The 55,933-nt window shown below is 57.2% G+C and carries 54 protein-coding genes, 1 tRNA gene and 1 pseudogene (2 of these 56 only partly in view); 23 read left to right on the top strand and 33 right to left on the bottom strand.

Translation table 11 applies throughout. The features are described from left to right. Window positions 1-297: the 3' portion of a shikimate dehydrogenase gene (locus IGS16_RS16505; protein ID WP_297087271.1), read on the top strand. 591 nt of this gene lie to the left of the window's left edge; 297 of the gene's 888 nt are visible here — the last part of the coding sequence; its start codon lies beyond the left edge, outside the window; the stop codon is at window positions 295-297. Window positions 298-346: 49 nt separating this feature from the next. On the opposite strand, the gene accC is transcribed toward IGS16_RS16505, so the two are convergent. The 7 genes from accC to IGS16_RS16540 form a co-directional block, all read right to left on the bottom strand. Continuing rightward, complete coding sequence (accC, locus tag IGS16_RS16510; RefSeq protein ID WP_205370882.1) at window positions 347-1,693, bottom strand: acetyl-CoA carboxylase biotin carboxylase subunit; 1,347 nt, start codon at window positions 1,691-1,693, stop codon at window positions 347-349. A 60-nt stretch (window positions 1,694-1,753) separates the two neighbouring features. After that, window positions 1,754-1,894, bottom strand: a complete 141-nt coding sequence (locus tag IGS16_RS16515) for a hypothetical protein (protein WP_297087274.1) — start codon at window positions 1,892-1,894, stop codon at window positions 1,754-1,756. A gap of 164 nt (window positions 1,895-2,058) precedes the next feature. Beyond that, complete coding sequence (locus tag IGS16_RS16520) at window positions 2,059-2,775, bottom strand: heme oxygenase (biliverdin-producing) (RefSeq protein ID WP_297087276.1); 717 nt, start codon at window positions 2,773-2,775, stop codon at window positions 2,059-2,061. Window positions 2,776-3,154: 379 nt separating this feature from the next. Then, window positions 3,155-3,589: a hypothetical protein gene (locus tag IGS16_RS16525; RefSeq protein ID WP_297087278.1), complete on the bottom strand. Its 435-nt coding sequence runs from the start codon at window positions 3,587-3,589 to the stop codon at window positions 3,155-3,157. Window positions 3,590-3,695: 106 nt separating this feature from the next. Next, window positions 3,696-4,379 (bottom strand): magnesium protoporphyrin IX methyltransferase, encoded by a 684-nt coding sequence (gene bchM, locus IGS16_RS16530; protein ID WP_297087280.1) that lies wholly within the window; start codon window positions 4,377-4,379, stop codon window positions 3,696-3,698. Window positions 4,380-4,421: 42 nt separating this feature from the next. Further along, window positions 4,422-4,946, bottom strand: coding sequence for a phycobiliprotein lyase (locus IGS16_RS16535; RefSeq protein ID WP_068508510.1), 525 nt, complete (start codon window positions 4,944-4,946; stop codon window positions 4,422-4,424). A gap of 180 nt (window positions 4,947-5,126) precedes the next feature. Beyond that, window positions 5,127-7,331, bottom strand: coding sequence for a S8 family serine peptidase (locus tag IGS16_RS16540; RefSeq protein ID WP_297087282.1), 2,205 nt, complete (start codon window positions 7,329-7,331; stop codon window positions 5,127-5,129). 203 nt (window positions 7,332-7,534) lie between these two features. Here IGS16_RS16540 and IGS16_RS16545 point away from each other — a divergent pair, with 203 nt between their 5' ends. The 7 genes and pseudogenes from IGS16_RS16545 (at window position 7,535) to IGS16_RS16580 (ending at window position 12,749) form a co-directional block, all read left to right on the top strand. Beyond that, window positions 7,535-8,203, top strand: a complete 669-nt coding sequence (locus IGS16_RS16545) for a hypothetical protein (protein ID WP_297087283.1) — start codon at window positions 7,535-7,537, stop codon at window positions 8,201-8,203. A gap of 118 nt (window positions 8,204-8,321) precedes the next feature. Continuing rightward, window positions 8,322-8,582, top strand: coding sequence for a BolA family protein (locus tag IGS16_RS16550; protein ID WP_297087285.1), 261 nt, complete (start codon window positions 8,322-8,324; stop codon window positions 8,580-8,582). A gap of 138 nt (window positions 8,583-8,720) precedes the next feature. Then, entirely contained in the window at window positions 8,721-9,044 is a 324-nt protein-coding gene (grxD, locus tag IGS16_RS16555) for a Grx4 family monothiol glutaredoxin (protein WP_068508515.1), read from the top strand. 75 nt (window positions 9,045-9,119) lie between these two features. Next, window positions 9,120-9,860, top strand: a complete 741-nt coding sequence (locus tag IGS16_RS16560) for a hypothetical protein (protein WP_297087287.1) — start codon at window positions 9,120-9,122, stop codon at window positions 9,858-9,860. Window positions 9,861-9,925: 65 nt separating this feature from the next. After that, window positions 9,926-10,797 (top strand): annotated as a pseudogene (locus IGS16_RS22390) (MBL fold metallo-hydrolase). A 31-nt stretch (window positions 10,798-10,828) separates the two neighbouring features. Further along, complete coding sequence (locus IGS16_RS16575; protein WP_297087293.1) at window positions 10,829-11,857, top strand: DUF5357 family protein; 1,029 nt, start codon at window positions 10,829-10,831, stop codon at window positions 11,855-11,857. Window positions 11,858-11,969: 112 nt separating this feature from the next. Next, window positions 11,970-12,749 carry an ABC transporter permease subunit gene (locus tag IGS16_RS16580; RefSeq protein ID WP_297087295.1) on the top strand — a complete coding sequence of 260 codons (780 nt, stop codon included), beginning with the start codon at window positions 11,970-11,972 and terminating at the stop codon, window positions 12,747-12,749. A gap of 19 nt (window positions 12,750-12,768) precedes the next feature. Here IGS16_RS16580 and purQ read toward each other — a convergent pair whose 3' ends face one another. Both purQ and purS read right to left on the bottom strand, forming a co-directional pair. Continuing rightward, window positions 12,769-13,467 (bottom strand): phosphoribosylformylglycinamidine synthase subunit PurQ, encoded by a 699-nt coding sequence (gene purQ / locus IGS16_RS16585; protein ID WP_297087296.1) that lies wholly within the window; start codon window positions 13,465-13,467, stop codon window positions 12,769-12,771. 7 nt (window positions 13,468-13,474) lie between these two features. Further along, window positions 13,475-13,735: a phosphoribosylformylglycinamidine synthase subunit PurS gene (gene purS / locus IGS16_RS16590; protein WP_297087298.1), complete on the bottom strand. Its 261-nt coding sequence runs from the start codon at window positions 13,733-13,735 to the stop codon at window positions 13,475-13,477. A 243-nt stretch (window positions 13,736-13,978) separates the two neighbouring features. Between purS and IGS16_RS16595 the strand changes: the two genes are divergently transcribed. Continuing rightward, window positions 13,979-14,401, top strand: a complete 423-nt coding sequence (locus IGS16_RS16595; protein ID WP_297087686.1) for a Fur family transcriptional regulator — start codon at window positions 13,979-13,981, stop codon at window positions 14,399-14,401. A gap of 21 nt (window positions 14,402-14,422) precedes the next feature. Here the strand turns inward: IGS16_RS16595 and IGS16_RS16600 are convergent, their stop codons facing one another. Both IGS16_RS16600 and IGS16_RS16605 read right to left on the bottom strand, forming a co-directional pair. Next, on the bottom strand, window positions 14,423-15,340 hold the full coding sequence (locus IGS16_RS16600; protein WP_297087300.1) for a branched-chain amino acid transaminase: 918 nt from the start codon (window positions 15,338-15,340) through the stop codon (window positions 14,423-14,425). Window positions 15,341-15,526: 186 nt separating this feature from the next. Further along, on the bottom strand, window positions 15,527-16,231 hold the full coding sequence (locus tag IGS16_RS16605) for a Crp/Fnr family transcriptional regulator (RefSeq protein ID WP_172358670.1): 705 nt from the start codon (window positions 16,229-16,231) through the stop codon (window positions 15,527-15,529). A 353-nt stretch (window positions 16,232-16,584) separates the two neighbouring features. On the opposite strand from IGS16_RS16605, the gene IGS16_RS16610 reads away from it, so the two are divergent. The 3 genes from IGS16_RS16610 to IGS16_RS16620 all read left to right on the top strand — a co-directional run bounded on the left by IGS16_RS16610 (window position 16,585) and on the right by IGS16_RS16620 (window position 20,199). After that, window positions 16,585-17,268, top strand: coding sequence for a hypothetical protein (locus IGS16_RS16610; protein WP_297087301.1), 684 nt, complete (start codon window positions 16,585-16,587; stop codon window positions 17,266-17,268). A gap of 138 nt (window positions 17,269-17,406) precedes the next feature. Beyond that, a complete protein-coding gene (locus IGS16_RS16615) occupies window positions 17,407-17,589 on the top strand; it encodes a hypothetical protein (RefSeq protein ID WP_297087303.1) in 183 nt (60 codons plus the stop codon). Window positions 17,590-17,781: 192 nt separating this feature from the next. After that, window positions 17,782-20,199 carry a cation-translocating P-type ATPase gene (locus tag IGS16_RS16620; RefSeq protein ID WP_297087305.1) on the top strand — a complete coding sequence of 806 codons (2,418 nt, stop codon included), beginning with the start codon at window positions 17,782-17,784 and terminating at the stop codon, window positions 20,197-20,199. Here the strand turns inward: IGS16_RS16620 and IGS16_RS16625 are convergent. From IGS16_RS16625 to IGS16_RS16650, 6 genes are all read right to left on the bottom strand, one after another. Next, complete coding sequence (locus IGS16_RS16625) at window positions 20,156-20,632, bottom strand: ribonuclease III domain-containing protein (RefSeq protein ID WP_297087306.1); 477 nt, start codon at window positions 20,630-20,632, stop codon at window positions 20,156-20,158. The two genes, IGS16_RS16620 and IGS16_RS16625, sit on opposite strands and share 44 nt — an antisense overlap. Window positions 20,633-20,758: 126 nt before the next feature. Further along, window positions 20,759-21,847 (bottom strand): L,D-transpeptidase family protein, encoded by a 1,089-nt coding sequence (locus IGS16_RS16630; protein WP_297087308.1) that lies wholly within the window; start codon window positions 21,845-21,847, stop codon window positions 20,759-20,761. A 140-nt stretch (window positions 21,848-21,987) separates the two neighbouring features. Continuing rightward, the gene (locus IGS16_RS16635; protein ID WP_297087310.1) at window positions 21,988-22,416 is read right to left on the bottom strand and encodes a hypothetical protein; all 429 of its coding nucleotides are present in this window, start codon (window positions 22,414-22,416) and stop codon (window positions 21,988-21,990) included. 23 nt (window positions 22,417-22,439) lie between these two features. Further along, entirely contained in the window at window positions 22,440-23,855 is a 1,416-nt protein-coding gene (locus IGS16_RS16640; RefSeq protein WP_297087312.1) for an ammonium transporter, read from the bottom strand. Window positions 23,856-24,126: 271 nt separating this feature from the next. After that, window positions 24,127-24,993, bottom strand: coding sequence for a CPBP family intramembrane glutamic endopeptidase (locus IGS16_RS16645; RefSeq protein ID WP_297087687.1), 867 nt, complete (start codon window positions 24,991-24,993; stop codon window positions 24,127-24,129). A gap of 8 nt (window positions 24,994-25,001) precedes the next feature. Next, the gene (locus tag IGS16_RS16650) at window positions 25,002-25,400 is read right to left on the bottom strand and encodes an AbrB family transcriptional regulator (protein ID WP_297087315.1); all 399 of its coding nucleotides are present in this window, start codon (window positions 25,398-25,400) and stop codon (window positions 25,002-25,004) included. Window positions 25,401-27,019: 1,619 nt separating this feature from the next. On the opposite strand from IGS16_RS16650, the gene IGS16_RS16655 reads away from it, so the two are divergent. Beyond that, complete coding sequence (locus IGS16_RS16655) at window positions 27,020-28,090, top strand: succinate dehydrogenase/fumarate reductase iron-sulfur subunit (RefSeq protein WP_297087317.1); 1,071 nt, start codon at window positions 27,020-27,022, stop codon at window positions 28,088-28,090. Window positions 28,091-28,140: 50 nt separating this feature from the next. Further along, window positions 28,141-28,329 carry a chlorophyll a/b-binding protein gene (locus IGS16_RS16660; RefSeq protein WP_068508548.1) on the top strand — a complete coding sequence of 63 codons (189 nt, stop codon included), beginning with the start codon at window positions 28,141-28,143 and terminating at the stop codon, window positions 28,327-28,329. A gap of 16 nt (window positions 28,330-28,345) precedes the next feature. Here IGS16_RS16660 and IGS16_RS16665 read toward each other — a convergent pair whose 3' ends face one another. The 5 genes from IGS16_RS16665 to psbX form a co-directional block, all read right to left on the bottom strand. Then, on the bottom strand, window positions 28,346-29,794 hold the full coding sequence (locus tag IGS16_RS16665; protein WP_297087319.1) for a trypsin-like peptidase domain-containing protein: 1,449 nt from the start codon (window positions 29,792-29,794) through the stop codon (window positions 28,346-28,348). A gap of 301 nt (window positions 29,795-30,095) precedes the next feature. Beyond that, window positions 30,096-31,049, bottom strand: a complete 954-nt coding sequence (locus IGS16_RS16670; protein ID WP_297087320.1) for a hypothetical protein — start codon at window positions 31,047-31,049, stop codon at window positions 30,096-30,098. A 130-nt stretch (window positions 31,050-31,179) separates the two neighbouring features. Then, on the bottom strand, window positions 31,180-31,755 hold the full coding sequence (locus IGS16_RS16675; RefSeq protein ID WP_297087322.1) for a biopolymer transporter Tol: 576 nt from the start codon (window positions 31,753-31,755) through the stop codon (window positions 31,180-31,182). Window positions 31,756-31,879: 124 nt separating this feature from the next. Continuing rightward, the gene (locus IGS16_RS16680; protein ID WP_297087324.1) at window positions 31,880-32,842 is read right to left on the bottom strand and encodes a Ycf66 family protein; all 963 of its coding nucleotides are present in this window, start codon (window positions 32,840-32,842) and stop codon (window positions 31,880-31,882) included. Between the two features lie 292 nt (window positions 32,843-33,134). Continuing rightward, window positions 33,135-33,254: a photosystem II reaction center X protein gene (gene psbX, locus IGS16_RS16685; protein WP_297087326.1), complete on the bottom strand. Its 120-nt coding sequence runs from the start codon at window positions 33,252-33,254 to the stop codon at window positions 33,135-33,137. 295 nt (window positions 33,255-33,549) lie between these two features. Between psbX and IGS16_RS16690 the strand changes: the two genes are divergently transcribed. Continuing rightward, window positions 33,550-33,837 carry a YggT family protein gene (locus tag IGS16_RS16690; protein WP_297087328.1) on the top strand — a complete coding sequence of 96 codons (288 nt, stop codon included), beginning with the start codon at window positions 33,550-33,552 and terminating at the stop codon, window positions 33,835-33,837. 209 nt (window positions 33,838-34,046) lie between these two features. Here the strand turns inward: IGS16_RS16690 and IGS16_RS16695 are convergent, their stop codons facing one another. The 4 genes from IGS16_RS16695 to IGS16_RS16710 all read right to left on the bottom strand — a co-directional run bounded on the left by IGS16_RS16695 (window position 34,047) and on the right by IGS16_RS16710 (window position 40,199). Continuing rightward, window positions 34,047-35,516: a DUF4335 domain-containing protein gene (locus IGS16_RS16695; RefSeq protein ID WP_297087329.1), complete on the bottom strand. Its 1,470-nt coding sequence runs from the start codon at window positions 35,514-35,516 to the stop codon at window positions 34,047-34,049. A gap of 60 nt (window positions 35,517-35,576) precedes the next feature. Beyond that, entirely contained in the window at window positions 35,577-36,152 is a 576-nt protein-coding gene (locus tag IGS16_RS16700; protein WP_297087331.1) for a DUF3038 domain-containing protein, read from the bottom strand. A gap of 124 nt (window positions 36,153-36,276) precedes the next feature. Beyond that, the gene (locus tag IGS16_RS16705; RefSeq protein WP_297087333.1) at window positions 36,277-37,719 is read right to left on the bottom strand and encodes a carotenoid oxygenase family protein; all 1,443 of its coding nucleotides are present in this window, start codon (window positions 37,717-37,719) and stop codon (window positions 36,277-36,279) included. A gap of 146 nt (window positions 37,720-37,865) precedes the next feature. Beyond that, window positions 37,866-40,199, bottom strand: a complete 2,334-nt coding sequence (locus tag IGS16_RS16710) for a CapA family protein (RefSeq protein WP_297087335.1) — start codon at window positions 40,197-40,199, stop codon at window positions 37,866-37,868. Between the two features lie 444 nt (window positions 40,200-40,643). On the opposite strand from IGS16_RS16710, the gene IGS16_RS16715 reads away from it, so the two are divergent. From IGS16_RS16715 to IGS16_RS16725, 3 genes are all read left to right on the top strand, one after another. Next, complete coding sequence (locus tag IGS16_RS16715; protein ID WP_297087336.1) at window positions 40,644-40,859, top strand: hypothetical protein; 216 nt, start codon at window positions 40,644-40,646, stop codon at window positions 40,857-40,859. A 125-nt stretch (window positions 40,860-40,984) separates the two neighbouring features. Further along, window positions 40,985-42,337, top strand: coding sequence for a pentapeptide repeat-containing protein (locus IGS16_RS16720; RefSeq protein ID WP_367185807.1), 1,353 nt, complete (start codon window positions 40,985-40,987; stop codon window positions 42,335-42,337). A gap of 140 nt (window positions 42,338-42,477) precedes the next feature. Next, window positions 42,478-42,550, top strand: a tRNA-Ala gene (locus IGS16_RS16725). 830 nt (window positions 42,551-43,380) lie between these two features. On the opposite strand, the gene IGS16_RS16730 is transcribed toward IGS16_RS16725, so the two are convergent. Further along, entirely contained in the window at window positions 43,381-44,895 is a 1,515-nt protein-coding gene (locus IGS16_RS16730) for an alpha-amylase (RefSeq protein WP_367185813.1), read from the bottom strand. A gap of 480 nt (window positions 44,896-45,375) precedes the next feature. On the opposite strand from IGS16_RS16730, the gene IGS16_RS16735 reads away from it, so the two are divergent. Beyond that, window positions 45,376-46,053: an ABC transporter permease gene (locus IGS16_RS16735; RefSeq protein WP_297087338.1), complete on the top strand. Its 678-nt coding sequence runs from the start codon at window positions 45,376-45,378 to the stop codon at window positions 46,051-46,053. On the opposite strand, the gene cax is transcribed toward IGS16_RS16735, so the two are convergent. Continuing rightward, window positions 46,050-47,165: a calcium/proton exchanger gene (gene cax, locus IGS16_RS16740; RefSeq protein ID WP_068508566.1), complete on the bottom strand. Its 1,116-nt coding sequence runs from the start codon at window positions 47,163-47,165 to the stop codon at window positions 46,050-46,052. The two genes, IGS16_RS16735 and cax, sit on opposite strands and share 4 nt — an antisense overlap. Before the next feature lie 340 nt (window positions 47,166-47,505). On the opposite strand from cax, the gene IGS16_RS16745 reads away from it, so the two are divergent. Continuing rightward, entirely contained in the window at window positions 47,506-48,441 is a 936-nt protein-coding gene (locus tag IGS16_RS16745; RefSeq protein WP_297087340.1) for a ferritin-like domain-containing protein, read from the top strand. Window positions 48,442-48,648: 207 nt separating this feature from the next. Here the strand turns inward: IGS16_RS16745 and IGS16_RS16750 are convergent, their stop codons facing one another. The 5 genes from IGS16_RS16750 to IGS16_RS16770 form a co-directional block, all read right to left on the bottom strand. After that, window positions 48,649-49,083, bottom strand: coding sequence for an anti-sigma regulatory factor (locus tag IGS16_RS16750; protein WP_297087342.1), 435 nt, complete (start codon window positions 49,081-49,083; stop codon window positions 48,649-48,651). Between the two features lie 3 nt (window positions 49,084-49,086). Further along, window positions 49,087-50,718, bottom strand: a complete 1,632-nt coding sequence (locus IGS16_RS16755) for a SpoIIE family protein phosphatase (RefSeq protein WP_297087691.1) — start codon at window positions 50,716-50,718, stop codon at window positions 49,087-49,089. 169 nt (window positions 50,719-50,887) lie between these two features. Further along, the gene (locus IGS16_RS16760) at window positions 50,888-51,928 is read right to left on the bottom strand and encodes an adenylate/guanylate cyclase domain-containing protein (protein ID WP_297087344.1); all 1,041 of its coding nucleotides are present in this window, start codon (window positions 51,926-51,928) and stop codon (window positions 50,888-50,890) included. Between the two features lie 292 nt (window positions 51,929-52,220). After that, a complete protein-coding gene (locus tag IGS16_RS16765; RefSeq protein WP_297087346.1) occupies window positions 52,221-52,784 on the bottom strand; it encodes a DUF1643 domain-containing protein in 564 nt (187 codons plus the stop codon). Next, window positions 52,757-52,987 carry a hypothetical protein gene (locus tag IGS16_RS16770; RefSeq protein ID WP_297087348.1) on the bottom strand — a complete coding sequence of 77 codons (231 nt, stop codon included), beginning with the start codon at window positions 52,985-52,987 and terminating at the stop codon, window positions 52,757-52,759. The genes IGS16_RS16765 and IGS16_RS16770 overlap by 28 nt, the downstream gene beginning before the upstream one ends. A 367-nt stretch (window positions 52,988-53,354) precedes the next feature. Between IGS16_RS16770 and IGS16_RS16775 the strand changes: the two genes are divergently transcribed. The 3 genes from IGS16_RS16775 to IGS16_RS16785 all read left to right on the top strand — a co-directional run. Beyond that, on the top strand, window positions 53,355-54,374 hold the full coding sequence (locus tag IGS16_RS16775; protein WP_297087350.1) for a glycosyltransferase family 10: 1,020 nt from the start codon (window positions 53,355-53,357) through the stop codon (window positions 54,372-54,374). Window positions 54,375-54,492: 118 nt separating this feature from the next. Further along, window positions 54,493-55,521, top strand: coding sequence for an Npun_R2821/Npun_R2822 family protein (locus IGS16_RS16780; RefSeq protein ID WP_297087351.1), 1,029 nt, complete (start codon window positions 54,493-54,495; stop codon window positions 55,519-55,521). A 49-nt stretch (window positions 55,522-55,570) separates the two neighbouring features. Further along, a protein-coding gene (locus tag IGS16_RS16785) for an Npun_R2821/Npun_R2822 family protein (protein WP_367185808.1) crosses the window boundary here: on the top strand, window positions 55,571-55,933 show its 5' end (the start). Its footprint extends 534 nt past the window's final position; 363 of the gene's 897 nt are visible here — the first part of the coding sequence; the start codon lies at window positions 55,571-55,573; its stop codon lies beyond the right edge, outside the window.

Genomic DNA, 55,933 nt, shown 5'->3' on the forward strand with positions numbered 1-55,933 from the left:
CTGCTGGTCAACACCACGCCCATTGGGATGCACCCCCATACTCAGGCTTCGCCGCTGGGTGCAGAGCCAGGGCTGACGATGAAATCGGGGATGAAATCGGGGGCGATCGCCTACGACCTGATCTATACCCCAAACCCCACCCGCTTTTTGCAGCAGGCCACTGCCCTTGGCGCAATGCCCATCAGCGGTCTGGAAATGCTGGTGCAGCAGGGAGCCGCCGCCCTGCGTCTGTGGCTGGGGCAGGAGGTTCCGGTCGAGGTCATGCGGCAGGCGTTGATTGAGCAGTTGAGGGGCTAAGGGAAAAGGTGACCGGGTTGGCAGGGTTCATGCTCAGGTCAGCCCGCGCCTACCGTTGCATGATCTGCTCCACAAAATTGGTGTAAACGCGCCCGTCTGCAAAATCCTGCGTTTCCAGAATCCGCTGGTGGAAGCCGATGGTGGTGGGCAGCCCGGTAATGGCAAATTCGCGCAGGGCACGCTTCATGCGGCGGATGGCGGTGGGGCGATCGCTCCCCCAGACGATCAGCTTGCCGATCAGCGAGTCGTAGTAGGGCGGAATTTCGTAGTCCGTGTAGACATGGGAATCAATGCGAACGCCGTTGCCACCGGGGGGCAGGTAGCCGCTGATGCGTCCGGGGGCAGGGCGAAAGTTTTGGTCTGGGTCTTCGGCGTTGATGCGGCACTCGATGGCGTGGCCGCGCAACTGCACCTGCTCTTGGGTGAGTCGGAGGCGATCGCCCTGGGCCACGCGAATCTGCTCAGCGATCAGGTCCATTCCAGTAATCATCTCCGTGACGGGATGCTCGACCTGGATGCGCGTATTCATTTCCATGAAATAGAACTGACCGGAGGCATCCAGCAGAAACTCGATCGTGCCCGCGCCGAGATAGTTGATCGCTTGGGCCACGCGCACCGCCGCTGACCCCATTTTTTCCCGCAGTTCCGGCGTGAGGGCGGGGCTGGGCGCTTCTTCGAGCAGCTTTTGGTGGCGGCGCTGAATTGAGCAGTCGCGTTCGCCCAGGTGAATCACGTTGCCATAGCCGTCGGCAAGAATCTGAAACTCGATGTGGCGGGGCCGCTCGATAAATTTCTCTAGATACACACCGGGATTGCCAAAGGCTGCTTCGGCCTCGCCCTGGGCAGCCAGAAAAGACTTGACCAGATCCGCCTCGCTGCGAACCAGCCGCATTCCCCGGCCGCCGCCGCCCGCCGTAGCTTTGATGATGACGGGATAGCCAATTTTGCGGGCGATCGCCAGTGCTTCTTTCTCGTCGGTCAACAGCCCATCGCTCCCCGGCACAGTGGGCACGCCGATCCGCTGCATCGTTTCCTTGGCCGTAGACTTGTCGCCCATCGCCCGCATTGCAGACGGAGAGGGACCGATGAAGGCGATCTGGTGATCGGCGCAAATCTCTGCAAAGCGAGCATTCTCCGCCAAAAAGCCATAGCCCGGATGAATCGCGCTGACGTTGCGGGTCAGCGCTGCCGCGATGATATTGGGAATGTTCAAATAGCTCTTGCTGCTGGGCGGCTCGCCAATACACACCGCCTCATCCGCAAGCTGCACATGCAGCGCATTGCGGTCAATGGTAGAATGCACTGCCACAGTGGCAATGCCCATCTCTTCGCAAGTCCGCAAAATGCGGAGGGCAATCTCACCACGGTTGGCAATCAGAATCTTTTCAAAACGCATCTCGTAAGGCCCGGCGCAAGGAATCAACGGCCAGGGATTGACTAGCCAGTGTTTTGAATTTTACGCCGAATCGGGGCCCAGGGTTGAGGGATGGGGTTCAGGGTCGGTTTCAGGAGTTAGAACAAGGTCGGGCGATCGCCCCACATCGGCAAAAAACAGCGTTACTTCTAGCTGTACAAGTCCTGGCTGTGCAAAAACCATGTTGTAAAAAACAATCGGGTCAATCCTTTTGGCCAGAACGCTCGGCTTCAGTGCGAACGCTCCAACCCAAAAGACTCACCCGATTTTTCGGGATGCCGCATGAGAACCCCAAATGAGTCCCCAAGTTGCAATCCCTAAATTTGAATCTCTGATCCTCTGAATCCCTACTCTGCCGTTGCCAGTTCGGTGCTGCCGCGACGGGTGCGGCGAGTGAGCAGGTTAAAGAGCTGAATGCCGATTGCCTTGATCAGGTTGCCTTCTAGCTCTTTGAACATGGACATATTCATGCCAAAGGCGGCGTTGGCTTCGTCCACGATGCGGTCGGCGGTGGCTTCGTCCACGGGGAGGCTGTCGAGGCGATCGCGGTACATCACCTTAAACGCCTTCTCATCGGGAATCTGCTCAAACTCATAGAAGCTGGTGCCCTGGCCCTCCGACAGATTCATCGCGTTCTGAGCAATTTTCTTGAGAATTTGCCCCCCAGAGAGGTCGCCCAGATAGCGGGTGTAGAGATGGGAGATCAGCAGTTCGGGAGCCTCGTTCGACACCTCCCGAATGCGAGCCACATAGTCTTGCGCGGCGGTCGAGGGCGCAACCTGATCTCTCCAATTGGAACCGAAGTAATAGGTCAGGTCTTTTTCTAGGCTGGCTTTGCGGTTTAGCTCTGGAAAATAGAGATGAGAGAGCAGCGGATGTTCACGGTGGCGCTGCATTTCTTCTTCCATCGCAGAATAGACAAAATAGAGATTCGCCACCAGCTTGCGATAGGAGGTGGGTTCTACCGTGCCTTTTAGAAAACAGGCGACAAAGCCCGTATTCTCCGCCATAGAGTGAGACTTTTTGGTTCCCTCGCGGAGTTTGGATGCTAAATTGCTGCTCATGCTAAATGTCCTGCTAAATATCCCAACTAAATGCGTCTACTAGCGAAAATCCACTAGCGGTTTAGGTGCCTTTTCCAGCGCGTTTTGACAGCTTTCTTAACCAGCTTAATCGACACAACTCGACGCTCTGGGGCAGGAAACCCAGACTTTTGCTCCGGTTTCCCGATCCTTACGCCCGACTTGCGCCCAACATGAACCCAACACGCCAGCGCTGAAGGACTGCATCGGGTAATGGCGTGTTTCCTCTCGAATTGGCACTAAACCGTTGCAAAGAGCACCTAAATTGTTACAGTAGTCTGATTTGATGAGAGTTTTTGTTAAAAATTCTTACGCTCTGTCGGCTGAACCTATAGTCAAGACAGATAGTCAAGACAGGTAGTTAAGACAGGTCTTGGGGCGGCTCGAACTGACGCAGCGGAAAGCGATAAAACACTCCGCCTTGCTCATCTACTTCAAAGTTGGCCTCAAACTCTTTTGCCCGCTCGTCCAGGTATTGCTTGGCCATGTTGCCTGATATGTTGGCGGCCATGGCAAACTGCATCACGCTGAAGCAGCCGTTATGGGCCCGCGCCGTTTCAAAGAAAAGACTGCGGAGGCGATCGCTCTCCTCCTCTCGCCAATCTCGGCGCAAACCCCAGAGCAGCCAGCCACCCCCAAGCATCATCGGCACCCCCAGCATCAGCCCACCCAGCAGCATGTCTCGCCGTTCTTCAGGGGGTTCGCTTTCGTCAAATGGCGCAAGGGCCGCCACCATCAGAAACAGCATACTCAGACTGAGCAGCACACCAGAGGCTATTTGACGAAGAAGTTTCATAGGTCGGGTGAATAGCGCAAACGAATAGATGAGCAATGCACCCGTAGAATGCCCTGAATCAGTCGCTTAGGAAACCCCGTGGCAAGGCAAAAGCGATTGCCAACGCTTAGCGAACGGCCTCCAGCAGGCGCGAAAAGTAAAACTGCGTCTTGGTCATGGCATTGCGCTTCACCGTCCAGCCCTGGCTTTCCAGCACGGTAACCACATCCGCTTCGCGGTGCAGATAGGCGCGGGTGGCCTTACTAGGGCCGGGGAAAAAATCGCCAATTTTCTTCAGCAGACTGTAGGCCAGCGTCTTGGGCGCAAAGCTGAGCATCAGCCGCGACTCTGCTAGGGAACCCAGGTGGGCAATCATGCGCGCTGCCTCTTCCTGAGGATAGTGGATCAGCACGTCCAGGCAAACCACCGTATGATACTTGCCGCTGAGCGACTCCAGATCTTGCACGGCAAAGGTGGGATTGCCGGACAGACCCAACGCTTCGGCTCGCTCCTTTGCTTCGCCCACCATCTTTTCAGAAATGTCGCTAGAGAAGACCGTTGCGCCCATCTGCGCCAGAGGAATGCTGAGGCTGCCCACGCCACAGCCCGCATCGCAAATCGTCAAGGCACTGGCGTTGTCGTCTTCTCTGATCCAGCCCAGCACGGTGTCCACAGTTTGCTGGTGGCCTTTGCGGATATCAAGCTGGACTTTGTTCACCTCGCCGTCGCCGTAGATGCGTCGCCAGCGGTCAAATCCGGTCGCGTTGAAATAGTCCCGGACGATGGTTTTGTCGTCGAGTGTGTTGGTCATTCGGGGTTAGGGGTCAGGTTTAGAGAAGGGAATTCAGGCAGGCTATTTTGCACCACCCATGCGGATTTCGGAGCAAAAGGTGGCCATGCTAAAGCCGCCGAAGCGCTTGAGGATGCTCGTACGCAGGCGCAGATTGGGGCTGGCAAACCAGAGTCGCTCTTCGGAATACATGGTTTCGTATTCGGTAATCAGCGTTAGGGAGTCGTCATCGCCCATGACGTAACGTCCGGCCACGGGGGCCTTTTCGGCGTATCCCTGTTCGCGCAGCATTTTGCCTTCGTTGGGCTGGTCGGCATCAGCAACGGGCACAATCACGGTGGAGCCTTCGTGCTTTTCTTTGTCCCACTCCATCGTGCCATCCCAAGTGACGCGGGCCCCGCACAGCGCCAGGGCCGGGTCGATTTCATATTGCTGGCACAGCGCAACGACGGCCGGGTCATCCTTGCTCAGCAGGTCGATGACGATGTCGGACTTGCCGCTCTCCGTTTGCTTGAACGCGAGGTGATGGCTGGTGCGCTGGGAGAACCATTTGCCGCTGCTCTGTTCAAAAAATTCGACGATATCCATTGTTGTTTTGTGAGGATTAAAACCTAAATTCTGGTCAAAGCGAAACCTGGGCGGGCAGCGGCTTCACAGAGCGCGATGTCCTGCAACATTCCTTATCTTATAGCGATCGCCCCCCTCAATTTGCACCGTCTCTGGAAATCGCCGAAAGCGGCGGCTGTTTAGCAATGTGCCTAAATGTGCCTAAAAGCCCAAATTTAACTGCCAGCCCAGCAGCCGCCCGACGTGCTGCGGCGCACAGTCTACCAGTCGCAGTTGCCACACGCCCCGGGCTGAGCGGTTTAGCACCGTCCGCAGCAGTGGCGTGGTTTGCAGCGTGTAGGTGGTTTGCAGGCGGGTGCGGCGGCCAAGGGTGCGGCTTTGCAGCAGGATGGGTTCGCCTTGGGGCGGCAGCAGGGTGATTTCCAGGTCGCCCAGGTAGCTGTGTTCTACGTCTACGGTAATTCGCAGGTCGCGCAGGGGGCGATCCGCGCGATCCCCACGAGAATCGCCCTGCACTTGCAGGATGCTGGTTGCGCCGCGGGGGGTGTCGTCGGGAATGGCGACGGGGGTAGTGTTGGAAAGTGACTGCCATTCTGTAGGGGCGATCGCTGCCGGAATCCTGCGCCGTGCTGCCTCCACCGCCCGCGCCGCATTTACCTTGCCATAGCCAAACCACTTGGAATGACCGCTGGCATCATAGGTGCCAAAGCGCAATCCCAGTTGGGGGTCGGGATCGGGGTCCACGATTTTGTCGGCGGTTTCCTGCAAAATCTGCTTCACCTCTCGCGCCGTCAAGTCTGGATTGACCGACAGCACCAGCGCCGCCACGCCCGCCACCACCGGGCAGGCGCTCGATGTGCCGCCGAAGGTGTTGGTAAAGCTGCCTGGATCGTAGCCCGCCGCCCCCAGGCGATCGGTCGTGAACACGCCCACCCCCGGCAGTGCCGCCCGAATTTGTGGGCCCGTGTAGGTGTAGCCCGTCTGCGGCAGCCACATCCCCGGCGGCGCGTTGTTGCTGGGGGCGGCGACCGAAATCGCGTCGCCCCAGTTGCTATAGGCGGCTTTTTTGTCGAGGCTGGTGCTAGCCGACACGGCGATTACGTCGGGATGCACCGCAAACCCGTTCAGCCACTGGGTATTGCCCCGCAGGACGTTGTTCACCCAGCCCTGCTCGTTGACTGTGCCGCTGGTGGGGCGGTTGGCGTTGCCCGCCGCAAAGACGACGACGCAGCCCTTGCCGCCGCGCCCTTGGGTTGCCGCCCGGTTAATCGCCGCCCGCTGCCGCAGCGACAGGGGAAAGTAGGCCGCGCTGGCCCCCCAGCTACAGGAAATGACCGCCGCCCCTTTTTGCAACGCCCAGTCAAACAGCGACTCGATCGCCTGATCGTCCAGAAATCCAGTGGTGCGGAGCGGCATCAGGCTGCATCCGGGCGCAACGCCAACGATGCCAAACTGGTTTTCTTCGGCGATCGCCACGCCCGCGCAGGCCGTGCCGTGGTTTTCGTGGGAGGCCTCTGGCAGCGGCAGATTGGTTTGCAGCTTAAAGTCTCGCGGCTGCACGATCTTTCCTGGCCCCTGAAAGTCGGGATGGTTCAGATCAAAGCCGTCGTCGGTGACAGCTACGACAACGGCCCGACTGCCCCGCGTGATGTCCCAGGCAGGTTCAACAGAAATGTGGGCCGTCGGCGCAATCTGGGAGCCGCCCTGGGTTTGCAGATACCACTGGCGGGGATATTCTGGCTCCTGGGGGCGATAAAGCTGCTGGGCGCGGATGACGATGTTGGGTTCCGCCAGCAGCACATCCGGGCGGTGCATGAGTTGGTTGGCCAGCTTGATTGGGTTTGCCCTGGCTTGCGGGGTTACCTCAAACACGTAGGTCTGGGGAATGCCGACGACGGGCTGGGCGGGCTTGAGGCCCAATTCGAGGGCGATCGCCCCCATTGCTTCCGTCGTCACGCTGTTGGCAAACTGCACCGTTAGCTCATCGGTCAGGTAAACCCGCGTCTGGGGATTTTGCGCCAGTTGATAGACATGGCTGGCAAAGGCAACGTACCGATGCGCCCTGGCCCGGTCGATTCCGGCATCTGCCTGGCCCGCTGCCGTTTTCACCTCGATCAAGTCCACGCCGGGAACCGGACGCAGAGATTCTACGTCTAGCTGCTGAACCCAGTCCTCAAGGGTCATTTCGGCGGGAGCATCTGCCGTCGGGCGAAACGTAAAGCGATCGCCCAGCTTTTGCAGCCGCAATTCCTCGCCACCCCGCTGCAAAATCATGCCCTCCTGCTCTACCAACACGCCAGAGGCAGGCGGCATCGCGTCTACCGGATTTCCTTCTGCCTGAAAATCGTCCCCACCCCTCGGCGATGAACCGGAAGACGGGCGATCGGGCGGCACAGATCCAGTCATAGGGGTCTACTCAACTTCAAACGACAATAAACCCTCAGTACATAGCACAATTGGTTGCGCTCAGTGCTTTTTGGTCACGAAGTTTAAGCAAGAATAAATAGACAAAGCATCCGAGTGGTAGTATTTACTCTGTGCATTCGCAGGTGCATTTGGTCAGGTTCACGTCTATTCTCTTCAACCTTCTCAAGTCTACGCAGAGGCCCATGGTATCTTTCAACGCCCTTCGTCCACGCTCCTTGACCTGGCTTTTGGCGATGCCCGCCGCAGTCGCGACTGCGCTTGTTTCCAGCGTCGTTGTCGCCCAAACGCCCAGCCCTGCTGACCCCGATGCGGGCTTGCAGCAGCTTGAGCCAGTCACCCCTGCAAACCCCAGCCTTCCGGCTCCCAATGTCACCCCCAGCAATCCTGATGACCTCCGTCCGCTGGCTCAGGACGGCAGCCTGTTGAGCGTGCGATCGGGTCAGCGAATGCTGGAAGAAGCCCGCGCCGCAGCAGCCGTGCAAAACTATGATCTGGCCGTGCGGCGGCTGCAAGAAGCCCGCCAGGTTTTCAACCAACTGTCTAATTTCTACCAAGAGCTATTTAATAGCTTCACGGCAATCGACAACCGCATCGCCGACAGCCAGCGCCGTAGCGCCTTAGAAACGGCTCAACTGCGGGACGAAGCCACCTATCAACTTGCCCTGGTTCACCGGGCCCAAAACAAGCCTGACCTGGCTGTCCCGCTGCTGGTGCAAATCGTTCGCAGCCAGAACCCCACTCGTGATTTGGGGCAGCGGGCCTATCGCCAGCTTTATGAACTGGGCTTTGTTGATTCGCCCTTCCCCCGCAACCAAGATCCCGCTTCGACCTCCACTGCACCGCGTCAGTAGGGAAGCAGGCTCAGCAGTCTCTTGAAGTGACTCTTGAGGCAGCGTTTGAGACTGCTCATGGGATAGCCTGGCTTTAGGCAGCATAATGCTTTAGGCAGCACAATCTAGGAGCGCGGAGATGATTAGTCCCAGCCAGGTAGAGGCGATGATTAAAGAAGCAATGCCCGACGCGCAGGTGCAGATTCAAGACCTGACGGGCGGCGGTGACCATTATCAGGCGATTGTGGTTTCTTCAGCGTTTGAGGGCAAAAGCCTGATCCAGCAGCACCAGTTGGTGTATCGCGCGGTTGGCCCAGCGATGGCATCGGAAGCCATTCACGCCCTCTCGCTGAAGACCTACACCCCCGAATCCTGGGCCGCAGGGCAGGCGGCTTCCTGATTCAACTGAGATGAGCGTGGGGAGGTTCGCAGGATTGAGCCTCCCCGCTACACTATTAGCAGGATGCGGAACTTTAGAAAGCTACGCATTTGAAGTCTGCACTTTCCCAACTCTTCAGAACTTTTTCTACACAAGACCATGACTCCAGAACTCAAAGCCAGAATTGACGATCTGATTGCCCAAAACAAAATTCTGGTTTTCATGAAGGGCAATAAGCTGATGCCCCAGTGCGGCTTTTCTAACAACGTTGTGCAAATTTTGAATTCTCTCGGTGTGCCCTACGAAACGGTAGATGTGCTGGAAGACTATGAGATTCGGCAGGGCATCAAGGAATATTCAAGCTGGCCGACGATTCCCCAGGTGTATATCAATGGGGAATTTATTGGCGGGTCGGACGTGATGATCGAGCTGTATCAGCAGGGCGAACTTCAGCAAAAAGTCGAGGTGGCGCTCGCATCTTAGGATGGATGTTGGGTCGAGCGATCGCCCCTAAGCTTGAGAGTATAGATCTCAAGAGAAAAGTCTCCAGGGAAAAGTATGACCGAGCCAGGGAACTCCCGGTTTTGTGTTCAGAATGTGGTTCACAATGTGGGCGAGGCGATCGCCAACGCAGTCTCTTCAGCCAGTAACGTCGCCGCCACCGTTGCCGATACCGCCGTCACCACGGCGGAAGCAGCCGTCAGAACGGTCGTTCCTGATGCTCACAACTGGGTCGAACGGGGCACGGAAGCCGTTGGCCGCATCGCCACGCCGATTGCGGAAAATCCGCTGGTTAAGGGGGCGACTCAGGTGCCAGGGCTGAAGTGGCTGCTGGCATCCTTGGGGCAGGTCAGCCTGACGGAAGTGCGAACCGATGTGGCTGCGCTCCAACAGCAATACCCTGCCGAAACGCCCCGACAGTTGGCGCGACGTATCATCTCCGATACGGCTATGAAAGCGGCGGGCATTGGTTTGGCGACCAACATTGCACCACCGATTGCGTTGGGTCTTTTGGGCATTGAGATTGCGGCGATCAGCGCCCTCCAAGCGGGGATGATTTACCGCATTGCTGCCGTTTATGGTTTTGAGCCAGAAGATCCGGCGCGGCGGGGCGAGGTGATGACGCTGTGGGGCGTGTCGAGCAGCAGTTCTGGCGTGGTGAAGGCGGGAGTCAGCTTGGTGGAAGCGATTCCCTTTGCTGGGCCGGCCGTCAGCATCGGGAGCAACGCCTCACTTCTTTACGGGCTGGGCTACGCGGCGGTTCGCTTCTATGAAAATAAGTTGGCAAAGGGAGAATAAGTTGGCAAAGGGCGATCGCCCACCCCCCTGACGCTCTCTCCAATTCGCAACTGCATTTGGATGCTATGGCACACCTCACCCAGCGCCGCCCCGAAAACGTGAGTGGTGATTTCTACGTCGATTCCACCTGCATCGACTGCGATACTTGTCGGTGGATGGCTCCTGAAACTTTTTATGAGGCAGGCGCTCAGTCGGCCGTCTATCATCAGCCGACGACGGCAGCAGAGCGCTTACGGGCGATGCAGGCCTTGCTGTCTTGCCCCACTGCTTCGATTGGAACGGTCGAAAAGCCTCAAGACATTCAACAAGTCCAGCACAGTTTTCCAATTCCAATTACGGACACTGTTTCGCACTGCGGCTATCATGCCGAAAATTCCTACGGCGCGGCTAGCTATCTGATTCAGCGCCCTGAGGGCAATGTATTGGTCGATTCGCCCCGGTTTGCGCCGCCTTTGGTCAAGCGTTTAGAGGAACTGGGGGGTATTCGCTATTTGTATCTGACGCACCGCGACGATGTGGCGGATCATCAGAAATTTCATGACCATTTTGGGTGCGATCGCATTTTGCATCAGGATGACATCACCCGCGCCACACGGAGGTAGAGCTTCAGCTTTCTGGCAGCGAACCCGTTCAGCTTGCACCCGATTTGCTGATTATTCCGGTTCCTGGCCACACCAAGGGGCACACAGTATTGCTGTACGACAACCGGGTGTTGTTCACGGGCGATCACCTGGCCTGGTCTGCCGAACTCAACCATTTATATGCCTTTCGCCGCGCTTGCTGGTATTCCTGGCCAGTGCTAATGCAGTCGATGCAGCGGCTAACCCATTACTCATTTGAATGGGTGCTGCCGGGGCATGGTCGGCGCTATCAGAGCGATCGCCAGACGATGGCCGAACAACTGCAAAAGTGTCTTCTATGGATGGAAACTCAGTAGCATAGAATGGCTTGGCACATTATTTCCTGGCGTGCCAGGGCTACTGATTCTATCCATTGGCAGCAACGAACCGTTTTTTGTGAAAGAACTGCTCGACGAACTTTGGAACCAGTTGCGACCGCCCCGGACGTTTTCCTGGCAGACACTGGTGCTACTGAGCTTGTTTTCGTGGGCGCTGTCGATCTTAGTTGAGACGCTGATTCTCAAGGATTTGCTGTCGCGGTTTGGCTGGCTGTTTCTGACGGTCGGAGTTGGCTGGGCGCTGTCGGGCAACAAGCTAAATATCTTGGGGCTAGAAATCCAAACCGGGCCGTGGATCACGGGGGCGCTGGCCTGTGTGGTGCTGTTTGCAGGATGGGTGGGCGATTTGGGGCGCGTGGCGTGGGTCAGTTGGCCAATCTTTTCGGCAATTTCGGCGGCAGTACCCCACTTTTTCCCTCGGTTTACCTTCAGCATTCCCGACCCCAAGGTGCGGCAAGACCTGATCCTGCGGGCAGTGCTGGCGGGCACCATGAGCTGCTGGATTCAGTTTCATTTTGTGGTGCAGGATTGGCTGCGCGACTATCCGACGCTGTTGTCGGACGATTTTCGGCGGAGTGCGTTTGTCGTGCGCCTGGATGAAGATCAGCGCGACCCCAGCCGCAGCGTGCCCCGGGCAGAACTGCTGATGAATCTGGCGGAGGGCTATATCAGGGGATCGCTGGAGGGAATTCCCTGGAGTGACACCGAGCGCTGGCTGATTGCGCTGGATCAGCAAGTTCCAGCCCTGCAAGACTATGTCTTTGAGGTGGCAAACCGATCGACAGCCCAAGAACTAGCTGAGGATAGGCTCTGGCGATTTAGCGCGGTCGTACCTCCGGGCGAGCCGGAATATACCCTGCGGCTGCGGATGCTCTGGACGGGACCAACCAGCACCAATTTTCCCTATGTCTATGAAAAGGCTTGCCTGATTTCTCAGGTTACGCCGCCACTGGGTGCAGGCGAAGTGGTAGCGGGTGCGCCGCTGACGCGGGTGGAATGCAACCCCCTTCGACGCATTTCGCTGGCGCAACCGCCGTAAAATCGAAATGCAGCACGAACTGCCAAAGGGGTTTACAGCCAAAGCGGTTTGTGAGTGATACGCTTGCAGACGGCAGGCGAGTGGGCTTGGGACGTAAGGGAGTAAGGAGACGGTGAATCTCGGTCGCGTGTGGGTGATTGCCGTGAATGTGTTTCGTGAGGTGATTCGCGATCGCATTCTGTATTTGCTGGGCGTGTTTGCGATCGCGCTAGTGGCGATCGCCGCGCTGCTGCCCGAAGTGGCGGCGGGCACGGAACTGAAGATTTTGCTAGATGTGGGGCTGGCGGCCATCGGTCTGACGGGGCTGGTGATTGCCATTTTCGTCGGCACGGGCCTGGTGAACAAAGAAATCGAGAAGCGCACGGTTTATGTGCTGATTGCCAAACCCGTCAGCAAGGCAGAATTCATTCTGGGCAAACATTTGGGGCTATCGGCGGTGCTGGCTGTGCTGGTGGCCGCCATGACGCTGATTTTCGTAACGGTGGTCAGCTTTTATCGAGCGCCCTTTCCGCTGGCGAGCCTCTTGATTGCGGCGCTGTTCCAGTTTTTGGAACTCTCGCTGATGGTGGCGGTGGCGATTTTGTTTGGCGTGTTCACCAGTTCTCTGCTGGCGATCGCCCTCACGGTGGGCATTTACCTCATGGGGCACTTTAGCCGCGATCTGGTCAGCTTGGGCAATCTCAGCCAAAACCCGGTGATGGAGCGGATAACGCAGGGACTTTACCTGCTGCTGCCCGATCTGGCCCGGCTCAACCTGAAAAACCAGGCCGTATATGGCTTGGCGGCCCTGCCCCCAGCCTCAGAACTGTGGGCCAACGCGGCCTACGGGGTGCTGTATACAGCGCTGCTGTTGGCGATCGCCACGGTCATCTTTTCTCGCCGCCAGTTTTAGCCGCGTCCCGCGATCTCTCCTACACCCCCACGCTCAGCGCCGCCAGCACCCCTTCAAAGAGCTTCAGCCCGTCGGTATTGCCCAAAGCGGGGTCGGCGGCTCGTTCCGGGTGGGGCATCATGCCCAGCACATTGCCCCGGCGGTTGCAGATGCCCGCAATGTGGCCCAGAGATCCGTTGGGGTTGCTGGCTTCCGTCAGGGAACCGTCTGCCGCGCAATAGCGGAACAGAATTTGCTGATGATCTTCCAGAGCCGCCAGCGTGTCTGCATCGGCATAGTAGCAGCCTTCGCCGTGGGCGATCGGCAGCGTAATCACCTGCTGGGGTGCATAGCGCTGGGTCCAGGGCAAATCGACCCGCTCGACTCGCAGCGAAACGCGATCGCAGATAAAGTGCAAATCCCGATTTCGCACTAGCGCCCCCGGCAGCAGCCCTGCCTCTGTCAACACCTGAAAGCCATTGCAAATGCCCAGCACCAAACCGCCCCGCTCGGCGTGCTGCACCACGGCCTGCATCGCGGGCGAAAACCGGGCGATCGCCCCACAGCGCAAATAGTCGCCATAGCTGAACCCACCGGGCACAATCACCAGATCCAGCCCCGACAGGTCGCTCTCCTCATGCCACACCATCCGCGTTGGCAGCCCCAGCAAATCGCGGGTCACCATTGCCGCGTCGCGATCGCAGTTGGAGCCAGGGAAGACGATGACACCAGTGTTCATGAAGGGTTCAGGAGTTAGGGGTTAGCTCAAACCGATAATTCTCAATCACCGGATTGGCCAAAAGCTGGTCGCACATCCGGTCAAGCTGGGTGCGGGCATCGCTTTCGTCGGCAGCGGTGAGGGTCAGTTCTACATACTTGCCAATGCGAACCGGGCCCACATTGTCATACCCAAGGTGCTGGAGTCCGGACTGTACGGCGGTTCCGGCCGGATCGAGAACGGAGGGACGCAGCGTGACGTATACCTTAGCCTGGTAGGTCTGACTCATGGGAGGGGGCGGGTACAATGCGGCAGAGTGGCAGGGATTCAGCCCAGAAGCGTGCCAAACCCGCATCCCATTTTATAGCGCTTTGTAGCGTCTGGTGGCGATCGGAGCGCGATCGCCCCGCAGGTTCCCCCACAAGTGGATGGGCGATCGCGATTATGATGAGACAGAACGGGACTCACGATCCCACTGCGTCGAAACTCAATCATTCACGCTGCCGCATTGCCCAATCCACCTGAAACCATCATGAGAACGCGCCGCACCCGCAACCAAGAGCGAATTCTCACCTTGCTCAAGACTTTGAATCGGGCTGTTTCAGCGCAGGAAATCTTTCTGGAACTGCGAAAGGAGGGGCATAATATCGGGCTGGCGACGGTCTATCGGTCGCTGGAGGCCCTGAAGCTGGAGGGCGTGGTGCAAAGCCGTCAGATCAGCACAGGCGAAGCGCTCTACAGTTCCACGCAGGAAGATCGCCACCACCTGACCTGCCTGCGCTGCGGCAGTTCTCTGCCCATCGACGAGTGCCCGGTGCATGAACTGGAGGAGCAGCTCAATCAGTCCTACCGGTTCAAGATTTACTACCACATGCTGGAGTTTTATGGGCTGTGTACCCAGTGCCAGGAGGCGATCGCCAGCTCGACGCAGCAAGACCAAGGCGCAGTGGGTTAAATCCGTCCTATACGCAGCCAACTAGCCCTCTAGCGGAATTGCAAACACCCAGTCACGAAACTCCGGGTCGCGGTTTTCGGTGATGGCGGTCAGTTTGTCCCGCAGTTGGTCGGTCACAGGGCGCTGAGGAGAATACTCGTAGTTTTCAACGCGACGAACGGGCGTGACGCGGGCCGCCGTGCCGCTGAGAAAAACTTCATCGGCGATGAACAGTTCCGACTTGTCCACTGGCCGCTCGATCACCTCAATCCCCAGCGACCGGGCAACGGTGATGACGCTGTCGCGGGTAATGCCTTCCAAAATGTCTTGGTCAAACCCCGGCGTGATCAGCTTGCCATTCCGCACGATGAAAATATTCATACCCGATGCTTCACTGACCTTGCCCTGAGAATTGAGCAAAATCGCCTCGTCAAAGCCCGACTCCACGGCTTCTGTCTTGGCCAGCGACGAGGTAATGTAAGCTCCACTAATCTTGCCACGCAGAGGCAGGCTGCGGTCTTCCTGTCGGTGCCAGGAGCTAATACGGCAGCTTACGCCTTCCGGCGAAAGGTAGTCGCCCAGTTCCAGCCCGTAGACAAAGAAATCCTTTTCAACGCTGTGGAGCCGGGGCGAAATCCCCAGATCGGACGTGTAGACAAAAGGGCGGATATAGAAAGAGGTCGTGGGGCTGTTCTTTTTTACAAAGTCGATGATCACCTGCTGGATCTTATCGGGTGGCAGGTCGTAGTGCATAAAGCGGGCGCTCTGGCTAAGGCGCTGGCTGTGGCGATCCAGCCGAAACAGTAAGATTTGCCCAGGGTTCTGCGGATCGGGAAGGCCGCGCATTCCGCCAAAAGCGCCCGTTCCGTAGTGGAGGGCGTGGGTCGCGATTGAAACGTTGGCCTCGGCAAACGGAACGAACTGGTTTCGGAAATACGCGATCGGCAGAAAATTGTGCATGGTTAATGAAGATGGGGCGGCAAGCTGAAGGGGCCGCAGGATTTCATCGTAATGGATAGCCTACGCGCAAGGCGATCGTTCGATCAAGTCTTGTAATGATCAGCAAGGCTTGCAGCCAAGGTTTGTAACAAACGCTGCAACAGAGTGTTCATGCAGAGTGTTCATGCAGAGTGTTCATGCAACGGGCTAGGTCATGAGCATTCGCTCTAGCGCGTCGATGTCGGGAATTCTCAGCGTGTCGCGATCGCGGGCAATCAGGCCCTTGCGCTCCAGCTTGCTCAGCACTCGCGTCACGGTTTCTCTCGCCAGTCCGCTGAGGCTGCTTAGCTCTCGGTGCGGCAAGTTGGGAATTTCGATACCGCCCTCGGCCTTTTTGCCCTGACCATCTGCCAGGAAGAGGATAATGTCGGCCACCCGCGATTGGCTATCTGACTCGCGCAGCCGCAGTCGTCGGTTTACCTGCCGCAGCCGCCGTGCCATCAGTTGCGCTAGCCGAATTCCCGCTTCTGGCTCCGTCTTTAGAAGCTTCACAAAGTCTTGGGCGGGCATGTTGCCGATGACCGTTGGCACAAGCGTCAGCACGTCCGTCGAGCGGGGGACTTCATCCAGCGGAGCCATTTCACCAAACAGCTCACCCTTGCCCAAAATATTCAGCGTCACCTCTTTGCCATCCAGGTTGTAGGTGCGGATCTTGACCCAGCCTTCCAGGATGAAATAGACGGAACTGCCCCAATCATTTTCGAGGAGCAAGACCTGTCCGGGTGGATGACTGCGCGTGACAACGTGAACCGTGGCGTTTTCCACGGCTTCTTCGGGTAATCCTTCAAAAAACGGGGCACTGCGAATCAGCGCAGCATCGCGAGATTCGCGGGGGCCAAGTCGATCGGGCATGGAGGCCTTGCTAAACGCTTGAAATCAAAAGCTTTGTCGCTTTTATGGGCACAGGTAACGATCTATTAAATCATAGTCTGCCAAAGGCGGATTGAGCGTCTGTTTTCAACCGTTGTCAGAACCTTGGGAGCGCGATGGATGCGGCTCTAAGGGAGCATTCCCAATCAGGCTGCAAGACAAGCTGCAACATTGAGCAACAAAGAACTTATCGGCCTCTAACCTTGGGCTATGATGGGCGCAGTTTCTAGTAAGAGTTCTATCAACAGTTTTTAGCAATTTTTACCAGCGATTTTTTTACGTTATAGAGGCGATCGCCTTATCTAGATTCACCTGAAACCAGTAGGAGAAAGGTCATGTTTACAAACGGGGCACGCAGTGTTCCAGATGTCGTTCAAACCGGCTATTCGGTGGACATCGGCAAGTACCTGGGCGAAGGTTGGGAACTGTTTAAGAAAAATGCGGGCGGGTTTGTCGGGTTTACGTTGATTATGTTGCTGGTATCGGTAATGCCGCAAATCTTGCCGGAGCGCATCAAGCCTTTGGGCAGCATTGCCAGCAGCGTGTTGTCTGGGCCACTGGGCGCGGGTTTCTACATCGTGGCCTTCAAGCTGATGAAGCAGAGAGCCACAACCTTTAGCGATTTCTTCCGGGGATTCAACCATTTTCTGCCGCTGTTCCTGGCTAGCCTAGTGACGGGTATTTTGACGGTGATTGGCTTTGCATTGCTCGTTATTCCAGGTATCTACCTGGCAGTTGCCTGGATGTTTACGACCCCGTTCATTGTCGATCGTAAGTTTGATTTTTGGGACGCGATGGAGTCGAGCCGCAAAGTAATTTCCAGAAACTGGTTTTCCTGGTTCATTTTCCTGATTGTGCTGACTGTGCTAAACCTGGTTGGATTTCTGCTGTTTGGGGTGGGTGCTTTGGTAACGATTCCCCTGTCGGCCTGTGCGCTGGCGATCGCCTATCAGGAGGTCATGGGGCTTTCCAACTCGGGTATCGCTGACGAAGGAGCGGGCATCACCGATAGTTTCTAGGATTCGGCTTCTGGGATTCCGCTGGCGATTTCTGACATCCAGTTGGCGATCGCAGGTTTTAGGATATAGAAAGCGGTTTCACGCTGCTTCTCTTCGTCCACCGCTGTTTCTCCGTTGCCTACTGCACTGAACCCTGCTGTGAAATCTTCTAAACTCGCACTGATGGTCGCCTTGATTCCTGTGGCTGCCGTCTATTTTGGCGCTCTCTCCACGCTAGACAGCGCTTTTGTGGCCAAGAGCCTGCTGGTCGTCCTGCCAGTGCAGGTGGCGGCTTGTGTGTATTTGGTCTATCGCTATTGGAGCGGACGGCTTCTGAGGTAGGCGGTGGGCAGCGAGGTTTGAAGAGGGAAGAGGGAAGAGGGAAGAAGGAAGAGAGAAGAAGGAAGAGGGAATAGTGAGTCTTTGAATTCCTTCTTTGGATAAAGTGATTTGCTTTGGGTTTCCCGGCGGTTTCCCAGTTCGCTCCTGTAAGCGTTGTAGAGTAACTATCCTTAGCCCCCGTAAAATTTGCCGATGCAACTGATTCCCAAGTCGCAAGCCCTCGCCGCGCAATCTTCTGAGCGCCAAGCCCTGACGCTGGACGTAGGCGGAATGAAGTGTGCGGGCTGCGTGAAGGCTGTGGAGACAGAACTGTTGCAGCAGCCGGGTGTGGTGGCGGCGACGGTGAACTTGGTGACGGAGATGGCGCTGGTGGAAGCAGAACCGGGCGTGGAGGGAGAAGCGCTGGCGATCGCCCTTACGGCGGCTGGGTTCCCTTCCCAACTGCGCGGCGATTCGGCGGCGAATGGGGCAACAGAAACACCCGCCGAACGCCAGCAGCGCGAAACGCGGGAACGGATGGGGCAATTGGCGATCGCCTGCACGCTGCTGGTTCTCTCGTTTTTGGGCCACCTCAGCGCCTTTGGACTAACATTGCCTGGGCTGAGCAATATCTGGTTTCATGCAGGGCTGGCGACGCTGGCGCTGCTGTTTCCTGGTCGCAGCATGGTGATCGACGGCTGGCGCGGGCTGCGGCGCGGCGCACCCAATATGAATACGCTGGTCAGCCTGGGCACGCTGACGGCCTACAGCGTTAGCGTGGTGGCGCTGCTGGTTCCGGCGCTGGGCTGGGAGTGCTTTTTTGATGAACCCGTCATGCTGGTGGGCTTTATCTTGCTGGGGCGCACGCTAGAGCAGCAGGCCCGCAGCAAGGCGACCGCATCCCTGCAATCCCTGGCGGCAATGCAGCCCAGCACGTCCCGCCGGATTCCTGCTGCGACGGCCACGCTGACGGGCGAGGAGTCGGTGACGCTGGCAACAGAGCAGGTGCGGGTGGGAGACTGGCTGCTGGTGCTGCCAGGTGAAAAAATTCCGGTGGATGGCGAGGTGACGGTCGGCCAAACAACGGTCGATGAGTCGATGCTGACGGGCGAATCGAGTCCGGTGCTAAAGCAGGCGGGCGATCGCGTGGCAGCGGGCACGGTAAACCAAACGGGGGCGATCGCCTTCCGCACCACGCGCACCGGAAAAGACACAACCCTGGCGCAAATCATCGCCCTGGTCGAAACCGCCCAAACCCGCAAAGCGCCGATCCAGCGATTGGCGGATAGCGTGGCAGGCTACTTTACCTATGGCGTGCTGACGCTGGCGCTACTGACGTTTCTATTCTGGTATTTCGTAGGGCTACCCCTCTGGCACGACTCCATTGCCGCGCTGGGTATTCATGAGATCGGGCTGGGCACGGCCCACACCGCCCACCTCGCCCATATGGAGATGACTGGCGACTCGGCTATGATGCACGCCGCTATGCCGTCGCCGCTGTTGCTGAGCCTGAAGCTGGCGATCGCCGTCTTGGTGATTGCCTGTCCCTGTGCGCTGGGTCTGGCCACGCCGACTGCCATTCTGGTTGGCTCTAGCCTGGGGGCAGAGCGGGGTCTGCTGATTCGCGGCGGCGACGTGCTGGAAAAGGCGCAGGCTTTGGACACCCTCGTTTTCGACAAGACGGGCACGCTGACCCAGGGCCGCCCGGTGGTGACGGACTGCGTACCGCTGGCGGCGGGCTGGACGGCAGCGCGGCTGCTGCAACTGGCGGCGACGGTTGAAGCCGGGACTACTCACCCGCTTTCTGCGGCGATTCGCCAAGCCGCGCAGCAGCAGGCGTTGTCCCTGTTGCCCGCTGCCGAATTCCAGACGCAGCCCGGGCTGGGTGTATCTGCACGGGTAGAGGGCGCACGGGTCTACCTGGGCACAGCAAACTGGCTGCGGCAGAATGGCGTTTCGCTAGAAGAGGCGGTTTGCAAACAGGCGGAGGCGATTGCCGAAACGGGCAAAACCGTTGTCTACATTGGCGTAGAGCAACAGTGTGTGGGCTTCATGGCGATGCAAGATCCACTGCGGCCCGATGCCCTCCACGCCGTGCAGCGGCTTCGCGAAGCCGGACTGGAATTGCGCCTGTTGACGGGTGATCAGCCTGCGGCGGCAAGGGCGATCGCCCAGATGTTGGGCTTTGCGCCCGAAGACGTGCAAGCTGGCCTGTTGCCCCAAGAAAAAGTAGCGGCGATCGCCCAGCTTCAGGCCCAGGGACGGCGGGTGGGCATGGTGGGCGACGGCATCAACGACGCGCCCGCGCTGGCCCAGGCGGATGTCAGCATTTCTCTGCACTCTGGCACGGATGCCGCGATCGAGGCCTCGGAGATTGTGCTAATGGGCGATCGCCTGACGGACATCAGCGCTGCCCTGCGCCTCAGCCGCGCCACCTTCAACAAGATCCGCCAAAACCTGTTCTGGGCCTTTGCCTATAACCTGCTGGGTATTCCCGTGGCGGCGGGCGTGCTGCTGCCCACGCTGGGTCTGATTCTCAGTCCGTCGGCGGCGGGCGGGCTGATGGCGCTCAGTTCCGTCAGCGTGATTACAAACTCGCTGCTGCTGCGGTTCTTGAAAAAAGATCTATGACTAGTTCTTTGGTTTTTTCGTAACTGTTGCTGTCTAGATAAATTGCCGCAACTAGTGCCTCGAAGGTTTCACCTAAGACCGAAGACTGATTCCCAATCCCCTGCTTTTTTTCGCCTTTTCCGAGACGAATAAATTGCTGAATCTTCATCGCTTCGAGAACCTTTCCTAAATTCTCCCGGCTTTCCAGCCTGCTTTTTTCAGTTGTGACGGCTTCGCGGCTCTTGCAGCCTTGCTGAATCAGCATCTCAACCAAGATCGCCTTGAGAATTGCGTCACCGAGGATTCGATCAAGCTCCTGATCTTGGCAGGCTACACCCTGCTGGACTTGCTCTTGGGCATAGGCTTTACGAGTTAGCGCTCGAATCAGGAGTTCCTTGGTTTCAAAGGTGTAGTTTAACTGTTGCTCAGTCGCCGCAATATCTTCGAGTTTCATCCTTAGAGGTCAATCACAGAGTCTCTACAACTTGTGACTACACTGTTGAACACGTCAGTTACAGTCCTTTAGCCGGATGATTGATTTTCTCCTCGAGGAAAAAGCGACAAATAAGACGTTAGGGCGTTATTCCCGAACCAGAACGAGTGTTCCCAAATCGACTGAATCGTAGAGCGCTTCGATATCGGCATTTCGCATCCGCAGACAGCCGTGAGACACCGCCTGCCCCACCGAGTCGTCGCGGTTGGTGCCGTGAAAACCGATCGAGTGAACTCCGTCTGTCCAGAAGCTAATCCACCTTGTCCCCAGGGGGTTGCGCGGGTCGTTGCCGATTAGCTCTTTCGTAATCGGATGCTCCCACAGGGGATAGGTCTGGCGATCGATGACGCGAAACGTGCCCTGCGGCGTTTCCCAGCCGTCTTGTCCAATAGCAACGGGGTAGCTGGCCTTGATCTGATCGCCGTGGTAAAAGTACACCTGGCGATCGCTCAGATCCACCACCAGTCGGGGCGTATGCAGTGGGAGCGTCGTCAGCGTCTTGCGGGCAGATTGCACCGGGACAAAGCCGGAGGCTTGCGGACGGGGGGAACCCGCTGTGCGAGGCTGGACACGAGGAGCAGCCTGCGAGGGAGGCGGCGGCAGGATGCCCGTGGCTAGGGCGGCGATTCGCGAAGCGATCTCTGCGAGAATCGCCCGCTCAGGAGCAGACCTGTCCGAATTCCTGGATGAAACTGAAACCGCCTGCACCTGTGCTGAAGATAAGGAACGAGATGCAGAACCCGTCTGCACCAAAGCTGGCGGGGATGTAGCAGACAAGGCAGAGGGCACAGGGCTGGGCGAGGGAGATGGCGGCGCTGGCGAAGGAACTGCTGCGGGAGCAGGCTGGGGTGAAGGGGTTGAGCCTGTCTGGGGAGCGGGTGGCATTGCTGCCTGGGGAGCAGCGGGCACAATCGGCGCGATCGCCCCTGGCTGCCACCCACCAGGACGGCTGGGTAGGTCGCCCGAAGGGGAGACAGGCGGCACGGGAGAAACCGTTGCAGATGGCTGTGGGGCAGATGAGCGATGGGCAGCGTGGGGAGAGCGGCTGCGCGACGGTTGATAGGTCAACACCAGCAGCCCAGCCGCCGCAAAACATAGCATCATGAAACCGCGGGCGATCGCCCACTGTCCGTCTGTGCCCACTGTTCCCAGCGATTCGCGTCTCGCCCTCACCACCGCTATTCGTTCAAATCGTTATTCATTCAAATCGCTCAAACTTGCCCCAGCGCCCCTCTATCTTAGTCCGCCTCGCCAGCCAAAATCCTGCCAAGTTCATCACAACCTGGCAGGATTTCAACCCAGGGACCGCTTATCGATCAACCCTGGCGGCGACGCACCGACCGAGCTGTCCGCCGTCTGGGGCGCTGCTTGTTCCGACCGGTCGCTAGACCCGTCATGCTGGCCAGACCCATTAGCACACCGGGCAGCGTGGCTCTTGGGCTGGCGTGAACCTTGGCAGCCGTCGGGCGCAAGTCATTCGCCTCAAGGCGCTGGCTGGGGCTATATCCTGGCACAAGGCTCAGCAGGGCCGAGACACCCGTGGCAATCAGCAGGGCGATCGCCCCCGTCTCGTCCGTCGGCTTAGCAAACTCATTCTTCATGCCAAAGGAGGCGTAGAGAAAATAGAGCGAAATCAATGCGCTCAGCAAAATGAGAAACGTGATCACGCCAGGACTATTGGCAAAGGTGTAGATCGGGCCCTTTGCGGCGGAAAACTCTTCAAATGTAGAAAATGGGCTACTCATGGGGTGTATCTCCTGATCTAAACCTAATCCATCGCCAACTCAGAAGAGGTCGGAGCTTGGGGCGTGCCATTGCCCCCAACCCCCTTAGTAATGCTGGAAATCAGCGTCATGGTGGGATATTCGGGATAGCCTTCAATGCCCAGATCGGCAATGTCTAGACCCATCACCTCTTCTTCCCGCGACACCCGCAACAGGTTAAACCGCTTCAGCAGCCAGCTCATGCCGTAGCCTGGGATAAAGCCCAGCAGCACCACAGACACCAGCGCTCCGATCAGTTGTCCAACAAAATTGATGGGCGGAATGTCGGCTCCTTGGGGATAACCCGCCGCAAAGATGCCCGTCAGCACCGCTCCCAGCAACCCGCAAACACCGTGAACCCCGACTGCGCCCACGGCATCGTCAATGCCTGCTTTCTCAATTGCCACAATCACCTTGGGCATGAGAAATGCGCCCGCGAACGCCAGCACAATCACCAGCGCCGGATGGTACAGATCCAGCCCTGCACCCACGGTAATAATGCCTGCCAGTCCACCGGAGATCGTGAAGAAAGGCTCACTCTTAGAGGAAATGTAGGCTCCCACCAGTCCTGCGGCCAGCGCCAAGGTAGTGTTCACGCCGATTGAGGCCAGCGTCATCGGCGTGCCATAGATCGTCGTCTCACCTGTGTATCCGGGCAAAAAGATGACGCAAGCCGCTAAAAAGGCATAGAATCCCACAAAAATCAGCATCAGCCCCACCATCGTCAGCGGCAGGTTGTGGGGCAAGATGGGGCGCGGGTTGCCCGCTTCGTCATACTTGCCGACCCGCGGCCCCAGGTTAATCAGCACGCCCAGGGCAAAGAAGCCCGAAATACCGTGGACGATTGCCGAGCAGCCGAAATCGTGATAGCCCAGGTTGGTCACAAACCAGCCGAAGGGGTTCCAGCCCCAGGCCGCCCCAACCACCCAGGTAAACGCGCCCAACACGACGGACAGCACCAGGTACGCGCCCACCTTGACCCGCTCGATCAGCGCTCCTGACAAGATGGAGGCTGTGGTCATGGCGAATAGCGCAAAGGCAAAGAAGAAGACCCCTGTCAGATGGTCTCCAGTGTTGGGCGCTAGGGCTGGTGACCAGGGGTAAGACGCTTCGACCAGTTCCATTGCGGACTGGATCGTTTCGCTTTGCTCAGGGTTTGTCCAGGGGCCGAGAATGCCGCCCGTCACGGGGAACAATGGGAAGGCGTTGTACACCCACCAGCCAAAGAAGAAGAAAGCAAGCCCAACGCTGGCAAGCGTCAGCAGGTTTTTGACCATCGTGGCCAGGACGTTTTTGGTGCGCGATGCGCCGCCCTCGTAGGCGAGGAATCCGGCGTGGATCAGCAGCATAAACACAGATGCCCAGTAGTAAAACGTCTCTGAGGCAAATGTTCCGAGGAATTCTTGTGCTTCGGGTGACATGGGTTAGGAGGTGGAGTTACGAGTCAACGGCAGGCTATTGAAAATGAAAATAGCTAGCAATGAAAATAGCTAGAAACAGCGATTGGTGAAGATTGGCCAGAGGAACCAGAGGCTTGTGAGGAGGCGGGAAAAGACTCAGCAAGATTCAGGGGTGCTTCTGTTAAACACCTGCGCGGGCTGATGACGATGGCACGCAGCCGACGATGCAGGGGTCAGCATCCTGATATGAAGCGAATATTAAAGTCAGCCCGTCTTGACAAATGTATTCCAGTTAACCATCCGTAACCGGGTTCTGGAAGATGACCGCAAGGGCGATCGCCGTTCCCAGCATCAGCAGCAGTCCCAGCGCCCCGGCCAGCGGTTTGCCATCCAACCCTGTGATCCAGGCAGGAACTCGTCCGGTCGGTTCTAGAGCGCCTAGAGTCTCCAGGCTGGCGATCGCCATGATCCAGCCTGCATGTAGCCCCCACGCCAGTCCCAGGTTTCCTCTGGCGATCCAGCAGGCTCCGCTGAGGACCAGCCCCATGACCAGCAGCCCAGGCAGTTGCGGCACGGTTGCCCGCCCGTCCCAAACCAGATGCAGCAGGGCAAACAGCAGGTTGGCGATCGCCACAGCGGTCAGCATTTCCAGATCAAAGCCCAGCACTCGTGGCAAAAATCCCCGAAAGACTAATTCCTCAATTAACCCCACCACCAGCCCCAGCCCCGCCACGGCAACCAGAGATATCACTGCGCTACGGCTCGGTGTCCGGGTCTGCCAGTGGCTCCAGCCCAGCCCCACCTGCACCCCCAGCCACAGCCCAACGCCAGCGATCGCCATAAGCAGCCCTAGCCCTAGCCCCTGCCACAGGGACTCACCCATCGTTAGCCCATAGACCTCGAAGCCGCTGCGGGCCGAAAGTCGAGGACTCAACCGCCCGGCGATCAACAGCGCTGCCGGAGCCAGCAGATATAGTCCCAGCAGCAGCGGGATTTTTTGGGAAGGTGAAATGGGTTTGCCCGGTCGCCACCGGAGGGCGATCGCCATCGGCAGCAAAATCGGCAGCCCCAAACCTATCCACACTGCAAAAAAGAGCGCCGCCTCACCAAAGTTCAGCAGCGCCAACAGTTCGACATCAAATTTGAGGTCAAAAAACATGAGCAGCACTATTCTTCATCCGAGTCTTCGCCGTCCTTGTCGCGGTCGATTTGAATGAGATGAATGTGCTTGTAACCCAGCTTAATTTCAAACTCATCACCGGGCTTTAGACCCATTTTGTCGGTGTAGGTGGCACCGATGACAATCTGTCCATTTTTGTGGACACTGACGCGATAGGTCGGCTCTCGCCCGCGCCCGTCTCGATCTGATCCGGTTTCTAGAGAAATTCCTCGGGCTGCCAGCAAAGCCTCATAAAAAGCCGCCATGTTGACGCGAGACTGCTGATTTTTGCCGACGGTCTGATAGCCGCACTGAATCGCTTTTTCTCGCGCCTTGAGATGCGAAATTTCTTTTAGCTTCTGAAGCAGCGCCTTTCCAGTCAATGGCGTTGTAGCGGTTTCTGTCATTGCGTTTAGAGCATCCTCTATTCCAAGACGACTATGTTCAAAAACGACTCGAACATGAGATGGACTTAAACCTGCCGTGGGCGATCGCCCTTGAGAAATTTTGTGGAGACGCTTTGTTCGGAGTGGCACTGCTCTGAAATTTTGAACTCAGACCACCGCACCCCGACCAACCAAAACGCTCTAGAAAAGATCTGGCGGTAGAGAGGTTTTCAAGCACAGATTGAAAAGGGGTTCTGTATCAGGCTTGAAAGCTCTCAGTAGCGTTGTAGCTAGAGCCAGACGCACCTTACTTGACGACATTTTTCACAAGCTTGACCATCAAAGTATTGAGAATACAAGCTCTCCTGTGTGCCATCCAGAACCCAGAAGACTTAGCCTGATAGAGATAGAACAATTCCCTTGATTGCTGGAGGAGACTCAACTTATTTTGAACTGCCTCCTAAGGGCTGATCTCATCAAGCCACTCTGGGCAACGATCTCCTGAGAGTTACCTGAGAACTATCTGCTTAGAGCCATTGATTCAGGATTACAACACTCAATCTAGCCTCCCAACGCTTCAGATCACAGCTAAACATGAAAAATATCAAAACAAAATGGGAGTGGCTTGAACTATATACCCCAAATTATAGCCTTAAGCTTTACCCAATTTAAAGCATTAATAAAAGGTCAAGGTTTTATAAAAAATCCTGGGACTGCTTTACAAGCTTGGAACCAGATTGATATGCACAGAGCCCTCAGTTTTTCAATTTACTAGAATTTTGGATTGAGGTAAAGTGCAACTTGCCTTGTGAACTAAATCTCGTGATCTAGCATTGCTCAATCATTGCCCAATCAACCCAAACAATGCGGAATTCACTGCGGAATTCACCTATGAATGCCGTCGAATCCCTAGAAATCAAGAAATACTGGAAAGTTCTTATGCCTATCAAAGACTGCTGGCATTGACGAGATAGCCTATTTGAAGGATTGACAAATGATGAAGACTAAGAAAACACCAAGTAAATATGAACTAGGTCGGGCAAGTGTCTGGGCGATCGCCCGGATTAGGTCGCAATTTTTCTACAAGTATTATCTACCCTCCTCAGCAGCAGAGTTATTCCCCAACGTGGCATTTGAAGCTGTCCCTAGGTTTCATCAACCTAGCAGCGGATCGCTTTAACAATTGGTATCCCTGAGTGCTGAACGCAAGGGAAATTAGGCGATCGCCCGCATTTTCTGCCTACATTCTTGAGCCGTTGGTGTAGTGCTGCCCCTCTGCCCTCGGCGGTTGATTCAGATGCATTCCCAGAGCAGGTGGGTATTGAGCAGGGATTGGAGTAAACCTGAGGCAGACCTTAAGTCCGGCTTTAGCTCAGTCAGGATCTCTCGTTCCAGACTAGGATAGTGGCAGGAGAACTAAGACACGTTCTCTGAATTTTTGAGCAGGATAGCCCGTAGGCAAAACGCTCCCGTTAGTTCCTTCTGCATCCTTGAAACTACACGCCTAAAAGTATCGAGCTGCTGCCGTTGTCACCTTTCGTTTCGCAAGTTCTTTGCTACTCTGTGTCGTTTGGTAATTTCTGGTAATTTCTTAGGATTTGACTGACGCTATTTCCCCGCTTACTCGCAACTCACAGCCCATGCGTGTCCAATTCAAAATTCTGCGACAAGACGAAAACTCAGCCCCCTACAGTGCCACCTACGAGCTAGAGGTGGACCCTGGCAATACGATTCTTGACTGCCTGAACCGCATTAAGTGGGAACAGGATGGGGGGCTTGCCTTCCGCAAAAACTGTCGAAATACGATCTGTGGCAGTTGTTCGATGCGAATCAACGGACGCTCGGCCCTGGCCTGCAAAGAGAGTGTCGGCAGCGAGATGGCTCGGCTGCAAGCAATTGCGGCTATGGGCGCTCGCCCTGCTGAGCAAAAGGGACATGAAAACCAAGCAACGGCAGCGCCAGAGGACATCCCTACGTTTCACATTGCGCCAATGGGCAATATGCCTGTGATTAAGGACCTCGTTGTGGATATGCGGGGCTTTTGGGACGGGCTGGAGGCAGTCGATCCCTATGTCAGCACGGCGGGACGACAGGTTCCTGAACGCGAGTTTTTGCAAACGCCAGAGGAGCGCGATCGCCTGAATCAAACAGGAAACTGTATTCTTTGCGGCGCGTGCTATTCCGAATGCAATGCTCGTGAGGTCAACCCAGACTTTGTAGGGCCCCACGCCCTAGCCAAGGCCTATCGCATGGTGGCCGACTCTCGCGATGCCCAAACCGAAGCCCGACTAGAGGACTACAACCAGCCCGAATCTGGCGTGTGGGCCTGCACCCGCTGCTATTACTGCAATTCCGTCTGCCCGATGGAGGTTGCGCCGCTGGATCAGATCAGCAAGATTAAGCAGGAAATTCTGGACCGCAAGGATGCCAGCACCAGCCGATCGGTGCGCCATCGCAAGGTGCTTGTGGAGTTGGTGAAACAGGGCGGCTGGATCGATGAACGGCGCTTTGGACTGGAGGTAGTCGGCAATTCGTTCCGCGATTTGCAAGGGCTGGTCAGCCTTGGCCCGCTGGGTCTGCGGATGCTGGTGCGGGGCAAATTGCCGCTGCGGTTCGAGCCGTCGGAGGGTACGGGCGAAGTGCGATCGCTCATCGAAGCAGTTCAGGCCGTCGAGTCTGCCTCTGCACCCAGTCGCCCGCCTCAACTCTGAGCCTGCCACTCGTTCTACTCTTGAGCCGTTTCTCTTGTTTTGAATTCGCTATGACGACTGAAACCCCCAAGCCCAATCCACCCGCACTCGACCCAGTGCCACAGCCAGAGCCAGCGTTTGGCTGGACGCGCTATGCCGAGCAAATCAACGGCCGCTTTGCCATGATTGGCTTTGTGGCGCTGCTGCTGCTGGAGCTATTTACCCGGCAAGACTTTTTTACGTGGATTGGGCTGCGCTGATCCCTAGGGCGAATCCTTAGCGAACCGTCAGCACATAGCGTCCGCGCCCGTTGCGATCGTAAGCATTGGCAATGATGCGATAGGTGCCCGTGCGCGGCAGCGTTACCGTCAGCCGAGAGTTTGTGCTGCTGGGAGATTCGTCATCGTTTTGCCCGACGACTCGGCCATTGGCATCCAGCAGGATCAGGTACGTGTCAAACTCAATGCTCTCCATCGTGATGGTCACGGTTTGTCCGGCTCGTCCATCCAGTGCATATTCCTGATACAGGCTATTGTCTTCTGCCCAAACCAGCGAGTTGGGGCCCAGGGAACCCTCAACCTGAAGGAGGACACGGGCACCGGGACTGGGGGGCGTGGTGGCGGTGCCTGAGCCAGCGCCGGTGATCGCACTGAGGCGATAGCGACCCGTTTCCCCGGCTTCAAAGGTGTTCGCCAGGATGGTGTATAGCCCCGTTTCCGGCAGGACAGCGGTTAACCGAGCGTTGCGATCGCCCGCGCTGTCATTATCTTGAGCCAGGTCGCTGCCATCAGGGCGCAGCAAAATCAAATACGGATTCACCTCGCGGCTCGTCATTTCAATCGTCACTTCCTGCCCCGCCTGTCCTTGAAACGTGTAGGCGTTGAAGAAGCTGCTGTCGGAAGACAACACACCGCTGCTCGATGACAAGACCCCCTGAACTGGAGCGCCATTTAGCGTAATCCGTCGGGCGGTTGGGCCACCGCCCAGTTGGGGAGCCTGCTGCGCGGTGCGCGGGGCCCGACCTTCCCGCACGGCCACCAAAAACGGCTGCACCCGATCCATCGAGATTGCGAATCCGATGCCCGTATTGCCCGATGTGCCTCGTGGCGAAAAAATTGCCGAGTTGACTCCAATCATTTGCCCTTGGCTGTTGAGCAAGGGCCCACCAGAGTTGCCAGGATTAATCGCGGCATCCGTCTGAATTAGTCCTCGATTTGTATCCAAACGGCTGACGATGCCCGTTGTAAAGGTGCCCTGAAACTGCCCAAAAGGGGTGCCAATCGCAAAGGCCCGCTGCCCGACTTCTACAGAGCCAGGGCGAGCCAGCGGAATTGTCGGCAGATTTTGTGCCTGTACCCGCACTGCCGCCAAATCCAGCCCGCCCTCTGCAAAGGCAATCACTTCGCCATCGAGCCGCCGCCCGTCTGCCAAAATCACGCGCACCTGCCGAGCGTTGCTGACCACATGGGCATTCGTGAGAATCAATCCGTCTGGGCTGATGATGCTGCCGCTGCCCGTGCCAGTTTGCGTCTGGATGGAGACGACCGCAGGGCTAGCCTGTCGATAGACCCGAACGTTGACTTCTTCGATGTCTTGCGCCTGGGCGACCCCGCGAGTTCCCAATCTAGTGGGAGCAGGGACGATGACATCAGCGAGGAAGATGCTACCCAAGGTGCCGAAGGCGAGCAAACCGGAGGTGACTTGGCGAAACAAGAAATAGCTCATGGTGAGGAGAGGAAATGCAGTGCAAAATTCAGACAGTGTTTCAAGCAGTGGTGAAGACTGTTCGGCGTGAAGACCGATGGCAGGAACCATCCAGGCTATCAGCGCGGTGCGTCAATGACGCTGCGTGAGGGGACAGAGATGAACAGGGGGCTGGTGATTCAAGATCTGGTGACTTAGAATTTGGCAACTCAGAATTTGGCGATCGCCCTTGCCAGGGTTCTACTGGCTATGGTTCCCATTTTGACAACAACCCGCGAACTCGTCATCTGGAAACGGCAAAAGCATACGAAGATGTCTGGGATTAGGGAAGCAGATTTGTCCCCGCGGACTGGGGGTGATCGCCCTTGCGAGGTGCTTCATTGTCCCATTCTTCATCGGCTCCAGACTGTTGTCCGGTTAACTCAACGGCTTCAGGAAACGTTACAGGCGCGTCGATTTGAGAGCGTGGAGATTGAGAGTTTGGAGGGGGCGGGGGCAGCGGGGCGATCGCCGGACTGGGCGCAGCCTCGTCAGACGCTTGCGGCGGGGCATTAGACGCTTGCGGCTCTGCGGCTGATGGGGCGAAATTTGGCAGGGCCGAGTCAACCGCTGGGGCATCTGTGGGTGGCGGATCGAGGGGCAGCGGAAAAGCGGGCGATGCCTCACGCTCCGGGTTTGCTTTAGTAAGCTTCTCACCTGGCGATTTTTCACCTAGCGATTTTCCACCCGGCGATTTCTCATCCGGTGAGGCTGTATCCAGAGGAGTTGCAGATAAATCGAGGGGCTTGCCAGCGCGATCGCACAGCACGATATCCCAATGACCGCTGGCGTTGGATTCGTAGGCGATGCGCTGCCCATCGGCGCTGATGCTGGGGTTGCGGACGCTGGCATTCAGTCCATCTGTTAGGTTGCGGCGATATTGAATCTGGCGATCGTAGAGATAAATATCTTGTCGCCCCTGGCGACTGGCCGCAAACACGATAAACCGTCCATTGGCCGAAACGCTGGGATGTTCTGCGGCCATGTCGATGGCGTTGAGGCCGGGCAAATCCACCAAGCGACGATGCGGCAGGTCGTAGAGATAGACATCCTGGCTGCCGTTTCGGTCGGAAACGAAGACGAGATAATCTCCCGATAGCTGCGGCTCTTGCTGGGCAAAGGGACTGTTGAGGGTCTGCCCGCTGGCATCGGACGGTAAGTTCAGCAGGTGGGGGTAGGTGCAGCCGCCCAGCAGCAACAGGAGGGCGATCGCCAGCACCCATCGGAGATATCTCACAACATCAACCCGGGCGTATCGAACATTGACCGCTGCAATGGGCCTTGCCCTGCTGCGTCTAGTTCCATTGTTCCAGTTCTAGCGCACATCGGAGCAGATTCAGCCAGGGGCAAGGGTCAGCATAGCACGGTCAGTCATCCAGCAAGTCTGGCTCGATGCCGGGGCCCCGATCTAACACCTGGATCATCCATTTGCCGTCGCGGCCTAGCTCAAAAGCGACGTAGCGCCCGTCGGGACTGATGCTGGGGTTTCGCACCCAGCCGCGATAGCCAGCGGTTAGCACCTGAGCTTGCTTGGTGATGCGATCGTAGAGTTCGACCTCTGGGCGACCACTGCCGCTGGCAACGTAGACAATATAGCGGGCGGTGTTGCTGAGGCTGGGATGTTCAGCGACAGCATCCCATCGATTCAGCCGGGGCAAATCGACAAACTGCTGCCGCTTCAGGTCATAGAGCAAAATGCCGCGATCGCCCTTGCGGTTCGAGACAAAGGCCACATACTGCCCATTGCCGCTGAGGGCGGGCTGTTCGTCGGTATAGCGGCTATTGAGCGGTACGGGTGGCTCAGAGCGCTCTGGCTGGACGGCGATCGCCCGACTGCAAGCGGTGTTCAGACCCAGCAGGAGTAGCGCTAGAACCGGAAGCACGGAGCGAACAGCGGCACGGAGGGCGATCGCCTGATGGAAGCGCCGCAATCGGGCCGTCATTTGACAAAACTTCCATCCCAGTGATCGCCTAAGGGGTATGACCCCTGCCCAGCCAAGACACAGGGACTTCCAGAACTTGTGCCAACCCCAGTGCCAACCCCAATGCCAGGCCCCAGTCCAAGCCCTAATCAAAGTTAGAAGAGTTGTCCGCCTCGTCATCGGAATAATCCACCGGCTGATAATCAACATAATCAGCCGAGGGGCGTGCAGGCTCATCATCGTCCCAGCGAGCATTGACATCCTCTACTGAGCGAGGACGGCGGGGGCGGGAACCAGAGTCTCGACTGCTCGACCGGGAACTGCTGCGGCTCGAAGGATAGTCACTGCCATAGTCACTGGCAGAATAGCCGGAAGCGTAGTCAGAAGAATAATCGCTGCTGTAATCGCTGCTGTAATCGGTAGACGGCTCTTCCCAAGAGCGATCGCGCCCATAGGACGAAGCGCTATAGTCGTCATCCCAGGCATCGCGCTCTGGGCGGGCGGGTGGGCGAGTCTCTCCAGAACTGCGGCGACGACGGCTAGAAGAACCAGAGCGATCGGCACTGCCGCGAATGGCGGGGCGACGGCTGCTGCTGCCGTAATCTTCCGTTGGCTCAGTGCGATAGTCGCGGCTGGCTCGGATGCGTCGGCTGGCCGGACGCTCATCTACTGCGCCCAATTCGTCTAGCTCAGCGCGATAGACGCGGCTAACCGGACGTTCATCATCTACAATTTGCCCACCCCCGCCAAAGCGCTTGGCTTGCTCGGTCGTTGCCCCCCGCAGGCGCAGCGTTTCCAGCGCAAAGGCCGTCGCTGCACCAGCCATCAGATAAAAGCCAAAGGTCAGAATCGGGTCGAGTCGCCAGCCCTGGAACATCAGGATCGTTCCACACAAGAGCGACACAGCGGACAGCGCGATGTCCTGATCGCGAGCAACCTGCGGGCGAAAGTTTCGCAAGAAGTAGAGCCCAGCACCGCCGACTGCCAGAGCAATTCCCAGAAAGGCAGCCGGATTGCCGCCAAACACCACCTGTGCCAGAACGGGTTGGGGCTGCATCCAGGCGGCACTGGCCATTCCCATCGCAGCGTGTCCGAAATCCACCAACATCTATAGTTTCTCCCTTAATCTGCCCTAACCCTAGCGACTCTCATCCTAACGATTTGTCAAGGAAAGCACCACCGCATCGATAAGCAGCCGTGCCCAAAGTACCTGTCTAGCTTGTCTAGCCGGTTCAGAACACTGCATTTTTATGCTAGCCCTATTAAACAAGTTTGGGCGAGACTTGCTCGCCCAGACACCTATCTCCGCGTTGCGCCGACTCGGGAGCACACAACTGGCCCGCTAAAGTCAGCCTGTCAGCATCCTCAGAGGCAGCTTCGGAATTATCCTTACAGAAGCACTAGGAGCGCTGAATTTTATCCTTTTGGCTGATAAAGATGAGACCGACTGCTGCTGGAACAACCACAATCAGGAGGCCAGCTAGCAAGCTGTAGAAGAAGTTCATCAAAGAGGGAGTCATGGGTGTTTAACCTTAAAGTTTGGCGACTTTGTTATAAACAATTCTATCGGTCGGTTAACCGCTTGAGAAGCGTTTTGCGGGAAAGGATTTTTGGTGAGGCTGCTGAAGGGAGAGCGATCGCCCTAAAATGACGGCACGACAGTCGGCCAACGGACACAGGCTCGACGTAAAATGAGAGTCGAGAGGGTTGCTAAATGTAACAGTCTGTCTGACTTTTCTCAGAAATCTGGGTTCTGGGAGCTGGTCTCTTGGGAATTTTGGTTAGCCGTTTTAGCAAAATATGGCGGGTTGAGCTATGACTTCGGTGGCGATCGCTTCTTTGGCATTGAGCCTTGGGCTGGGGCTGATGATTCTCCTCTGCATTTTCCGTATCGTCCTCACCTGGTATCCCCAGATTGACCTGACCCAAATGCCATTTAAGCTGGTGGCGCTGCCAACGGAACCCTTCCTTGCGCCCACCCGAAAAATCGTCAAACCTTTTGGAGGGGTCGATATTTCCCCCATCCTCTGGGTTGGCATTTTTAGCCTGCTCCGCGAACTGCTCCTGGGGCAGCAGGGCTTATTAACCATGCTCACCTATTAAGACATCTATAAGATACCTACTAGGACTTACGCATTTGCAATCAAATTTTCTGGGTTTTGGACGAGTTCTCGTGGTCTGCGCCCGAAAGAACTCGTCCAACTGCGTAAGTCCTAACCTAATCAAGAATTTAGAGCGGGACTAATGTGACGAGAGGAATTGTGTGTCTTCTCCCTCACGTTCTTGTTGCTTGCTACCCGTGCTGTCGCACCCTACTCTATGCCTTCCAGCAAGGTCTGCACTCGCCCATCGGGATACAGCACCACCCGCAGCGTGGCGCGGCGACCTGTGGGCAGGGGTGACACCAACGTTTCGCCCATCAGCGGCATTCCAGAGCGATCGACGTAAATGCCTGCTGCTTCGCCAAGGGGAACAACTTGCTGCACCACGCCGTTTGCAGCGACAATCACGCGATATTCCAGCGCCCGGTTCAGGTTTTCGGGCGGCTGCCAGCGAGACTGGAAGTATTGTTGCGCTTCGCCAATCTGGGGAATGCTGCCCGTGGCCAGGCGGGACGGGGCAGAACGCATCGCTGCGTCGGGTCGGGACGAGTCGGCAGCAACGGAGCCGCTAGCGGCTTCAGCGTTTTCTCCTGGCAGGCCCATCACGGTTGGGTCAGGCGAATCCCCGGTTCGCGCTATTGCGGCGGGATCTTCGGGAAGCAGCACTGGGGCAGGAGCCGCCGCCGGACGCTGGGCAGGTGGCTGGGGAATGACCTGGGGCGGCGCGGCTGGGACTGCTGGCGGGCGGACTGGGGCTGCCTGGGGTGCGGGCACGGGCTGCGGGAGGGTGGCTTGTCCGGGAGCGGCTCCGGTAGGCGGAGTGGGCAGCGGCAGGGTGTCTCCTGGCGGAATGGTGGGGATCGGCGGTGGGCTGGGCAGCGCGGCGGGGCTGGGAACCTGCGCGGTTGCTTCAGGGAGCGTTGTGGTGCTGTAGGCTTCTGGCGCAGGCTGGTTTGCGCTCAGTTCCGATGGCTCTGCGTTTTCTGTGGCAACCGTTGCGCTGGGCGGTGCGTTCACGTCCATCACAAACTTGGCAATGCTGCCCGTTACCCCGACAGCCAGCACGGCTACCGCAGCCACCCGCAGCCATTCGGGCGATCGCCTCCTTCCCGCAACATGGGGCAAATCTACCGCTAGCGACTCGGCTGTGTAGGCATCTAGCGCCTCTGCCAGATCCACCAACTGCGTTGTGCTGAGGCGAACCGTGTCTACCGCTGCGCCCGCCGCCAGCGTCCCTAGATGCAGTTCATGGGCCAGCAGACCTAGCGGCTTCAGTTGGATGCCTTCTGCGCCAACCCGCAGGTCTACCCCGTCGCGATTGACGATTTCAAGGCCCTGAGCTGGCGTCTTGTCCTCCGGCAGGCCTTGGGCGACCGCTGCGACGAGGGGCGATCGCTCTGGGGCCAGCCGCAGCAGTGCCTCATCCGCCAACCCTGCATCGGAACCAAGCAGACGTGCCACGTATTCGCTGACGGTTGCGTGCAGCGCTTCTAGCTGACGGCGATCGCCCTGTACCTCCAACTGCTGCTCTGTCGGGCGACGCGGATCATCAAACCGCAGATTAAACCGCACGTTTTTCATGACCGTCTGATCAGTCCAGCGCGACAGCGCCGACCCAGTGGCCCGCACTTCTAGCGTGCAGGTCGGGGGGGTGTATCGTCGGAGAACGGCAGGTGGCATGTTAGGCGTTGGAAGTGAGGGATCAAGGGTTCGGAGGAAAATCAGGGACGGCTCTGCGGTTCACTTAGCTCGGTCAATCAGCGCCATCCACAGCCGCCGGGGGCCATGCGGGGTGCTATAAAACAGCAGGTCGATCAGCAGCTTGAGGGCGAGGTAGGTGAGCTGGTCGGGGGTTGCCGCATCGTCGTCCATCCGCTCCTGATAGGTGTTGTGGAAGGTGTCGAGGTAGTCGCCCAAGAGCGCGGTTTGGTGCGGTTCGCGGCCCTGCTCGGTGAGTTGCTCCAGCAGCGTGACGGCACGACGGATGAGTTCCTGGTGCTGCTGGGCCAGATGGCAGATGATCAGCACGAGCGATCGCGCTTCGTCCACGTCCATGCGTTTGCGTCCTTGCCCCTTCCGCAGCGGGCTGGATTGTCGCAGCCGCCACAGCGCTACCCGATCGGCAACGACTTCCGTCAAACCTAGCGTTTCTGCTGCCTGGAGCATCGCGTCGGAGCCAATGCCCGCCAGTGCCTCCAGCGCCAGCAGCACCAAGTCAAGCTGTGCCTTGATGCTGTCTAGCTGGGCGGGGTCGGGCTGGTTGGCTAGGGGCAGTGTGTCCTGCACAGAGGCGCGGGGCTTGGTGGTCGGCGGCATAAGTCTAGACTAAGGCAGGCGTAACGCGAAGGAGACTCGGTTACAGGTCTTGAAACCAGACGCGCAGGATCAGCGGTCGAGTTCCCTCCAATCGTACCGCGTTGGCTGGAGGATCAGGCTGCAACTATGCCGATCGCCAAGTGCCGTGGAAGCCGATGGGGATGACGCTGGGCAGCCCTAGCCGGCAGATGGGGCCTGCTTCTAGGCGATCGCCCGCGTAGATCCAGACCTCGCTCTGGTGGCGATCGCCATCGTAGACCACCGTCAGCAGCCAGCCCTGAGCAGGATGCTCTGGATCGGGCGCAAAAATTGGCTCCACGACGTAGCGGCGGGGCCCGGCGGCGGCGACGGTGAGCGTGTCGGTGGTGTGGTCATAGCGGGCAATCGCCCCAAATAGCTCTCCTTGTTCCTCCGCTTTCGGCAGGTGAACCGTGAGGTAGGTGTGCTTCCAGGGCTGCCCCACGTCTCTCGGTGCAACAGTGGGAAACTCACAGCCCCGCTCCACCACAGCGCTCATGCCCAGCACTCTGACAGACTGCGGATCGAGGCGCAGTTCCCACAGTGTGCCCGTGGTGCGGGTGGTGGTGTGGCCTGTAGCGACTTCCTTGAGGAACTGATTCGTCGAAAAATCGGGATAGCGCACCAGATTCAGCAGGATGTCTCCCTCTGCCGTTTCTGCGCCGTTGCCCAAGTGCCACTGAAACCAGGGTTCTGCCTCGCCCCGGCTAACCAGGGACAGGCTTTCCCGATCAAAGATCCAGATTTGCGTGCCCATCTCCGGCTTCCAGGTGAAGGCATCGCTGGCGCTTTGTAGATTCAGCAACAGCGGCAGCGCCTTAATCCGCACCGGATTCACCAAAAACACGAGGTATCGTCCCGCCAGCACAAAGTCATGCACCAGCGGAATACCCTCCAGCGGAATTGCCGCCCGCCGCTTCACCGTGCCATCTGCTGCACAGTGATAGAGATTTAGCACGGCGCTGTGCCCAAAGGACACGCCAAAGTTAAAAATTTCTCCCGTGCGGCCGTCGCGCTTGGGATGGGCCGAAAAAGGCAGCCCGTCCAGTCCAGCGACGTTCTCCGCGCCGAGGGTTTCCAGGGTTTCCAGGTCGAGCGCGTGGGGCAGTCCGGCTTCCCACAGCGCCAAGAGGCGATCGCCCAGCGCCAGGACAGAGGTATTCGCCACGTTTTTGGGCAGCTTGCCAAATCGAGTCCACAGCGGCCCTGGCGGGGTCATGCCATAATTCCCAAACAGCAGCCGTCCCGCCGCTTCCTCTGCCCGATAGCCCGCCGTTTGCACATAGCGATAGGTGGCCGTAGCCGCACCCTTGGCAAACCGCACCGCCAGAATCGCCCCGTCGCCGTCGAACCAGTGTCCCATGCGCTGCCCGCCGCGCTCCAACCGCCCTGGCCCGTTGCGATAGAGCGTACCTTGCAGTCCCCCAGGAACCCGCCCCTCCAGAACGGGCAGAGGCGTGGGCAAAAATTCCTGGGCCGTGTGCAGAACCGCTGCGGCCCAGGCAGGTGAGGATGTTGGGGAGTGGAGACTGGGAGAAACGGAACGCATAATCGCTGAAGGCTGCTAGCGATAGCGTAGCGTACTCGTGGGATACGGGGCGATTGGCAGGCTGTCCAACGGGCGATCGCTCGCTATTGCTCTTGATGATTCTCTCCCTCGATCATCCTCTACGGAGATTCCCCTTTAGTATTTGTTTAGTATTCAACCCAGGGTTCCTCCACTAAGTCCGCTGAATCCGCAGGCGCGTCATCTGGAACATCCCCAATCTCGGCTGGCTCTGCGTCTGAGGCGGGTTCGCTCAGGTTGGCATCCGCCGCAGGAACAGGCGCTTCAACTGGGGCGATCGCCCCTTCAGCAGCGGGTGGCGGAGTCACTTCTGGCTGGACAGTGGGGCTGGAAATCGCCTTCGCAGGTTCGGGGGCTTTACGGGTTGGAGATGCCTCGGCTCCGCTGGGCGAGATGGGCTCCCCGGTGGAATAGTCGATAAAGCTATCGTCGGGCGCATGACCCGGATCGGCGGGCGTGTCGGTAAAGGACTTGGCGGGTGCGGCAGAGGGCGAGGCGGCAGGATCTGCCGGGAGGGGAGCCTGACGATCCAGAATAATCGGTGTCTTGAGCGGCTGGTCAAACAGGGCCGAGGCTTGCTCCAGGTAGCGCAGAATATCTTGGCCTCTATCGGCGGGGGCGATCGCCGCCTTATTCTGCTTCACCTGCACGGGCAAAAACTCCAGCCGCATCTGTTCTTCGCGCAGCGACACCTTCAGCATGGCGGTGTCATAGTCGGCTGGCTCGGTGCTGGTAGATTTGTCGGGATTTTCTGGTTGAAAGATAAAGTCGCCCAGAGAATAGGCGATCGCCCGTCCCTTGTAGATCTCTGCCCCTTGCAGCACGGTGGGATGATAGCCCACAACGAGATCGGCACCGTGGTCAATCGCAAAGCGGCAGAGCCGCATCTGGCGATCGCTCGGAAAGCTGGCCAACGCCTCCCCCCAGCGATAGTTCACCACTACCCAATCGACCTGGCTGCGAATCGCGTCAATATCTTCGGCGATTTGCTCCTCCAGCGCCGGATTGGTGCCTGCCCGCCAGAAACTTGCCGCCTGCAAGTCTGAATCGCTATACCCCAGGTAGGCAATGCGCTTGCCCCGCACCTCCACAATTTCGGGCTGGCGGGCTTCGCGGCGGTTGCGCCCCGCCCCGACCGGACGTAGCCCCTGCTGCTCCAGGGTTTGAATCGCCTGCCTGATCTGAGCAGCAGGCGTATCTGCCGACCCAGTTCCTGCGACGCGATTTCCTGCTGCCACACTTACCATCGTCAGCCCTGCATTGGGCAAGGGCGACGGTTCTGCCGCGATATCTTCCAATACGGGCGGGTCGAGCCGCGTCAGCAGCACATCGGGATAGGGATAGGGCGTAGGAGCCGCGTCTGGCACGGGGCCATGCAGCGAGGGCACGCGGAAAGGCGACTCGCTGCTAAAGGCCAGCGTTACGGTGGTTGGGTCGGGCACGGTGGACAGGTCAGATGCAGGACGCAGCACCGGAATCCGACCCGTTGGCGTGGTTACCGTAGGCGTTCCCGTCAGCAGGGCCACCGGATCGAGTCGTCGCATTAGCTCAACACCGCAGCCCACCAAAAACACTGCTGCCGCTGTGGTTGCCATGCGGCCAACCTGAGACGGACTGACCCGCTCTGCCGTGTCCAACAGCCGATCGACTGTGGTGTTAAACGCCTGCACCGTGGCATCCATTGCCGCATCGAGGGTTTGCACGGTGGCCATGCCCCACGCCTGCCAATCAGGCAGGGTCAGCGTCACGGTCGGCCAGTCCATGCGGGGCAGTTCTACGGAAATGGGCGGAAGGTGAACGGTTGGAAGGTGAACGGTTGGAAGATGAACAGCGGGCAACGCCACCCGTGGTAGCGTTACTTCGACGGGACGGAGCGGCCGACGCTGAGCAGTCTTGCGGTGGCGTGGGCGGACTGCACGACTGGAATGAACCACCAGCGCGTTTGGGGGAGTGGTTGCCGGACGACGCGGGCGAATGGGCCGTGCCACTAGACGTTCTGCCACCTGCTCAGGGGCGGGCTGCACTGGGGCAACGGTTCGGCCACGCAAAGAAGCCGTGCGGCGTGGCGATCGCCCCATCGGTTGTCGCTGAGTCCTGCGGCGCGGCGCACTTGCCAGAGGGGGAGCAGGATTCGGCGCGGGCGCGGCGGATAGCCGAAAGGACTGATCCCAGCGGATATCGGCAGACCCCATGACGCGCCCCAGCACGCGCACCCCCTCGATCAAATTGGAGTTGAGCCGGACGAGGCGGCTGCAAATGAAGCGATTGAGGCGATCGCGCTCTGGCTCTCGGAAAAACTCCACCATCACCAGCAGCCAGCCGGGCCGATCCAGCGCGACACGGGCGTAGATATTTTGCGGCACAAGGTAGGTGTTCAACCAGTAGGCGATCGCCCGAAAATCTCCGGCCCGCGCCAGTTGTAGTACAGACGGTTGAGAGAAGGTATCCAAGTCCATAGCCATTTCAAAACATCTCTGAGGGTTCAACCAAATAACCGCCCGCCGCGCCGACCGAAGCCCGGTTTAGCAGATCGCTTGTCTCATCGAACAAGAGTACCCATAGTGTATCGAAAGAAGCGGAAACTTAACGAATTTTGTCTGTGATCAATATCACCCATAGTCTGCGTTTAGCATCACGGGTTAGGAGCGATCGCCGTCAAGCCAGGAAATACAGAAGTCTTTAATATGAAATACTTAGTTTGGGTTTTCTGGTTTCTAAAGATTCTGGAGAAATGCACCAGTAATGCACTAGTGATGCACTAGTGCAGTTGCGCTTAGACCCATTGCCAAGACAGGTCATTTAGGTGAGTTGCTTGGGTCGTTGCGCTCAAGCCATTGTCAAATTTCACCTCAGGTTGCGCTCAGAGTTCCTGCCCAAGTCCCCCAACTCAACCACCAGAACTAGCTATGCCTAACCGTGGTTCTATGATTGATCGGCTCGTCCGCTCCGCGCTCCAGACTGGCTGCCTCAGCGTCGAATCCGAAGGCTTGATTCGCCAATTGCTGAATACCCAGTTGCAGAGCGAAGTAGACCTAAAAGCGCTACAACTGCTCCATAGTGCCGTGCAGCAGGGACGAGTGCAGCGGGAAGCGCCAGAATCCGTTGCGCCACCGGGGCTGTAGCGATCGCCCATCCAGTTTTGGCAGACTCTTGGCGCTGATTCCAGGGCAGTTTTAGCGCGAGCGATACGCCGTGCCCTGGTGTTTGCGTCTAGAATCTGCGGTAGGTTTTAGCTGCGATCGCCCCAATGTCCATCATGCCCGACCCCAATTCACCACCGCGCCCGCCAGAGCATCCTCTATCTTCCGATTCCGCCGCCGACTTGACGGTTTCCCTCTCTTCCGCTGCCAGCAGCGACGAAGACGAGGTGGCAAAGCTCCCCCGCACGGTCACACGGCTGGCTGGTCCTAGAAATCGCGGGCTAATCACGGTTGATCGGGGCAATCAATACGCCCCCATGCGGGCTGAAGAGTTAGAAGCGCTGCCCGCCGGCCAGCAAAAGCCCATGCTGCTGGCGCTGGGCGTGTCAATCGCCGTAACGCTGGTGGGACTGGCGTTTAATCTGGGCTGGCTGGGCATTGTTGGGTCGCTAGTGGCGCTGCTGCTATCGGTGCAGGTGGTTTGGGAAGATCTCTATGCGGCCTTTCGAGAAGTGCTGTCGGCTCGACAGCAGGTGTTGGCGATCGCCCTAGTGGGGCTGAGTGTTGGGCTGGTTGGGCTGGTGCGGTTTAGCCCTCTGGGAACCTGGATGAGTGCCTGGGCGGCGCAGCTGGATTGGGATGCCGTGGGTGCGCTGGGCGAGGTCTTTGGGGCAATCGGGCAGATCTTAATCGCCGTGATTGCGGTCTATGTGGCCTGGCGGCAATATGTGATTTCCAAAGACCTGACGATTCAGCAAAACCTGATTACCCAGCAGCAGACCATCGATTCTTACTTTCAGGGCATTTCTGAACTGGTGCTGGACTCCGAGGGGTTGCTAGAAGATTGGCCCCAAGAACGGGCGATCGCTGCTGGACGCACCGCCGCGATTCTCAGCAGCGTCGATGCGGGCGGCAAAGCCAAGGTGATTCGGTTTCTGTCGCGATCGCGCCTATTGACCCCGTTAAAGCGCGATCGCCTACTGGGACGCGCCATCCTGGACGGGGTGGGCGGCTACGAAGAAGACCGCACCTTTGGCGTGCGCGTGATTGATTTGGGGGTGATGCTGGCGGGTGCGAACCTGGCGGGCACTGACCTACGCTGGACCGATCTCAGCGACGCAAATCTGATCCGCGCCAACCTCAGCGATTGTGACCTGGTGAAGGCAAACTTTTCCCGAACCATTCTCTGCGAAGCGAGTTTGGCAGGAGCAGACTTGCAAAGCACTCGATTCTTCTACGGCTCTGCTAAAACCGCCACCCCCCGCAGCCGCACGCACCCGCCCGACTACACCACAGGAGCCTACACGGGTGCAGTGATCGAAGATGCCGATTTCACCAACGCCACCCGCATGTCTGAGGAATTGCGATGGTATTGCTGCGCCTGGGGCGGCGAAAAAACCCGTGCTACGATTCCCGGTGGCTGCGAAGGGATTCCCAATCTGCTGGATGCGTCCCGCTAGCAGCAGGAGGACTGAAACCGGGGCGATCGCCCTCCACCTTCAAATTTCAGATTTTTGAGACTGTAGATGGTCTGAGAAGAGCATTACCTCCCTGCTTCCCTGCTAAAATAGCAAAGCGTCAATACAAATGATGCCCGTCGGGGGAGTTAGCTCAGTTGGTAGAGCGCTGCGATCGCACCGCAGAGGCCAGGGATTCGAGTTCCCTACTCTCCATTTCCGAAACGCACTTCCAGGACTGTTTTCCAAGACCTTTTTCAAGGGCCTTCATCGGCTAATTGGGAGCATTTTTTTAGGAGTTAGAGGGGTTTAGCGGGCGATCGCCCCCTGCCTTGGGGTTGCCTGGTTCGTGCTGCCTTCCCTTGCGCTTTGTCACCAAGATATTGAGCAATGTAAACCGATTTCAACTTTGGTAAAAGGGCTTTCAAATCCAATAGGTTAGTGTTAGTTTAAATGCAGGCACAAATCTGGTTAAGAACCCAGAGAAACCAAGTCTTTTGGAGATGAGCGTTGTGCCTCCGGCTTAATCTCCGGCATCACACTCGATGCGATTAGTCTTTACATCCTATAGTCAGAGCGAGTTGTACATTTCAAGTTGCTAGACCGCTATCTACAGTCCGAAGGTCAGCAGCAAGTCAATGTCACTCCATAGCTTCAACACCTTCTATAGAGGTTGGATGAAAGGCTAATAGGCAGGAGCTTTGTGATGGCTTCTGGTCAACCCTTAGTAAATCGAACTGAGCTTCACTGACAACTACTTCGTATAGTTTTCAACTAGTGGCTGATGCTGTTCAGCTAGGAGAGTTCATTCAGTTTTAATCCGATCAATTTGATCGAGATTAAGTTCAAATCGAGTTCAAGTTCAATTGGAACCGTTCAATTTGGTTCAGTGTTCAAGTTAAGTTGAATCCAGAAAAAGGGGGCTAGTCGCAAATGTCTAGTCCCCTTTTACATGTTTTGATATTTGCTATTTTTATATTTGCTCGGTGGCGATCGCTGCGGCCCCAAGTAACCCGAGTCAAGGCTACATTCGCAGCGATCGCCCCTTAGCTCCCTGACGAGATCAGTCCCAAGTTTGCCAGCAGAGTCGATACTTTATCCACCAGCGAATCTGCCTGCACCCACACCGACACCGACCCACCGTTGCAGCGAAACTCGCCCCAGCCATCCGCATTTGTCTGCACTGGCTCTTTCACATGTTCGGTAATGTCGTAAAACACGGCATTGGGCTTGCCCACTTCCATCCATTTGCTGCCACTTGGGCCATCGCTCATGATTACGGCCAAGGCGCGGGGATGCGCTTCATTGCCCAGACGAGTCCAGCCGATTACGTCTTCATGGTCAAAATAGGTATACTGCTCGCCGTAGGCAAAGTGCTTGCGGGCAAACAGCAGCTTATCCAGGATTTCCTTGTGGCAATCCATCCAGATTTCATACTCGTTGCCGTCGCGCCCTTTGTCTTTGTAATGGGCACCGTAGTAATCGGCATAAAACACGCAGGGATAGCCCTCTGCCCGTAGTAAGATCAGCGCGTAGGCCAGCGGCTTGAACCAGTTTTCAACCGGAGATTCTAGCGCCTGGAGTGGCTGCGTATCGTGATTGTCTACAAAGGTGGCAGCTAGCAGCGGCACCTGCTGCATTAAGGTGTTGTCCAAGATTTTCCGCATGTCGTAGTAGCCGCCTGCCTTGCTCGCTTCATAGAAGTTGTAGTGCAGCGGCACGTCAAACAGCGACAGCCGACCTTCGGTATTGGCGAGATACCAGTGCAGTGTGCCCAGGTCTTTGGTCCAATATTCACCCACGGCAAAGAGGCTGCGTTTGGCGTAGGCTTCGAGATGATCCAGCCAGTCGTTGAAAAAGTCGCCGTGGATGTGCTTGATTGCGTCTAGTCGAAAGCCGTCTACGCCGACGGTGTCCAGCGTCCACTCGCCCCAATACTTGAGTTCGCCGCGTACTTCTGGGTGGGTCATGTCCAGGTCGCAGCCCATGAGATAGTCGTAGTTGCCGTGGGCTAGCTCTACTTTGTCCTGGAAATTTTTGTCCTTAAAGCGATAGATCTGATAGCGCCCTGGCTGATACATGTTGTGATCCACCGAGTCAAAGTGCCACCAGCGCCACTTCATGCTGGAGTATTTGTCGCCCCGACCGGGAAAGTCGAACTGTGTCCACACTTTAATTTTTTCAACGCCGCCGACGGCCGCCAGGCGGTTGTCGGAATCTACAGGCACGGCTTCTACTTCTTCTTCTGCATCGCCGCCCATTTTGTGGTTAAACACGACATCGGCGTAGATTTGTAGTCCGGCCTCTTTGGCTGCTTTGACGGCCGCCAGGTATTCGTCTTTTGTGCCGTATTTGGTGCGGATGCTACCTTTCTGGTCAAACTCACCCAAGTCAAACAGGTCGTATACGCCATAGCCCACGTCGTACATGCCGCCGTTTGCCTTGTAGGCTGGTGGTAGCCAGAGGGCTGTGAAGCCTGCTTTGGCGATCGCCCCTGCGTCTTGTTGCAGCGTTTTCCAGAGAGTGCCATCAGGGGGCAAATACCAGTGGAAATATTGCATGAAAACCCCGTTGTACTCGGTGCTGGGGTTTTTATGAGATAGCTCCGCAGCGTTCTGGTTCAGCCAATCGATGACAGAGCGCTTGGCTTCTTCGAGAATCTCCTTGCTGAGCTGTGTACCCAGAGCCTTAAACCGTTCACGGAGTTGCTGAAATGTATTGTTACTCATAGGGCATCCCGATATAAACCTCTGCGAAAGGGGCGGTTCAGATACGGCATTTCCTTGCGGGGTGAGGTAAGCGCTGGGCTAAAAGAATAGGGGTTTCGTGACTACCCCACAAACCTTACTGGCTTTTGGAAACGCTGTAACAGGGTTAGAGAATATTATCGTGAGCCGGAGCCTGTCGGTTGTGATGGTCAGCACGGTGCAGGGGGGTGGGGCGGTAGAGGGGGAGAATCGGTGTTCCATAGCTCCAACACACCCTGCGCCCGCTGCTTTTTGATATATCATCGGCTCATCTCCCCTTGCCCCTAGGCCTAGATGCTCTACCTGCTGCGGAACCCAAGCCTGATCTGGAACCTGACGCTGGAGCACTTGCAGATGACGCTGGCAGCGCTGGCGATCGCCATTCTGGTTGCCCTGCCTGTGGCACTCCTGGTGACGCGCTATCGCTGGCTGTCGGTGCCTGTGCTGGGCGGACTGGGCATTTTGTATACGATTCCGAGTCTGGCGCTGATTATCTTTCTGGTGCCTGTGTTTGGGCTAAATGCGCAGTCGGTCATCGTGGCGATGGTGCTGTATACGCAGGTGATACTGGTGCGAAACCTAGTAGTAGGGCTGGAGGGGATTAAGCCATCGGTGCTGGAGGCGGCGCGGGGTATGGGTATGAGTCCCTGGCAGCGCTGGTGGCGGGTGCAGGTGCCGCTGATTTTGCCAATTTTTCTGGCGGGGCTGCGGCTGGCGGCCATCGTGGCGATCGCCATTGCCACCATCGGCGCAAAGTTTGGCGCGGGCGGGCTGGGCACGCTCTTGTTCGACGGCATTGCTCAGAGTCGCTACGACAAAATCTGGGCAGGGGCGATCGCCGTTTCCCTGCTGGCCTTTGCCATTAACGCCCTATTGCTCTTGCTGGAATGGGCCACCATCCCCACGCGCCGACTCCAGCGCCGCATTGGGCGGATGAAAGCAGGGTTCGGGGTTCGGAACCAGACCCCTTAGCTCACGGCTGCTTCGATCACAGGATGATAGAAAAAGGCGATGCCGAGAATCGCGTAGGTCGCCAGCAGCAGCACGCCTTCCAGCCAGTTTGACTTGCCATCGGAGCTAATGGAGTTGGCAATCAGCACAGCCACGGCCACCGCAACGACCTCAAACGGGTTGAAGTTCAAATCCATCGGCTGATGCAAAATCAGCCCCGCCAGCACCAAGATTGGCGCAACAAATAGGGCAACCTGCATACTGGCCCCTAGCGACACGGAAACGGACAAATCCATCTTGTTTTTGATGGCCACGACGACCGCTGCCACGTTCTCGGCGGCGTTGCCAATAATCGGCAGCAAAATCACGCCTGTAAACAATTCCGTGAGTCCCAGTTTGCTGGTTGCCACCTCCAGCGACCCCACCAAAATTTCTGACTCCAGCGCGATAAAGGTGGTTGCGCCCAGCAGCACCGCCGTCCACAGCACCGGGTTGGGCTTGTGGTCGCTGTGTTCATCCGATGCAGAGGATTCATCGTTCTCCAGTTCTGCCACACCGACATCATGCAAATAGCTGTGGGTTTTCATCGAAAACAGCAGCGTTAGCACGTATACCAAAATCAGCACAATGGCGACGGCAACCGACAGCTTTTGCATCAGTGGTTCGTCTAGCCCGGCTGAGGTGGCATTGACGGCGGTCGGCAGCAACAGCGCAATCACTGCTAGGTTCATAGCAGAAGCGTTGACGCGGGCGACGACTGGCTGAAAGCTTTGCTCTTTGTATCGCAGTCCACCCAGCAGCATCGATAACCCCATCACCAGCAGCAGGTTGCCAATAATTGAACCCGTGAGACTGGCTTTAACGACTTCTAGTAGTCCAGACCGCAGCGCAGCAATTGCGATAATCAGTTCTGCTGCATTGCCAAACGTCGCATTCAGCAAGCCGCCGAGCGTGGGGCCGACGACGACGGCTAGTTCTTCAGTTGCCGTGCCCATCCAGGCTGCCAGCGGCAAAATGGCCAGACACGCCAGCGCGAATTGCACCAGTTCTCCCCAATGAAACACGTAATGCGAGAGCAGCGAGATTGGCACGAAAATGAGCAAAACTGAAAAGATTAAATTTTTAGTACTCATGCAAGCGTCCTGGACGGGGTTTGAAAAGGATGACAGGGAATGAAGGGGCGATCGCCCGACTTAATCAAGTAGCACTCAGCACTAGTGCAGGGTCATGGTTTAGTTTTCAGGGTGATGCCTCGGCTCGTAGTAAGCGCTTCAGCGCTAAAGCGCTTACTACCAACCTAAGTTTTAGCTGTGACATAGCACCAGGCCTAAGCCACACTTAAGGCGATCAAACTGTGATTAAACCATGACTGAACTCGTTCTCCCAGAATCATAGGGGTTTTCCGCATTTTGGGAACCTGGGTTAGGATCAAGACTAGTTTTTACAAAAGTCAACAATCTCTCACTCTTCGCTATGACAGTTGTTTACCCCCGCAAGCTGCAAAGCTCCCTGGGCAGCCTCAGCGCCCGTGACGTGATGAAACAAGTGGTTCGAGATCGAGACATTCACCTGATCACGCTCAATCGCTATCGCTATAGCGAGCAGCGGAGTTGCAAAGACCTCACCACCCTGATCGAACAACTGAATGGAAAACCCGCCGAACTGGTCAAAGATTTATCGCGGCATGTGTCGGACGAAGCTCGCCACGCCATGTGGCTGACGGATTTGCTAGTAGACCTGGGCAGCAGCGTAGGCACGCCTCCCGGCATGTCCTATATCGAAGAATTTGAGCGATTGCTCGATCAGGAGTCGCCTAGTCCTGAGAGTCTGGACGACTTTGTGATTTCATCACTGGCAGCCATTAACGTGACTGAAAAGCGCGGCTGTGAATACTTTTCGGGTCATATCCACGCGCTCAAACACGCACCGCAGACCGAGGAGAACGTCAAGATCCGCGAAACCCTAGAGCGCATTCTGCCCGAAGAAGCCGCCCACGTCCGCTGGGGCAACCGCTGGCTAGCCAAAATGGCTGACAAAAGCCCAGAACATCGCGCTAAGGTCGAACACGCCAAGCGCAAGTATGCGGCCATTGAGCAGGCTGCGTTTGAGTCGGGCATGGACATTACCGCCGGGGCTGAGCTGCGTCGCGTGGGTCATTTGCTGGATATCGCCAACACCCTGCCCGCGTGGCAGCGCCCGCAATATCTGATGGAGCGCCTGCCCCAAAGTCTGCTGTCGCCCGACCTCCAGCGCACCCGCATCGACGCAATCCAGCGCGTCTGGAACCGCGATCCGCAGGCATTTGTGGAACGGTTTGTGCCGATGTTCCTGAGCGGGCTGACGCGGGATGTCAATGGCAAGAAGCCGCAGCCTAACAAGGCTAGTGCTGCCAACGCTGCTGCCAATTAGCGCCGTTAGGCACACAGGACTATCGCAAGTGCGGAAGTCCAAGCACAGTGACTAGTACAGTGAACCGGCATAATTTGGGCGAGGCGGACGAAGCGTTTGGACTGCCCTCTCTGGGCAAGCGCTTGGGTGAATCCCTGAGAAAGGGTGTCCAGCGCTTCGTCGTTTAGTTGTTTTCAGGCGGGGCGATCGCCCCTGATCCCCGACCACCTACCCTTCCACCCCAGCTTTTTCTGGCAGGGTCGCTTGCAGTTTTAGGCAATTGCGCCCACTTACCTGGAGGCGGTATTCTACCTTGTCCATCAGGCGATTCAAAATAAGCCAGCCATAGCCACCATCCTGCATATCATCGGGGGCAGGCGGCAGATAGGTCGAAAGGTCGTAGCCTTGGCCGTGATCCCAGATTTCCAGGTGGATATCCCGGTCGATTAGCTCCAGGCGGATTAGCACGGGCAGGTTGGGCTGGTCGCGGTGGGCGTGGCGCACAACGTTGGAGTAGGCCTCCACCAGCACCAGCCGCAGCCGATTAGACTGATGTTGCCAGTCCACCAAATCGCCCAGTTCCAGCTCTAGCGAATTGAGTAGCCAGTTTTCGACGACTTGCAGAAATTTTAGGTCGCTGGGAATATGCAACTCGGTTTTCATGGGCTACAGGACCTCCAGCGAGAGTACGGTTTGATCATCTTCCTGGGCATGGCTTTGTGACTGTATGCAGGAAAGCAACTTAGATAGATTGAGTGGTTGAGGCTGCTGCTTTAGCAGTTCCCAAAGGCCCCGCTGGCCGAGCATCAGGCTGTTGCCAGCGGCATGTGGATGAGCAAGGTTGGCTTCAGTGATGCCGTCGCTGGTGAGCAGCAGCAAATCACCCGGCTTCAGCGTCAGCCGGCCGGCGATCGCCTTCCACACGGGCAAGATGCCCAGCGGCACCCCCCGCTCTTTCAGATAAATCGGTTCGGCAGATGGCTGGTTAGCTGACCAAACCATTGGGTAGATGTGCCCTGCATTGGCATACACCAATTCTTGCGTGGCGGGGCTGTAGCGGGCCAGCGCCATCGTGATAAAGCAGTTGTTACTCACCAGATCATCCATCAGGCTGCGGTTCAGGTTCTGCATGACCTGAGCCGGATCGGGCGGGTTTTCCTGATAAATTTCGCGCCGCAGCACCGAAATGGCGCTGGCCATAAACAGAGCTGCCGGAACGCCCTTGCCCGACACGTCTCCCACGCCCAGCCAGAGGTCGCCCTGGGGATGCTCGTAAACCTCGAAAAAGTCGCCGCCCACCTCCCGCGCCGGATGGCAACAAGCCTGAATCTTGGCAGTGTTCAGTTCGGGCAAGCTCTGGCGCAGCAGGTTGGTCTGGATTTGACGAGCAACGGCCAGTTCTGCCTGCATTTGCTCGGTTTGCCGCTGGATTCGCTGATACAGCTTGGCCTGGGAAATAGCCAGGGCCACCCGTTCTGCGACTTCTTGGATCAGGTCGAGGTCTTCTTCTGACCAGGCGATCGCCTGTCCCTGGCGGTGGAGGCTGGCGATCGCCAACAATTCCTGCTGATAGATCAGCGGCAGCGCCAGCCGGGTCTCTTGCTCGTCTGATTCCGAAAGCTGCACCCGACGGCTCTGCAAAGCGGCCAGCAGCGCATCATTGGGCAGGAGCAATGGACTAATCTCCTCGCTGGAGTTAGAGCTGAAGCTGAATAGGTCGGGCAGCAGGCGATAGGCGTTGCCGTCGCCCGTTAGCACGCCGTCTGAATCTCGCTCCACTGGATGCAGCACGCAGGTTGCCCCAAAGGTTTGCCCCAGCACCTCTGCGATCCGCTGCATCATGCTCTGGTAATCCAGCGATTCGCGGGTTGCCGTGGAAACTTTATTGAAAATGGACTCCCGCCGCAGGGCGCGATGCAGCTCGTTGGTGCGTTGTTTGACTACGCGATAGGTATCGGCGGCCTGCTGCACCACGGTCATCAGGTCTTCTGGGTTCCAGGGCTTGGTGATGTATTTGAAGACCTTGCCCGCGTTAATCGCGTTTACCAAATCTTCGACATCAGTGTAGCCCGTTAGTAGAATCCGAATCGTATCGGGAAACTGGCGGGCGACATGGCTGAGAAACTCGGTGCCGTTCATCTTGGGCATCCGCTGGTCGGAAATAATGATGCCCATTTCACCCACCTGCTCCAGCAGATTGAGCGCATCCAGGGCGCTGTCTGCTCGAAACACCTGAAAGTCGCGCCGAAACGTGCGGTAGAGCAGATCCAGGTTGTCGGCTTCGTCGTCTACCACCATCAGCCGCAACTTGTTTCGCTCTACCGGGGATTTGTTTTGCACGGGTTGTTGTAGGTCGTATGCGATCGCCAAATCGCCATTCTCCAGGGTTCACGCTCTTACACCCAAAGTACCCAGAGGAAGGCGATCGCTATCAGAGGAGTGGCTGGCTCATTACAGTCTCTTCATCTTATTCTCCCACGCCGATCATCCGTCTCCCTAGCTGACACAGCCAGGCCCATACACGTCGGAAGCGGGAGGGCTTTTGGGGTTTGCAGGATTGGGCAAGGAGGGCGATCGCCCCGGTTGCATCGGGCACAATGTCAATCACTTCGTACAGTCGATATTCGCCGCTCTTGCCAGGGAGCGACATATCGCACTGGCGACCCAAGCTGACCAGCGGCTGCACCTGCTGATAGACTGCCTCGGAAACGAGGAGACTAGTCCCCACCGCTTTGTTGGCGGCTTCAATCCGGCTGGCCAGATTCACCGTGTCGCCAATGGCGGTCATTTGCTGGCTCTTGGGAGACGCGCCCACCGCACCCACCACCACCGAGCCGTAGTGAATACCAATGCCAATTTTGAGCTGGCGCTGATAGAGCGTTTCCAGGTAGGCGTTAAATGCGTCCATTGCGGTTTGCATGTCTAACGCGGCGCGGACGGCTCGCTCCACCGGGCGATCGGGACAGTTCCAGCCAAATAGCGCCATGAATCCATCGCCCATGTAATTATTGATGATGCCGCCATAGCGTTCGATGATTTGCCCCATGCGGCTGAAATAGCGGTTCAGCACGTAAATCACGTCGTAGGCGGGCAACACTTCTGCAAAGGAGGTAAAGCCCCGCAAGTCCGCAAATAGAACCGCTAGCATTTGCTCCTCGCCAATCGCGCTGCGCTGCCCGCTTAGCTGCTGCTCGACCAGCGACATGTCTTCGGCATCCACCACCAGTCGCCGCACCGTGACCTTGCTCTCGCCCAGGACTTGGGTTTGGCAGGCCAGGCGCATCTTCGGGTCAAAACAAAGGCGCTTGGCCAGACCATCTTCGGCATCGTTGCGCGGGGAACAGTATTCCAGACCTTCCAGCACCCACACTCGACAAGTGGAGCAGCGGGCACTGCCGCCGCACACATGAATATGCGGAATGCCTGCATAGAGCGAGGAGGCGAGGATAGTGTCGGTTTCCTCGATTTCGACGCAGCGCTCGTCGGGGAGATAGTAGAGCAAGGGCATAGGGGAGGCGCTTTAGGAAGAGGGCGGATTTACTCTACCTTTCCCTGTTCTACAAGCAAGTCCACAGGAATTCAGCAGAATCCACGCAGTTCGTAACAGCATTGCTGGGTTGCTGGTTTGCCCATGTCGATTTTGGATAGGACTTACGCAGTTGGACGATTTCTCGCGGGCTGCGCCCGCGAGAAATCGTCCAAAATCCAATAGAGCCTATCGCAAGTGCATAAGTCCTGTCGATTTTGGATTTGCGATTTTGGATTTGTGATTTTGGATTGCCAGTCACGAGCCTGCTACGTCAGTCTTGGATACATTCGCTGGGTGGCGAATAGCGGATGGGGACGGTTCCGCTGGGTACGTAGAGCGGGTGGCGGGGCTGCTGTCGCTGGGTAAGACCCAGGCAGTGAAGCGGATAGCCCGACAGCAATGCCAGCACAGCGCGATCGCGCTGATAGAGTGCCCCCCCGTTTCCCCAGGCAAGGATAATCTGGTCTGCTTGTTCGGCAGCGGCGATGAGGGGGCGATCGCCCGCCTCCCCAATCGGATCATCCACCCGCTTCAGGTCTTGGGGCTGCGTTGCCCGATAAGCAAACAGATTCACCACCTCCAGCCCGCCATAGCCCCAGGCTTTTGCCAACCCAATGCAGCGGCGAATCGTCGGGTCGTTGCGCTCGGCATCGGCCGTGCTGGGATTGAGCATGACAAACGCCGTGCGAGGAGCGGCGAAGTCCCACACGCGCCACAGCGTGTATCGATAGCGCCCTGACGGATCAAACGTTGCCCCCGATAGCTGAACTGCGTGAGGCGTATCCGCACCTTTTATGTCAGCGCCTTCTACATGAAGCACTTGACGCGCTGCCATTGCCCCTGCTCGTCCCGGCAATAGTAGCAGCCTTCCCACCAGATACAGCGGTCAAAGACTGCATCAATCTGACGGCTCTTTTTGGGCTGTTCGCTACTGAGCAGATCTACGATTTCATCTTTGCGGTCTTTGGCACCGGAGGCGATCTGGTCTAGCGTGGACTGGAGATCGCGAGAGATAAAATTTTCAGTTTGCTGCAACATGATCCAAAATCAAACACTCTAGCAAAAATGGAAAAATCAACATGAAAAACCGTCAAGGAACCCATTAGAAGCGATTCTCTAGAAAAGATTTTCTGTAGGGATCGCTCCACTTCTGTTTTGCCTGACGGTGGGGAATCCCTATGGAGTTCCTCGATTCCACTCTATCTTCCTCAAAATGGGGTGGTCTTGAATTGAAAACATACTTAACTCTTATATGTGATATAAGCAACACCTATGTATGGAGCATATGTATGGAGCAGAGTATGAGTCGCCCTGAAGCGGATGGCACGCCCGACCCTGCCGTACAATTTGACGCGCTGTGTCACAGCACAGTAATTCTCTGGACACCCCAAAGGGGTTGATTTCTATGGGCAGTGTCACCATTGGCATGATCAGCAGCTATGCCGACCTTAGTCCGCCGCCGTGGGACTGGCTTTGGCGGCAGAGTTCGCACCCCTTTGGGCAGTGGAAGGGGATTCAGGTGCTGGCGAATTGCCCCCATCCCGACGGGCTGCTGCTGTATAACTTCCACGACTTTCCCCGCGACGCGGCTGACGACGCTGCACCAGCAGGAAGATTTCGCTGGCCTTGGCGGAAGGCGGAGTCCAGCAATGCAGGGCAGATTAGAGAATTTCAGCAGAGAGTGCGATCGCTCCCACCCGAAAAAATCCTGTTCTCTTATCGAGAGCCACCCTTTGCTGAAAAGCGACAGGCGCGAATCGACACCTACCGACGGGCGCAGCAGTGGTGCGGAGTGGTGTCTGGGCCCGATGACTTTGCACCCGTGTCGGAACCCATGCCCGCCATCTGGTACGTGTCGCAGCCGTTCGACTATTTGCAAGCCGCGCCGCCGCCTGAAAAGCTCTGCCCCTGTAGCTGGATTACGTCGGGCATCGACCGCACCGCAAACCATCGTCAGCGGTTGGATTTTTTGCGACTGTTGCAAGCCAGCGACGTGCCCTTTGACCTATACGGGCGGGGCTTGCCAGACTGGGCACAGGTGAACCGGGGGCAGACCCGCACGTTTGGCCCGGTGGCGGATAAATGGCACGCGATCGCCCCTTACACCTACAACCTGGCGATTGAAAACTTTGCTGACAACGAGTGGTATGTCAGCGAGAAGCTGTGGGATGCCCTGCTGGCCTGGAGCTTGCCGATTTACTACGGTGGTAGCGCAGCGGATCGGCTGCTGCCCCCCGGCAGTTTTTTGCGGCTGCCCAGCCTGGATGAGCGCGGCATTGCCTACATCCGCGACATCACCGCTACGCCGGAAGCCTGGTACGCCGCAAAGGAGGCGATCGCCGAGGCGCGTCAAATTATTCTGCATGAGCTGAACTTGTTAAACTGGCTGGCAGTGAGGGCAGAAGCGTTGGGGATTCGGGCGTAGAGAGAATATCGATTCTCGATTTTGGGTTTGCGGTTTTGGAGTGCCAGTCAAGCATCTGTGGGGCTTCCAGTCATTTCATTCGTCGCTCCGCTTAGGAGAACTGATATCAAGGGGCTGAATGGACGGCATTTATACGCTGGCGAATGATGTCGTGTGCAACCAATTGGTGGCGCTGCTGAACAGCATTGAGGTTCATGCGGGGCGCGAGATGCCTGTAGCGGTGATTGCCTACGATGACCGGCTGGCAAAGGTGCAGGCGGCGATCGCCCCTCGTCCCCAAGTAAGGTTGCTGGATGATCCGGCGCTGTTTGCCCCGTGGGAGGCGTTTTCGCGGCAGGTATGGCAAGCACACCCAACGGCGATCGCCACCTGGCGCAAAAAAGGAATTGCTGATGTCTATCGACTCACCTCCAACCGACGCTACGCCGCGTTTGATGCGCGTGCGCCATTTGACCGATTTCTTTATTTAGATGCCGATACGCTGCTGCTCAATTCACCCCAAATCTTCTTTGCAGCGCTCGATTCCCATTCGCTCGTCACCTACGACTTTCAGCACAAAGATCCGTCACACATTTTTGATGTGACTGCCTCAAAATTGCCAGAAGTATTTAGCCCTGATGAGATTCATCGCGCTATCTTTTGTGCAGGGTGCTTTGCGGGTAGACGGGGTGCATTTTCGGCAGAACAGCGCGACTGGCTCTTGCAGCACCTTGCTGCAGGCGAGGCAGAAGTTCTCTATCCCAATGCGCCCAATCAATCCGTTTTGAACTACATGGCCATGCGACTCGCTCAGCGCGAAGGTGCATCGTTTTCAATTCATAACCTGGCATTGCATTTACCTGCTGAACAGGCGACGGGAAATTCTGTCACCTCTAGCCATTTTGTTGAGCAAGGAGGTCGGGTTTACGATCGCGGATATCCGCTGACCTATTTGCATTACATTGGGCTGTCTGCCGATCTGTTCAATCAACTTTGTAGCGGCAGAAATGTTGATTTCCCCTACCGAGAAACCTTCCTGCACTATCGCTATTTACATGAACCGGAAAAGCATCTAACACTTCGTGATCAGAGGGTTTTAAAAACACCTGGGGGTGTGCAACGAATATTGAAAAAGCTGCGTCTAGGTTCTAGATTGTTTGGGCTTTAGGCTCTGGATTTTAGGCGGTAAAAAGTAAATATCTTATCCCGTTGGGTGGATGAATAAACCTGAGGATCGGAGTCAAAGTCGGATTTACATTTTGGGGAATGATCGCGTGTTGGATCAGGCGATCGCCCTGCTCAACAGCATTCGACTTTATGACACCGAAACGCCCATTGTGCTGATTCCCTACAACGATAAATATAAAGAGGCGGCGGCGGTTTTGGGCGATCGCTTTGGAGTGTCACTGTTTCCCGATCTCACTGTTTTGGAGTGGCTAGATGCGACGGTGGAGGAAACCTTTGGTAGCGACTTTTTTGCGCGACCACAGCAGTTTCGCAAACAGGCGGCCTGGTTTGGAAAACCCGGTCGCTTTCTCTACATTGACACCGACATTGTGGTGTTTGAACGCATTATTGCG

Source organism: Thermoleptolyngbya sp. C42_A2020_037 (genome assembly GCF_015272455.1).
Lineage (GTDB): Bacteria > Cyanobacteriota > Cyanobacteriia > Elainellales > Elainellaceae > Thermoleptolyngbya.

What these genes read in the sequence shown, in the direction of transcription:
- accC (WP_205370882.1), bottom strand. Translation starts at nt 1,693, where the DNA reads ATGCGTTTTGAAAAGATTCTGATTGCCAACCGTGGTGAGATTGCCCTC.
- IGS16_RS16515 (WP_297087274.1), bottom strand. Translation starts at nt 1,894, where the DNA reads ATGGTTTTTGCACAGCCAGGACTTGTACAGCTAGAAGTAACGCTGTTT.
- IGS16_RS16520 (WP_297087276.1), bottom strand. Translation starts at nt 2,775, where the DNA reads ATGAGCAGCAATTTAGCATCCAAACTCCGCGAGGGAACCAAAAAGTCT.
- IGS16_RS16525 (WP_297087278.1), bottom strand. Translation starts at nt 3,589, where the DNA reads ATGAAACTTCTTCGTCAAATAGCCTCTGGTGTGCTGCTCAGTCTGAGT.
- bchM (WP_297087280.1), bottom strand. Translation starts at nt 4,379, where the DNA reads ATGACCAACACACTCGACGACAAAACCATCGTCCGGGACTATTTCAAC.
- IGS16_RS16535 (WP_068508510.1), bottom strand. Translation starts at nt 4,946, where the DNA reads ATGGATATCGTCGAATTTTTTGAACAGAGCAGCGGCAAATGGTTCTCC.
- IGS16_RS16540 (WP_297087282.1), bottom strand. Translation starts at nt 7,331, where the DNA reads ATGACTGGATCTGTGCCGCCCGATCGCCCGTCTTCCGGTTCATCGCCG.
- IGS16_RS16545 (WP_297087283.1), top strand. Translation starts at nt 7,535, where the DNA reads ATGGTATCTTTCAACGCCCTTCGTCCACGCTCCTTGACCTGGCTTTTG.
- IGS16_RS16550 (WP_297087285.1), top strand. Translation starts at nt 8,322, where the DNA reads ATGATTAGTCCCAGCCAGGTAGAGGCGATGATTAAAGAAGCAATGCCC.
- grxD (WP_068508515.1), top strand. Translation starts at nt 8,721, where the DNA reads ATGACTCCAGAACTCAAAGCCAGAATTGACGATCTGATTGCCCAAAAC.
- IGS16_RS16560 (WP_297087287.1), top strand. Translation starts at nt 9,120, where the DNA reads ATGACCGAGCCAGGGAACTCCCGGTTTTGTGTTCAGAATGTGGTTCAC.
- purQ (WP_297087296.1), bottom strand. Translation starts at nt 13,467, where the DNA reads ATGAACACTGGTGTCATCGTCTTCCCTGGCTCCAACTGCGATCGCGAC.
- purS (WP_297087298.1), bottom strand. Translation starts at nt 13,735, where the DNA reads ATGAGTCAGACCTACCAGGCTAAGGTATACGTCACGCTGCGTCCCTCC.
- IGS16_RS16595 (WP_297087686.1), top strand. Translation starts at nt 13,979, where the DNA reads ATGAGAACGCGCCGCACCCGCAACCAAGAGCGAATTCTCACCTTGCTC.
- IGS16_RS16600 (WP_297087300.1), bottom strand. Translation starts at nt 15,340, where the DNA reads ATGCACAATTTTCTGCCGATCGCGTATTTCCGAAACCAGTTCGTTCCG.
- IGS16_RS16605 (WP_172358670.1), bottom strand. Translation starts at nt 16,231, where the DNA reads ATGCCCGATCGACTTGGCCCCCGCGAATCTCGCGATGCTGCGCTGATT.
- IGS16_RS16610 (WP_297087301.1), top strand. Translation starts at nt 16,585, where the DNA reads ATGTTTACAAACGGGGCACGCAGTGTTCCAGATGTCGTTCAAACCGGC.
- IGS16_RS16620 (WP_297087305.1), top strand. Translation starts at nt 17,782, where the DNA reads ATGCAACTGATTCCCAAGTCGCAAGCCCTCGCCGCGCAATCTTCTGAG.
- IGS16_RS16625 (WP_297087306.1), bottom strand. Translation starts at nt 20,632, where the DNA reads ATGAAACTCGAAGATATTGCGGCGACTGAGCAACAGTTAAACTACACC.
- IGS16_RS16635 (WP_297087310.1), bottom strand. Translation starts at nt 22,416, where the DNA reads ATGAGTAGCCCATTTTCTACATTTGAAGAGTTTTCCGCCGCAAAGGGC.
- IGS16_RS16640 (WP_297087312.1), bottom strand. Translation starts at nt 23,855, where the DNA reads ATGTCACCCGAAGCACAAGAATTCCTCGGAACATTTGCCTCAGAGACG.
- IGS16_RS16645 (WP_297087687.1), bottom strand. Translation starts at nt 24,993, where the DNA reads ATGTTTTTTGACCTCAAATTTGATGTCGAACTGTTGGCGCTGCTGAAC.
- IGS16_RS16650 (WP_297087315.1), bottom strand. Translation starts at nt 25,400, where the DNA reads ATGACAGAAACCGCTACAACGCCATTGACTGGAAAGGCGCTGCTTCAG.
- IGS16_RS16655 (WP_297087317.1), top strand. Translation starts at nt 27,020, where the DNA reads ATGCGTGTCCAATTCAAAATTCTGCGACAAGACGAAAACTCAGCCCCC.
- IGS16_RS16660 (WP_068508548.1), top strand. Translation starts at nt 28,141, where the DNA reads ATGACGACTGAAACCCCCAAGCCCAATCCACCCGCACTCGACCCAGTG.
- IGS16_RS16665 (WP_297087319.1), bottom strand. Translation starts at nt 29,794, where the DNA reads ATGAGCTATTTCTTGTTTCGCCAAGTCACCTCCGGTTTGCTCGCCTTC.
- IGS16_RS16675 (WP_297087322.1), bottom strand. Translation starts at nt 31,755, where the DNA reads ATGACGGCCCGATTGCGGCGCTTCCATCAGGCGATCGCCCTCCGTGCC.
- IGS16_RS16680 (WP_297087324.1), bottom strand. Translation starts at nt 32,842, where the DNA reads ATGTTGGTGGATTTCGGACACGCTGCGATGGGAATGGCCAGTGCCGCC.
- psbX (WP_297087326.1), bottom strand. Translation starts at nt 33,254, where the DNA reads ATGACTCCCTCTTTGATGAACTTCTTCTACAGCTTGCTAGCTGGCCTC.
- IGS16_RS16690 (WP_297087328.1), top strand. Translation starts at nt 33,550, where the DNA reads ATGACTTCGGTGGCGATCGCTTCTTTGGCATTGAGCCTTGGGCTGGGG.
- IGS16_RS16695 (WP_297087329.1), bottom strand. Translation starts at nt 35,516, where the DNA reads ATGCCACCTGCCGTTCTCCGACGATACACCCCCCCGACCTGCACGCTA.
- IGS16_RS16700 (WP_297087331.1), bottom strand. Translation starts at nt 36,152, where the DNA reads ATGCCGCCGACCACCAAGCCCCGCGCCTCTGTGCAGGACACACTGCCC.
- IGS16_RS16705 (WP_297087333.1), bottom strand. Translation starts at nt 37,719, where the DNA reads ATGCGTTCCGTTTCTCCCAGTCTCCACTCCCCAACATCCTCACCTGCC.
- IGS16_RS16710 (WP_297087335.1), bottom strand. Translation starts at nt 40,199, where the DNA reads ATGGCTATGGACTTGGATACCTTCTCTCAACCGTCTGTACTACAACTG.
- IGS16_RS16715 (WP_297087336.1), top strand. Translation starts at nt 40,644, where the DNA reads ATGCCTAACCGTGGTTCTATGATTGATCGGCTCGTCCGCTCCGCGCTC.
- IGS16_RS16720 (WP_367185807.1), top strand. Translation starts at nt 40,985, where the DNA reads ATGTCCATCATGCCCGACCCCAATTCACCACCGCGCCCGCCAGAGCAT.
- IGS16_RS16730 (WP_367185813.1), bottom strand. Translation starts at nt 44,895, where the DNA reads ATGCAATATTTCCACTGGTATTTGCCCCCTGATGGCACTCTCTGGAAA.
- IGS16_RS16735 (WP_297087338.1), top strand. Translation starts at nt 45,376, where the DNA reads ATGCTCTACCTGCTGCGGAACCCAAGCCTGATCTGGAACCTGACGCTG.
- cax (WP_068508566.1), bottom strand. Translation starts at nt 47,165, where the DNA reads ATGAGTACTAAAAATTTAATCTTTTCAGTTTTGCTCATTTTCGTGCCA.
- IGS16_RS16745 (WP_297087340.1), top strand. Translation starts at nt 47,506, where the DNA reads ATGACAGTTGTTTACCCCCGCAAGCTGCAAAGCTCCCTGGGCAGCCTC.
- IGS16_RS16750 (WP_297087342.1), bottom strand. Translation starts at nt 49,083, where the DNA reads ATGAAAACCGAGTTGCATATTCCCAGCGACCTAAAATTTCTGCAAGTC.
- IGS16_RS16755 (WP_297087691.1), bottom strand. Translation starts at nt 50,718, where the DNA reads ATGGTGGTAGACGACGAAGCCGACAACCTGGATCTGCTCTACCGCACG.
- IGS16_RS16760 (WP_297087344.1), bottom strand. Translation starts at nt 51,928, where the DNA reads ATGCCCTTGCTCTACTATCTCCCCGACGAGCGCTGCGTCGAAATCGAG.
- IGS16_RS16765 (WP_297087346.1), bottom strand. Translation starts at nt 52,784, where the DNA reads ATGGCAGCGCGTCAAGTGCTTCATGTAGAAGGCGCTGACATAAAAGGT.
- IGS16_RS16770 (WP_297087348.1), bottom strand. Translation starts at nt 52,987, where the DNA reads ATGTTGCAGCAAACTGAAAATTTTATCTCTCGCGATCTCCAGTCCACG.
- IGS16_RS16775 (WP_297087350.1), top strand. Translation starts at nt 53,355, where the DNA reads ATGGGCAGTGTCACCATTGGCATGATCAGCAGCTATGCCGACCTTAGT.
- IGS16_RS16780 (WP_297087351.1), top strand. Translation starts at nt 54,493, where the DNA reads ATGGACGGCATTTATACGCTGGCGAATGATGTCGTGTGCAACCAATTG.